40 protein-coding genes (1 of these 40 only partly in view) are annotated in these 42,776 nt (G+C 60.3%); 25 read left to right on the top strand and 15 right to left on the bottom strand.

Annotated features, from left to right (window positions below; genetic code table 11):
* Window positions 1-11: 11 nt before the first annotated feature.
* Window positions 12-1,232 carry a CaiB/BaiF CoA transferase family protein gene (locus BLR69_RS22230; protein WP_071494803.1) on the bottom strand — a complete coding sequence of 407 codons (1,221 nt, stop codon included), beginning with the start codon at window positions 1,230-1,232 and terminating at the stop codon, window positions 12-14.
* A gap of 12 nt (window positions 1,233-1,244) precedes the next feature.
* Window positions 1,245-2,426 (bottom strand): acyl-CoA dehydrogenase, encoded by a 1,182-nt coding sequence (locus BLR69_RS22225; RefSeq protein WP_010207882.1) that lies wholly within the window; start codon window positions 2,424-2,426, stop codon window positions 1,245-1,247.
* A gap of 158 nt (window positions 2,427-2,584) precedes the next feature.
* Here BLR69_RS22225 and BLR69_RS22220 point away from each other — a divergent pair, with 158 nt between their 5' ends.
* From BLR69_RS22220 to BLR69_RS22125, 20 genes are all read left to right on the top strand, one after another.
* On the top strand, window positions 2,585-3,484 hold the full coding sequence (locus tag BLR69_RS22220; protein WP_071494802.1) for a LysR family transcriptional regulator: 900 nt from the start codon (window positions 2,585-2,587) through the stop codon (window positions 3,482-3,484).
* A gap of 451 nt (window positions 3,485-3,935) precedes the next feature.
* Window positions 3,936-5,057, top strand: coding sequence for a Re/Si-specific NAD(P)(+) transhydrogenase subunit alpha (locus BLR69_RS22215; protein WP_058424454.1), 1,122 nt, complete (start codon window positions 3,936-3,938; stop codon window positions 5,055-5,057).
* A gap of 15 nt (window positions 5,058-5,072) precedes the next feature.
* Complete coding sequence (locus BLR69_RS22210; protein WP_003220416.1) at window positions 5,073-5,393, top strand: NAD(P) transhydrogenase subunit alpha; 321 nt, start codon at window positions 5,073-5,075, stop codon at window positions 5,391-5,393.
* Complete coding sequence (locus BLR69_RS22205; protein ID WP_071494801.1) at window positions 5,393-6,829, top strand: NAD(P)(+) transhydrogenase (Re/Si-specific) subunit beta; 1,437 nt, start codon at window positions 5,393-5,395, stop codon at window positions 6,827-6,829. The genes BLR69_RS22210 and BLR69_RS22205 overlap by 1 nt, the downstream gene beginning before the upstream one ends.
* Window positions 6,830-7,008: 179 nt before the next feature.
* The gene (locus tag BLR69_RS22200) at window positions 7,009-8,502 is read left to right on the top strand and encodes an acetyl-CoA hydrolase/transferase family protein (protein WP_071494800.1); all 1,494 of its coding nucleotides are present in this window, start codon (window positions 7,009-7,011) and stop codon (window positions 8,500-8,502) included.
* A 318-nt stretch (window positions 8,503-8,820) separates the two neighbouring features.
* Window positions 8,821-9,036, top strand: a complete 216-nt coding sequence (locus BLR69_RS22195; protein WP_012721550.1) for a DUF1127 domain-containing protein — start codon at window positions 8,821-8,823, stop codon at window positions 9,034-9,036.
* 262 nt (window positions 9,037-9,298) lie between these two features.
* Window positions 9,299-9,484, top strand: coding sequence for a DUF1127 domain-containing protein (locus tag BLR69_RS22190; RefSeq protein ID WP_071494799.1), 186 nt, complete (start codon window positions 9,299-9,301; stop codon window positions 9,482-9,484).
* 136 nt (window positions 9,485-9,620) lie between these two features.
* Window positions 9,621-9,941, top strand: a complete 321-nt coding sequence (locus tag BLR69_RS22185) for a DUF2388 domain-containing protein (RefSeq protein ID WP_058424451.1) — start codon at window positions 9,621-9,623, stop codon at window positions 9,939-9,941.
* Between the two features lie 80 nt (window positions 9,942-10,021).
* Window positions 10,022-10,330, top strand: coding sequence for a DUF2388 domain-containing protein (locus BLR69_RS22180; protein ID WP_058424450.1), 309 nt, complete (start codon window positions 10,022-10,024; stop codon window positions 10,328-10,330).
* Window positions 10,331-10,368: 38 nt separating this feature from the next.
* The gene (locus tag BLR69_RS22175) at window positions 10,369-10,689 is read left to right on the top strand and encodes a DUF2388 domain-containing protein (protein WP_058424449.1); all 321 of its coding nucleotides are present in this window, start codon (window positions 10,369-10,371) and stop codon (window positions 10,687-10,689) included.
* Window positions 10,686-12,647 carry a DUF7844 domain-containing protein gene (locus tag BLR69_RS22170; RefSeq protein ID WP_071494798.1) on the top strand — a complete coding sequence of 654 codons (1,962 nt, stop codon included), beginning with the start codon at window positions 10,686-10,688 and terminating at the stop codon, window positions 12,645-12,647. Before BLR69_RS22175 ends, BLR69_RS22170 begins: the two co-directional genes overlap by 4 nt.
* 378 nt (window positions 12,648-13,025) lie before the next feature.
* A complete protein-coding gene (locus BLR69_RS22165) occupies window positions 13,026-14,333 on the top strand; it encodes a CitMHS family transporter (protein ID WP_071494797.1) in 1,308 nt (435 codons plus the stop codon).
* Window positions 14,334-14,398: 65 nt separating this feature from the next.
* On the top strand, window positions 14,399-15,166 hold the full coding sequence (locus BLR69_RS22160) for a TerC family protein (RefSeq protein ID WP_014716354.1): 768 nt from the start codon (window positions 14,399-14,401) through the stop codon (window positions 15,164-15,166).
* 262 nt (window positions 15,167-15,428) lie between these two features.
* Window positions 15,429-17,087 (top strand): Na/Pi cotransporter family protein, encoded by a 1,659-nt coding sequence (locus BLR69_RS22155; protein ID WP_058424447.1) that lies wholly within the window; start codon window positions 15,429-15,431, stop codon window positions 17,085-17,087.
* A gap of 57 nt (window positions 17,088-17,144) precedes the next feature.
* Window positions 17,145-18,530: a M16 family metallopeptidase gene (locus BLR69_RS22150; protein WP_071494796.1), complete on the top strand. Its 1,386-nt coding sequence runs from the start codon at window positions 17,145-17,147 to the stop codon at window positions 18,528-18,530.
* A 68-nt stretch (window positions 18,531-18,598) separates the two neighbouring features.
* Entirely contained in the window at window positions 18,599-19,630 is a 1,032-nt protein-coding gene (locus tag BLR69_RS22145; protein WP_071494795.1) for a DUF5924 family protein, read from the top strand.
* Between the two features lie 54 nt (window positions 19,631-19,684).
* Window positions 19,685-20,833, top strand: coding sequence for an ABC transporter permease (locus BLR69_RS22140; RefSeq protein ID WP_071494794.1), 1,149 nt, complete (start codon window positions 19,685-19,687; stop codon window positions 20,831-20,833).
* Window positions 20,830-21,633: an ABC transporter ATP-binding protein gene (locus tag BLR69_RS22135; protein WP_071494793.1), complete on the top strand. Its 804-nt coding sequence runs from the start codon at window positions 20,830-20,832 to the stop codon at window positions 21,631-21,633. The genes BLR69_RS22140 and BLR69_RS22135 overlap by 4 nt, the downstream gene beginning before the upstream one ends.
* Before the next feature lies 1 nt (window position 21,634).
* The gene (locus BLR69_RS22130; protein ID WP_071494792.1) at window positions 21,635-22,573 is read left to right on the top strand and encodes an MlaD family protein; all 939 of its coding nucleotides are present in this window, start codon (window positions 21,635-21,637) and stop codon (window positions 22,571-22,573) included.
* Window positions 22,570-23,181, top strand: a complete 612-nt coding sequence (locus BLR69_RS22125; RefSeq protein ID WP_071494791.1) for an ABC-type transport auxiliary lipoprotein family protein — start codon at window positions 22,570-22,572, stop codon at window positions 23,179-23,181. Before BLR69_RS22130 ends, BLR69_RS22125 begins: the two co-directional genes overlap by 4 nt.
* A gap of 92 nt (window positions 23,182-23,273) precedes the next feature.
* Here the strand turns inward: BLR69_RS22125 and BLR69_RS22120 are convergent, their stop codons facing one another.
* From BLR69_RS22120 to BLR69_RS22100, 5 genes are all read right to left on the bottom strand, one after another.
* On the bottom strand, window positions 23,274-24,503 hold the full coding sequence (locus BLR69_RS22120; RefSeq protein ID WP_010207849.1) for a nucleoside recognition domain-containing protein: 1,230 nt from the start codon (window positions 24,501-24,503) through the stop codon (window positions 23,274-23,276).
* 99 nt (window positions 24,504-24,602) lie between these two features.
* Complete coding sequence (gltP, locus tag BLR69_RS22115) at window positions 24,603-25,934, bottom strand: glutamate/aspartate:proton symporter GltP (RefSeq protein ID WP_058424440.1); 1,332 nt, start codon at window positions 25,932-25,934, stop codon at window positions 24,603-24,605.
* 726 nt (window positions 25,935-26,660) lie between these two features.
* Window positions 26,661-27,128 (bottom strand): inhibitor of vertebrate lysozyme family protein, encoded by a 468-nt coding sequence (locus BLR69_RS22110; protein WP_071494790.1) that lies wholly within the window; start codon window positions 27,126-27,128, stop codon window positions 26,661-26,663.
* 2 nt (window positions 27,129-27,130) lie between these two features.
* Window positions 27,131-27,295, bottom strand: a complete 165-nt coding sequence (locus BLR69_RS22105) for a DUF1328 domain-containing protein (protein ID WP_003170804.1) — start codon at window positions 27,293-27,295, stop codon at window positions 27,131-27,133.
* A gap of 77 nt (window positions 27,296-27,372) precedes the next feature.
* Window positions 27,373-27,657 carry a hypothetical protein gene (locus tag BLR69_RS22100; RefSeq protein ID WP_071494824.1) on the bottom strand — a complete coding sequence of 95 codons (285 nt, stop codon included), beginning with the start codon at window positions 27,655-27,657 and terminating at the stop codon, window positions 27,373-27,375.
* Window positions 27,658-28,035: 378 nt separating this feature from the next.
* Between BLR69_RS22100 and algB the strand changes: the two genes are divergently transcribed.
* Together algB and BLR69_RS22090 are read left to right on the top strand one after the other, a co-directional pair.
* A complete protein-coding gene (gene algB, locus BLR69_RS22095) occupies window positions 28,036-29,382 on the top strand; it encodes a sigma-54-dependent response regulator transcription factor AlgB (RefSeq protein WP_058424438.1) in 1,347 nt (448 codons plus the stop codon).
* Between the two features lie 10 nt (window positions 29,383-29,392).
* Entirely contained in the window at window positions 29,393-31,180 is a 1,788-nt protein-coding gene (locus BLR69_RS22090; RefSeq protein ID WP_071494789.1) for a KinB sensor domain-containing domain, read from the top strand.
* On the opposite strand, the gene BLR69_RS22085 is transcribed toward BLR69_RS22090, so the two are convergent.
* The 6 genes from BLR69_RS22085 to BLR69_RS22060 all read right to left on the bottom strand — a co-directional run bounded on the left by BLR69_RS22085 (window position 31,177) and on the right by BLR69_RS22060 (window position 36,722).
* Window positions 31,177-31,953, bottom strand: a complete 777-nt coding sequence (locus tag BLR69_RS22085) for an N-acetylmuramoyl-L-alanine amidase (RefSeq protein ID WP_071494788.1) — start codon at window positions 31,951-31,953, stop codon at window positions 31,177-31,179. The genes BLR69_RS22090 and BLR69_RS22085 overlap by 4 nt on opposite strands.
* Before the next feature lie 88 nt (window positions 31,954-32,041).
* Window positions 32,042-34,084, bottom strand: coding sequence for a GGDEF domain-containing protein (locus BLR69_RS22080; protein WP_071494787.1), 2,043 nt, complete (start codon window positions 34,082-34,084; stop codon window positions 32,042-32,044).
* The gene (locus BLR69_RS22075) at window positions 34,081-34,959 is read right to left on the bottom strand and encodes an endonuclease/exonuclease/phosphatase family protein (RefSeq protein WP_071494786.1); all 879 of its coding nucleotides are present in this window, start codon (window positions 34,957-34,959) and stop codon (window positions 34,081-34,083) included. The genes BLR69_RS22080 and BLR69_RS22075 overlap by 4 nt, the downstream gene beginning before the upstream one ends.
* A 10-nt stretch (window positions 34,960-34,969) precedes the next feature.
* On the bottom strand, window positions 34,970-35,605 hold the full coding sequence (gene dsbA, locus BLR69_RS22070; protein ID WP_033899253.1) for a thiol:disulfide interchange protein DsbA: 636 nt from the start codon (window positions 35,603-35,605) through the stop codon (window positions 34,970-34,972).
* 168 nt (window positions 35,606-35,773) lie between these two features.
* The gene (locus tag BLR69_RS22065) at window positions 35,774-36,385 is read right to left on the bottom strand and encodes a c-type cytochrome (protein ID WP_058424433.1); all 612 of its coding nucleotides are present in this window, start codon (window positions 36,383-36,385) and stop codon (window positions 35,774-35,776) included.
* Between the two features lie 34 nt (window positions 36,386-36,419).
* Entirely contained in the window at window positions 36,420-36,722 is a 303-nt protein-coding gene (locus tag BLR69_RS22060) for a c-type cytochrome (protein WP_058424432.1), read from the bottom strand.
* 192 nt (window positions 36,723-36,914) lie between these two features.
* Between BLR69_RS22060 and yihA the strand changes: the two genes are divergently transcribed.
* Window positions 36,915-37,556 (top strand): ribosome biogenesis GTP-binding protein YihA/YsxC, encoded by a 642-nt coding sequence (yihA, locus tag BLR69_RS22055; RefSeq protein WP_010207832.1) that lies wholly within the window; start codon window positions 36,915-36,917, stop codon window positions 37,554-37,556.
* A gap of 382 nt (window positions 37,557-37,938) precedes the next feature.
* On the opposite strand, the gene polA is transcribed toward yihA, so the two are convergent.
* Window positions 37,939-40,716 (bottom strand): DNA polymerase I, encoded by a 2,778-nt coding sequence (gene polA, locus BLR69_RS22050; RefSeq protein ID WP_071494785.1) that lies wholly within the window; start codon window positions 40,714-40,716, stop codon window positions 37,939-37,941.
* A 74-nt stretch (window positions 40,717-40,790) separates the two neighbouring features.
* Between polA and BLR69_RS22045 the strand changes: the two genes are divergently transcribed.
* Complete coding sequence (locus BLR69_RS22045) at window positions 40,791-41,081, top strand: DUF2782 domain-containing protein (protein WP_058424430.1); 291 nt, start codon at window positions 40,791-40,793, stop codon at window positions 41,079-41,081.
* Window positions 41,082-41,137: 56 nt separating this feature from the next.
* The gene (locus BLR69_RS22040; protein WP_071494784.1) at window positions 41,138-42,091 is read left to right on the top strand and encodes a homoserine kinase; all 954 of its coding nucleotides are present in this window, start codon (window positions 41,138-41,140) and stop codon (window positions 42,089-42,091) included.
* A 128-nt stretch (window positions 42,092-42,219) separates the two neighbouring features.
* Here BLR69_RS22040 and BLR69_RS22035 read toward each other — a convergent pair whose 3' ends face one another.
* A protein-coding gene (locus BLR69_RS22035) for a zinc ABC transporter substrate-binding protein ZnuA (RefSeq protein WP_071494783.1) crosses the window boundary here: on the bottom strand, window positions 42,220-42,776 show its 3' portion. 373 nt of this gene lie beyond the right edge of the window; only the last 557 of its 930 coding nucleotides appear in the window; the start codon falls outside the window, past its right edge; the stop codon is at window positions 42,220-42,222.

The following is a 42,776-nucleotide window of genomic DNA, read 5'->3' as shown; positions in this document are numbered from 1 at the left end:
GAAGACAAGATTCAGATGACACCCGCCGCCTTCAATGCGGCCACATTCGCCACCCCCAACCCCAAGACCTCCTTAAGCACCTTGGCCGTATGCTCTCCCAGCAGTGGAGGCGCACTACGATATTCCACCGGCGTCTTGGACAGCCGTATCGGGCTGGCAACCTGAGGCACCATTCCTGCCAATGCATGAGGCAGCGCCATCGCCAGCCCACGCGCTTTCACCTGAGGATCGGCAAACACCTGCGCCAGGTCATTGATAGGCCCACAAGGCACACCCACCTGCTCTAGCTGCGACACCCACTCGGCCGTCGTCTTGAACACCGTAGCCTGACGAATCAATGGAATCAGCTCCGCCCGATTGGCCACCCGCGCCTTATTAGTAGAGAAGCGCGGATCATCTGCCCACTGTGGCTGTCCAGCCACTTCAGCAAACTTGCGGAACTGCCCGTCATTGCCCACCGTCAGAATGAAGTCGCCATCGGCCGTGGGAAAGTCCTGGTAAGGCACGATATTCGGATGTGCGTTACCCAAGCGCTTTGGCTGTGCGCCCGTCGTCAGGTAATTCATTGCCTGGTTGGCCAGGCATGCCACCTGCACATCCAGCAATGCCATATCGATATGTTGCCCGCCACCGTCATGATCCCGGTGGGCCAGTGCCGCCAATATCGCCACGGTCGAGTAGAGCCCCGTGAGAATGTCAGTCAGTGCCACACCCACCTTCACTGGCCCAGCGCCATCTTCTCCCTCTGGACGGCCAGTCAGACTCATAAGCCCGCCCAAGCCCTGAATCATGAAGTCATAACCAGCACGCGACGCATAGGGCCCTGTCTGCCCAAAACCTGTGATCGAGCAGTAGATCAACTCCGGATTGATCTCCTTGAGCGATTCATAGTCCAGCCCGTAAGCCGCGAGACCACCCACCTTGAAGTTCTCTATCAGGATGTCCGACTTGGCCGCCAGCTCACGCACCAGCGCCTGTCCCTCCGGCCGCGTGAAGTCGATTGTCACCGACTCCTTATTGCGATTGGCCGACAGGTAATACGCCGCCTCACTGGTGTTCTCACCATAGGCATCCTTAAGGAAGGGCGGCCCCCAGGCGCGCGTGTCATCGCCGCTGCCCGGCCGCTCGACCTTGATCACCTCAGCCCCAAGGTCCGCAAGGATCTGCCCGGACCAGGGACCCGCCAGTACTCGCGATAAATCCAGCACCCGAAGATGCGAAAGCGCGCCCATGCCGTGCTCCTATTAATAGAACGCCTGAAGACCGGTCTGCGCGCGCCCCAGAATCAAGGCGTGCACGTCATGAGTACCCTCATAGGTGTTGACCACCTCGAGGTTGACCAAATGACGCGCCACGCCAAACTCATCGGAAATCCCATTGCCGCCCAACATGTCCCGGGCCATGCGTGCGATATCCAGGGATTTGCCGCACGAGTTACGCTTCATGATCGAAGTGATCTCAACCGCCGCCGTACCTTCGTCCTTCATGCGCCCAAGGCGCAGGCAACCCTGCAGAGCCAGCGTAATCTCGGTCTGCATGTCTGCCAGCTTCTTCTGGATCAACTGAGTCGCCGCCAATGGACGGCCGAACTGCTGGCGATCAAGCGTGTACTGGCGAGCGGTGTGCCAGCAGAACTCGGCTGCCCCCAACGCGCCCCAGGAGATGCCATAGCGAGCGGAGTTAAGGCACGTGAAAGGCCCCTTCAAGCCGCGCACGTCCGGGAAGATGTTCTCTTCCGGCACGAACACGTTGTCCATGACGATTTCACCAGTAATGGAGGCGCGCAGCCCGACCTTCCCGTGAATCGCCGGAGCGCTCAGGCCCTTCCAGCCTTTCTCCAGGACAAAACCACGAATGTCGCCGGCGTCGTCCTTGCCCCACACCACAAACACATCGGCGATCGGGCTATTGGTGATCCACATCTTTGCGCCCGTCAGGCTGTAGCCACCCTCCACCTTGCGGGCACGAGTGATCATCGCGCCAGGGTCGGAACCGTGGTTAGGCTCTGTCAGACCAAAACACCCGATCCATTCACCGGAAGCCAGCTTCGGCAGATACTTCTGCTTCTGCGCCTCAGTGCCGAACTCATTGATTGGCACCATGACCAGTGACGACTGCACACTCATCATCGAACGATAGCCCGAGTCGACACGCTCCACTTCACGCGCGATCAACCCATAACTGACGTAATTCAAGCCACTGCCGCCGTACTGCTCGGGAATCATCGCGCCGAGCAGACCGGTCTCGCCCATCTCGCGAAAAATCGCAGGGTCGGTCTTCTCATGGCGGAAGGCTTCGAGCACGCGTGGTGCCAACTTGTCCTGGGCAAACTGCTCAGCACTGTCGCGCACCATGCGCTCTTCTTCGGTGAGCTGTTGATCCAGCAGCAGTGGATCGATCCAGTTGAAGCTTGCCTTGCCAGCCATGAATAAGTCCTCGCGGAAGAAATCGGAAGTCGTGGAAGCAGCCTAGGCCCGGCAAGCGCGCAGGGCAAACGAGGTTTCCGCATAGGGTTGTGCTAATTTCTCACTTCGAAATAGCCGAAAGGTGCGTATATGCGCCTTGGTAAGTGAGGACACGGTATATGCGCAGAAAAATCCCCAGTACCACCGCCCTTGTCAGTTTTGAAGCGGCAGCCCGCCACGAGAGCTTCACCAAGGCCGCCGAGGAGCTTTCGATCACTCAAGGCGCCATCTGTCGCCAGATAGCCAGTCTCGAGGAGTTTCTAAGTGTCGAGCTGTTTCGCCGTTCACGGCGCGGGGTAAAACTGACAGAAGCAGGGCTGTCCTATAGCCGTCGCGTCGCAACGCAACTGGATGCGGTGGAGCGCGATACGCTTTCCGTCATGGGGCAGCAGGGCGCCAACACCATCGAACTGGCCGTGGTCCCGACCTTTGGCACTCAATGGTTGATCCCTCGCCTCAAGGACTTCCAACGCCAGCACCCTGAGGTCACAGTCAACCTCACGAATCGAACACGCCCTTTCCTCTTTGCCGACACCGAATTCGACGCTGCCATCTACTTCGGCGATGCCGACTGGTCCGGTACCGAGTCCCACCGGCTGATGGGCGAAAATCCTGTACCTGTATGCAGCCCTCGGCTATTGGGTGACCGTGCGCAGTTCAGCGCCCAGGAGATTGCAGAACTGCCGCTCCTGCAGCAAACCACACGACCCTACGCTTGGCGCCAATGGTTCAACGCCCAACACCTGAACATCCCACGCGACATGACAGGCCCCCGTTACGAGCTATTCTCGATGTTGTCCCAAGCAGCCATGCATGACATGGGGATCGCACTGATCCCGCCGTTCCTTATCCAGCGCGAACTGGAGGAAGGCCAACTGATGATCGCAAGTCCCGAGGCGCTGACCAGTACGAAGGCTTATTACCTGATGATTCCTGACAGAAAAGTCGAATCTGCCTCACTTCATGCGTTCAGGGACTGGCTCATCGAGCAGTCGTATCGCTACAGCACTAATATTTAAAGGCTAAAGCCGTTTTATTGACTTTGTAGTCAGCAATATTGAAGTCCTACAGATGTATATATATGTCGCATTTAAGCAGACTGCATTTTTCACAAAAAATTCGGCTCAAAGCCATGATCCATATGGCTTTGAGCGACTATTACAAGCCAATGGCCGACTATTCACGCCAACCATGACAAAAGATTGCAAAAACGCCTGAAGCCCTTTAAGCCAATGTATTTGAAGAGGTTATTTCAGCTCGTTGCGACAATCAGTCACAGGGTGACTTGTAGTTAATTTTTCGTCACCCGTCATAATCCCTTGAAGGCCGTAAAGTTCGCCTGCAAAATGCCGCGCCCCGCTGTCATTTCAGCGGGATCGTGCTGATCGGCCGCCCCAGTTGCGCCACTCGCGGTGCACTGGCCTTTTTACAAAAAGATCAAAAGCAAAAAGATCATGCAGGAGATTTGACGTGCACATTGGTGTTCCTCTCGAAACCCAGACCGGTGAAACGCGGGTGGCTGCCACCCCGGAAACCATCAAGAAGCTGATCGGCCAGGGCCATAAGGTCACTGTACAAAGCGGAGCAGGCATCAAAGCCAGCATCGTCGACAGTGCCTATGAAACGGCAGGCGCGACCATTGGCAGCGCCAACGATGCGTTTGGCGCCGAGCTGATTCTCAAGGTGGTTGCCCCCAGCGACAGCGAACTGACGCTGATCAAAAGTGGCACCGTGTTGGTGGGCATGCTCAATCCGTTCAGCAACGAAACCATCGGCAAGCTGGCCGGGCAGGGCATCACCGCCTTTGCGCTGGAAGCTGCGCCACGCACCTCACGGGCTCAGAGCCTCGACGTGCTGTCCTCCCAGGCCAACATCGCCGGCTATAAGGCGGTACTGCTCGCCGCTCATCACTATCCGCGCTTCATGCCGATGCTGATGACCGCAGCCGGTACCGTTAAGGCTGCCCGCGTATTGATCCTCGGCGCAGGTGTTGCTGGCTTGCAGGCGATTGCCACAGCGAAACGCCTGGGTGCCGTTATCGAAGCGTCCGACGTACGCCCGGCCGTTAAAGAGCAGATCGAATCCCTCGGCGCCAAGTTCGTCGACGTGCCTTACGAAACCGACGAAGAGCGCGAATGCGCCGTCGGCGTCGGCGGTTACGCTCGCCCGATGCCCACCAGCTGGATGCAACGCCAGGCCCTGGCCGTGCATGAACGCGCCAAGCAGGCCGACATCGTCATCACCACCGCGCTGATTCCTGGCCGTAAAGCGCCGACATTGCTCAGCGCTGAAACCGTCGCGCAGATGAAGCCGGGTTCCGTGGTGATCGACCTCGCCGCAGCCCAAGGCGGCAACTGCCCACTGACCGTCGCCGATCAGGTGGTGGTGGAAAATGGCGTGATCATCTGCGGCCCGACCAACCTGGCCGGTGCCGTCGCAGCCGACGCGTCAGCCTTGTACGCGCGCAACCTGCTGGACTTCCTGAAGCTGGTCTTCACCAAGGAAGGGCAGTTTGAAATCAACCTTGAAGACGACATCGTCGCCGCGTGCCTGATGTGCCGCGACGGCCAAGTCATCCGCAAAAACGCCTAAGCAGGGATTCAGACGATGGAAGAGCTTATCTCCCCCGGTATCTACAACCTGATCATCTTTGTGCTGGCGATTTATGTCGGTTACCACGTGGTCTGGAACGTAACGCCCGCGCTGCACACGCCATTGATGGCCGTGACCAACGCAATTTCGGCGATCGTGATCGTCGGCGCCATGCTCGCCGCTGCGCTCACCGTAACTCCGCTGGGCAAGACCATGGGTACCTTGGCCGTTGCGCTCGCAGCGGTCAACGTGTTCGGTGGCTTCCTGGTGACGCGCCGTATGCTTGAGATGTTCAAGAAGAAAGCCCCGAAAGCAAAAGAAGAGGCGCCGAAGTAATGAGCATGAATCTGGTTACGACGCTCTACTTGATCGCGTCGATCTGCTTTATCCAGGCTCTTAAAGGCCTGTCACACCCCACCACATCGCGACGCGGCAACCTGTTCGGCATGCTTGGCATGGCACTGGCGGTACTCACGACCGTGGGCCTCATCTATAAGCTCGGCGCTGAACTCGCCACTGCTGGTATCGGCTACGTGATCGTCGGCCTGCTGATCGGCGGCACTGCCGGTTCGGTCATGGCCAAGCGCGTAGAAATGACCAAGATGCCGGAGCTGGTCGCCTTCATGCACAGCATGATCGGCCTGGCTGCAGTGTTCATCGCCATTGCCGCCGTAGTCGAGCCGCAATCCCTGGGCATCGTCAAACACCTGGGCGATTCGATCCCTGCCGGTAACCGCCTGGAACTGTTCCTTGGCGCAGCCATCGGTGCCATCACCTTCTCCGGTTCGGTGATAGCGTTCGGCAAGCTGTCGGGCAAGTACAAGTTCCGCCTGTTCCAGGGCGCACCGGTACAGTTCGGCGGGCAGCACAAGCTGAACCTGGTACTCGGCTTGCTGACCCTCGGCCTGGGCCTGGCGTTCATGTTCACCGGCAACCTCACCGCCTTTGCGCTGATGCTGGCCTTGGCGTTCGTGCTCGGCGTGCTGATCATCATCCCGATTGGCGGCGCCGACATGCCGGTAGTGGTGTCGATGCTCAACAGCTACTCCGGTTGGGCAGCAGCGGGCATCGGCTTCTCGCTGAACAACTCGATGCTGATCATTGCCGGCTCCCTGGTAGGTTCCAGCGGCGCGATCCTGTCTTACATCATGTGCAAGGCGATGAACCGTTCCTTCTTTAATGTGCTGCTCGGCGGTTTCGGCAATGCGCCGGATGCGGGTGCGGCGGCGGGCTCTAAAGAAGCACGCCCGGTGAAATCCGGCTCGGCCGACGACGCGACCTTCCTGCTGACCAACGCCGACACGGTGATCATCGTGCCAGGCTACGGCTTGGCAGTGGCACGCGCACAGCATGCGCTGAAAGAGCTGACAGAAAAGCTGACCCATCGTGGCGTGACCGTGAAGTACGCGATCCACCCGGTGGCCGGCCGTATGCCCGGCCATATGAACGTCCTGCTGGCCGAGGCAGAAGTGCCCTACGACCAGGTGTTCGAGATGGAAGACATCAACTCCGAGTTCGGCCAGGCCGACGTGGTACTGGTGCTCGGCGCGAACGACGTGGTCAACCCGGCTGCGAAGAACGACCCGAACTCGCCGATTGCCGGCATGCCGATCCTCGAAGCGTTCAAGGCCAAGACCATCATCGTCAACAAGCGCTCGATGGCCAGTGGTTATGCCGGTCTGGATAACGAACTGTTCTACTTGGACAAGACCATGATGGTCTTCGGTGATGCCAAGAAGGTCATCGAAGACATGGTCAAAGCCGTCGAGTAACACTGCCTCAGCGCAATACTCGAAACCCCGGCCTGCGATAGGCTGGGGTTTTTTATTGCTGCATGAAACCCGACCAAAGGCTCTAAATCGCTACCTGGCATTCGACCATGGTAGCGGGCCGAAATTATTTGAAATCACTAAACTGCGCACCTTGCTTCCGTAGCCTGAGATAAGAATCCATGTACCGTGATCGCATCCGCTTGCCTTCGTTGTTGAACAAGGTCATGAGCGCGGCAGACGCCGCCGCACTGATCGAGGACGGCATGACCGTCGGCATGAGTGGCTTCACCCGTGCCGGTGAAGCCAAGGCCGTTCCCCACGCCCTGGCCGAACGCGCCAAGACGTCGCCGCTGAAAATCACCCTGATGACCGGCGCCAGCCTGGGCAATGACCTGGACAAGCAACTGACCGAAGCAGGCGTACTGTCACGACGCATGCCGTTCCAGGTCGACAGCACCCTGCGCAAGGCAATCAACGCCGGCGAAGTGATGTTCATCGACCAGCACTTGTCGGAAACTGTCGAGCAACTGCGCAACAACCAACTCAAGTTGCCGGACATCGCGGTGATTGAAGCGGTGGCGATCACTGAACAAGGGCATATCGTGCCCACCACGTCTGTGGGCAACTCGGCCAGCTTCGCGATTTTTGCCAAACAGGTGATCGTCGAGATCAACCTGGCGCACAACCCGAACCTGGAAGGGTTGCACGACATCTATATCCCGACCTATCGGCCGACGCGCACGCCGATCCCGCTGATCAAAGTTGATGACCGTATCGGCAGCACCGCGATCCCTATCCCACCGGAAAAGATCGTGGCCATCGTGATCACCAACCAGGCCGACTCTGCCTCTACGGTGACGCCGCCCGACAGCGACACCCAAGGTATCGCCAACCACCTGATCAACTTTCTCAAGCAGGAAGTCGACGCCGGGCGCATGACCAACAAGCTCGGTCCGCTGCAGGCCGGTATCGGCAACATAGCCAACGCGGTGATGTGCGGGTTGATCGAGTCGCCGTTCGAAGACCTGACCATGTATTCGGAAGTGTTGCAGGATTCGACCTTCGACCTGATCGACGCCGGCAAGCTCAGCTTCGCCTCGGGCAGCTCGATTACCTTGTCGGAGCGGCGCAATGCCGACGTGTTCGGCAACCTCGAACACTATAAGGACAAGCTGGTACTGCGCCCGCAGGAGATCTCCAACCACCCTGAAGTGGTGCGGCGCCTGGGCATTATCGGCATCAACACCGCACTGGAGTTCGACATCTACGGTAACGTCAACTCCACCCATGTCTGCGGCACGCGGATGATGAACGGCATTGGCGGCTCCGGGGATTTCGCGCGCAACGCGCACCTGGCGATCTTCGTTACCAAGTCGATTGCCAAGGGCGGCGCAATTTCCAGTGTGGTGCCAATGGTCAGCCACGTGGATCACACCGAGCATGACGTCGACATCCTGGTGACCGAGATTGGCCTGGCCGACCTGCGTGGCCTGGCGCCACGGGAACGGGCTCGGGTGATCATCGACAACTGTGTGCACCCCGCCTACCGCGATGCGCTGAACAGTTACTTCGATGCCGCCTGCGCCATCGGCGGGCATACCCCGCACATCCTGCGCGAAGCACTGAGTTGGCACATCAACCTGGAAGAAACCGGGCACATGCTCAAGGCGTGATTGATACAGATCCGAGCTGATGCAAATTCAGTTTCATCAGCTCGGTGGATTCATCGCTACTTATTGAAAAAACTGTACTGCTGTACCGGTCATTTCTTACCGACATATCCTACACGCCTCACCGAAAAACCCTATTTCGCACTGTTTCAGTGCAGACAGGTACAGTTGCCCCATTTCCGTACAGTACAGCAGCTATAAACAGTTAACTGGCCCCTCACAATACAGGCGAACTGTATCTAGAGAGTGTTGCGCCGGAAGAGGATCATTGGCATCAGTTAAACCACTACCTAATCCCGCCACAAGCGGAAGGATGTCATCATGGAACGTACACTCAGTTCCGAACTGTTCTTCGAAGAAAAAGCTGTAAACACCCAGGCCTCCCTGCCTCTGCGCGTTATCGCCAACCTGATGTTGTGGCAGCGCCGCATCTCCAGCCGCCACCAACTGGCTCGCCTGGATTCGCGTCTGCTGGCTGACGCAGGTATCAGCGAAGCTCAACGCTATGAAGAGCTGAGCAAGCCGTTCTGGCGCTGATTTAGCGCTCGCTGGCCCTGACCTGACGGGTCCACTGCCAGCAACCTGATTTGTCAAAACAAAGCCCGCCCCGGGAAACCGGAGGCGGGCTTTGTTGTTTTTGGCATTCGGACTTCCAACAGAAAACAGAAGCGTTGCGCAGCAACCGGTACAGTTTAAAAAATATAACAGTTAAGCAGTACAATTTGATCTCGGTGTATCTGTATCGGTCACACCGACTCACCCAACATGGTGTTCCAAGACCTCAGGAAAGGTACTCGCCATGGACACGCCATCCCCTCTTTATAAGAGACTGCTACGCCAAACGGCCTCCACCCTCGCCAAATGGTTACGCCACGCTTATGAACGACGCCAACTGTCGCAGCTTGATACCCGGGAGCTCTCCGACGTCGGCATCAGCCAGGGCGACCGAATGGCCGAGCTGTCCAAGCCATTCTGGCGTGACTAGACGGTCAAGGCGCTTCCCGAACGGATAAGCGGCGGCTTAATATCCAGCCACCCTGTGGCAAACCGTGCAGTACAGGCGTCTGATCCCCAATGGCTGGCCTGCGCCACCTTATCCGTTCATCTATAGGAGTCATCCCATGTCCCGTCTTCGCCTGCTGAGTGCTGCCACCCTGTTGGCCCTGGCTGCCAACGCCAACGCGACCAGCTTCATCGTGACCACCGACTCCATCGTCGGCGCGCTGAAGGCCACTTCCGACGCCAGCTCCGATGCCACTTCGTCCCTGCGTGACAACAAGGTGGTACGTGCTGCCCGTGATGACGCCGCCAGCTTTGTCGCCAGCGAAGGTGCCATCCGTGGCGTGAAGCTGGAAAGCGCCCTGGCCCAGATCCGCCAGCAAGCGCCGCAATTGAACACAGCAACTGACGCACAGCTGGCCCAGGCCATCCTGGCCATCTGACAACAAGGCGGACGCCTGGGCGCTGGCTCTCGCCCGGGCATTGCGCTAGCCTTGGCGCTCGCTTTCAGTTGTCGAGTCCCATGGCTTTTTCATACCGCCTTTTAATCGTCCCTGTGTTGTTTTCGTTCGGCTGGTCACCCTTGGCTTCGGCCTTTGACCTGACCACCCAGAGCACCGTCGCAAGCGCCTACGCCACCAGCAAGGTGACGTCTGCACCCTTCGACAGAAAAGTGATAATGGCCGCCCAGGATGACGCTGCCGCGTTTATCGCCACTGACGGCCAATGGCGGGGCGCAAGGCTGGAATCTGCGCTGGATTATCTGCGCCGCAGCCAACCAAAACTTAACGCCAGCGACCTTGAACTGGCGCAAGCAATTCTCGTCCAATAATCATCTCTGTATTCCATCTTTGTCTCTGGAGTTATTCCATGCGTAGCCCGCTGATCGCCGCCACCCTCGGCCTGCTGTTGTTGGCCGACATCGCCCAGGCACACACCCTGGTGGCCACCAGTAACATCATTGTTCGCGCCTCCGGCCGCACCATTGATTTCACCTCGGACACCACCACCTCCATCCGTGACTCCAAAGTCGTACGCGAAGCCCACGATGACGCCGCCAGTTTCGTCGCCAGCAACGGCGAGATCCGTGGCGCCCACCTTGAAGCCGCCTTCGACACCCTGCGCACACGCCTGCCGGAAGCCCGCGACGCCAGCGACCAGACCCTCGCCGAAGCCATCCTCGCACTGTGAGGCGAATCGTCGCCTGGCTCCTGGCCGGGACTGTGCTGCTGTGTGCCAGCGCAGCCCAGGCCAGCCTGCAACTGCGGCTCAAGACCGAGGGTCTGAGCGCGGCTGAGCAACAGGCCAGCCAGGCGTTGCTCGACGAAGCGATGCGTTCCTTGCCGCCGCGCTTTGTCGAGCAGTTGGACCGGCGCATTGATGTCGGCTGGACCGACAAAATGCCCGAGAACGCCTACGGGCAAGCCTCCCTGGTGTCCGAGCTGGACCTCAACAGCAACCTGCTCGCCAGCCTGACCGACGGCAGGGCCGCCACCCAGAAAACCAATCGCCCCCACGGCACTGTGCGCCGGGAAATGCTCGCTACGGTGCTGCATGAACTGACCCACATCTATGACCGTGCGCGCCTGTGGTCCACGGAAGACCGCACGCTGATCAACCGCTGCAGCCGCCAGAACAACCTCACCGGCCTGATCGGCCTGCCTGATCAATGCCGTGGCCAGAATGGCCGCCGCTTTACCTTGAGCGATGATCCACGCCTGCTGGACCTGGCCGGCTGGCCGCAATACGTAGGCCGCCGCGGAGAGCGCGAGCAAAATAATCATCAAGTCGCCCGCAGCCCGGACATCTACGAAACCACCAGCCCGTTGGAATTCGTGGCGGTCAACATGGAGTACTTTCTCCTCGATCCGAGCTACGCCTGCCGCCGTCCCGCGCTGTTCCGCTATTACAAGGAACACTTCGGCTGGGCCCCGCCGCAGCAAGATACCTGCGCCAACACCTACGCGTTCCTCAATGCCGGTAACGATTTCGCCAAGACGCCGCTGGGCCATGTGGACCCGGAGCGCGTCTACGAGATCGACTACCTGCTGGCCGAGGCCAACCAGAACCTGGTCAGCCGCTGGGGCCACAGCATGCTGCGACTGGTGATCTGTGCGCCGGGCCGCCCGCGTGGGCCGGATTGCCGACTGGACCTGGACCAGCATCTGGTCTTGTCCTATCGCGCGTTCGTCGGTGACGTACAGCTGTCGAGTTGGGATGGCCTGGTCGGCAAGTACCCGTCGCGACTGTTCGTGCTTCCGCTGGCGCAAGTGATCGATGAATACACCAAGACCGAGCTGCGTGGCCTGGCCTCGGTGCCGTTGAAACTGACCCGTCAGGAAATCAACGATACCGTCGAGCATGCCGCCGAAATGCATTGGAGCTACGACGGCAACTACTTCTTCATCTCCAACAACTGCGCGGTGGAAAGCCTGAAACTGCTACGCAGCGGCAGCGCCAACCCACAACTGACCGGCCTGGACAACATCACCCCCAATGGCTTGCTGGAGGTGCTGAGCGCACGCGGCCTGGCCGACACCAGCGTACTGGACGACAAACGTAGGGCATTGCGCCTGGGCTATCACTTCGACTCCTTCCGCGAACGCTACCAGGCCATGTTCGATGTACTGCGCAAACACCTGCCGATCAAGCAGACCCAGGTCGAAGACTGGCTGTCCCTCAGCGCCGAGGAGCGTCGCCAGTGGTTCGACCAGGCCGACTTGCGCACCAGCGCCGCGTTGCTGCTGCTGGAGCAGGCAAGCTTTCGCAAGCAGTTGATGCTGGCCCAGGACGAAGTCAAACAACGCTACCTCGGTGCCCGCGAGCTGAAGAACGGTGGCATGGAGAAAGCCAATGCCACGCTGCAACAGATCCTCGCCAACAGCGGCTTCCTCAGTCGCCCGGCGGAGCTGCTCGGCAGCGGCGGCTATGGCCTGCCGCAACCTTCGGAAGCCACACGCCTGGAATCGGAAAGCGCCGAGCGCCAGAAGCAACTGCAATCGCTGACCGGCGAATTGGACAAGGAGGTGAGGGCGCTGTTGGAGCCTTCGCGTTCGGCCGAGATTGCTGCCTGTGAAGCCAACCTCAAGCTGGTGGGCGAACACTTGCGCAAGCTGCACAAAGCTGCCGGCGGCCTCGAACTGCCCTAAAAACCTCAAGCCAAATACAGACAAATGTGGGAGGGGGCTTGCCCCCGATAGCGGTGTGTCAGCCTGCGCATGCAGTGACTGGCACCCTGCTATCGGGGGCAAGCCCCCTCCCACAGGTTGATCTATATAAAGCCAGAGACCGCGTGCATTCCCTTCGTCACCTGTTTTTCCAGCGAAAGCTGGCTGAAAGCTTACCCGTCTAGGATCGCCCCCACTGCCGGCAACAGACCGGCTGTTAACAACAACAATGGTGATTCCCGATGTCCGCCCGTACCCGCCTGTTCGCCCCAACTCCACCCGTACGCCTCGTGCCTTTCGTTCTGCGCTGACCGCACCCGGTTCGCCATTCCCTAGCCGCGCTACGCCTGGAGTATTCCTATGCTGACTTTCCTTGGCTTTGCCATGGTCATCACGTTCATGTTCCTGATCATGACCAAGCGCCTGTCCGCGCTGATCGCCCTGATCATCGTGCCGATCCTGTTCGCGCTGTTCGGTGGCTTCGCGCCCGAGATCGGCCCGATGATGCTGGCCGGTATCACCAAGCTTGCGCCCACCGGCGTGATGCTGATGTTCGCCATTCTGTACTTTGCCCTGATGATCGACTCCGGCCTGTTCGACCCGGCCGTGCGCAAGATCCTCAAGATGGTCAAGGGCGACCCGCTGAAAGTCTCGGTCGGCACCGCCGTACTGGCCCTGGTGGTGTCCCTCGACGGTGACGGCGCCACCACCTACATGATCTGCGTGGCCGCCATGTTGCCGCTGTACCAGCGCATCGGCATGAGCCCACGGATCATGGCCGGCCTGATCATTCTTGCCGGTGGCGTGATGAACATGACCCCTTGGGGTGGCCCGACCGCCCGTGCCGCCAGCGCGCTGCATGTGGACCCGTCGGACATTTTTGTGCCGATGATCCCGGCGATGGCCGCCGGTGTGGTTGCGATCCTGGTGATTGCCTACATGTACGGCCTGCGTGAACGTGCGCGCCTGGGTGAATTGCACCTGCAAGGCGACGAAGTCGACCACAGCGAAATCAGCGTGTCGCAATACCCGGACGCCCGTCGCCCGAAACTGATCTGGTTCAACGGCGCGCTGACGTTCGCCCTGATGTGCACACTGATCGCCGGCCTGTTGCCACTGCCGGTGCTGTTCATGGTGGCGTTCAGTATCGCGATGATCGTCAACTATCCATGCCTGCAGATGCAGAAAGACCGCGTCGCCGCGCACTCCGGCAGCGTACTGGCGGTGGTGGGGCTGATTTTCGCGGCCGGTATCTTCACCGGTATCCTGTCGGGCACCGGCATGGTCGATGCCATGTCCAAGAGCCTGCTGGCGGTCATCCCTGACGCATTGGGCCCTTACCTGGCGGTGATCACCGCGCTGGTAAGCATGCCGTTTACCTTCTTCATGTCCAACGATGCGTTCTACTACGGCGTATTGCCAGTACTCGCCGAAGCCGCCAGCCACTACGGCATCACGGCTGCAGAAATGGGACGTGCATCGATCGTCGGACAACCGGTGCACCTGTTGAGCCCACTGGTACCTTCGACCTACCTGCTGGTCGCTTTGGCAGGTATCGAATTTGGCGATCACCAGCGCTTCACCCTCAAGTGGGCAGTGCTGGTATGCCTGTGCATAATGGTCGCCGCTTTGCTGATGGGGATTATTCCGCTGTTCAGCACTCTATAATCCCAAACACCCAACCGCACGGCGCTGCAGCTTGCGCGGTTTAACACTCGCTCAAAGGAATACACATGGAATGGCTGACCAATCCGGAAATCTGGATTGCCTTCTTCACCCTGACGGCCCTTGAGATCGTCCTGGGCATCGATAACATCATCATGATTTCGATCCTGGTCAGCCGCATGCCCAAGCATATGCAGGCACGCACCCGGATCTTCGGCCTGGCCCTGGCCATGGTCACGCGTATCCTGTTGCTGCTGTCGATCACCTGGGTAATGCAACTGACCGCCGACCTGTTCGTGGTCTTCGGCCAAGGCATCTCCGGTCGCGACCTGATCCTGTTCTTCGGTGGCCTGTTCCTGCTGTGGAAAAGCTCCCAGGAGATGTACCACGCGCTGGAAGGTGAAGACGAAACCCACGACGAGCCGAAGGGCGCCGGTGGCAAGTTCATCTACACCATCATCCAGATCGCGATCATCGACATCGTGTTCTCCCTGGACTCGGTGATCACCGCGGTCGGCATGGTCTCCCATGTACCGGTGATGGTCGCGGCGATTGTCGTAGCGGTGCTGGTGATGATGCTGGCGGCCGGCACCATCAGCGAATTCATCGACAAGCACCCGTCGCTGAAAATGCTGGCGCTGTCGTTCCTGCTGGTGGTGGGTACCGTGCTGATCGCCGAATCCTTCGACGTGCACGTGCCAAAAGGCTACGTCTACTTCGCCATGGCGTTCTCGCTGGCGGTGGAAGCGGTGAACATCAAGATGCGCACCGCCATCGCGAAAAAGAAGAAACAGCAGGATCCCGTGAAACTGCGCAAAGACATCCCGGGTCAATAATCCCGACTTGATCACTGTAGGAACGAGCTTGCTCGCGAAGAACGCAACAAAAACGCGTGCCATCTGAACAAACGCGGCGTCCTTGAGTTTTTCGCGAGCAAGCTCGCTCCTACAGATGACAGTTTTATTTCAATCCCCACTTTAGCTATGCGATGCTGGCGCCGAACCCATTCGCCAACTACAGCTTAAGTACAAGACGTAGAGCGGCACGCGGCAACTTTCCTTCGCTCATTTTCGAGCGCACCCACACGGGGGGCCGAGCATGCTGACCTTGCTCAATCTGCTTTCCGCCGTGACCCTGCTTATCTGGGGCACGCACATCGTCCGTACCGGCATCCTGCGGGTCTACGGCTCCAACTTGCGCCAAGTCATCGGGCAGAACATGTCCAAGCGCTGGCTGGCGTTTATCGCCGGTATCCTGGTGACCGCCATGGTGCAGAGCAGCAACGCCACGGCGATGCTGGTGACCTCCTTTGTCGGCCAGGGCCTGATGGGGCTGATGCCCGCGCTGGCGACCATGCTCGGCGCCGACGTTGGTACGGCGCTGATGGCGCGGGTGCTGACGTTTGATTTGTCCTGGCTGTCGCCGCTGCTGATTTTTCTTGGGGTGATTTTCTTCCTGTCGCGCAAGCAAACGCGAGCAGGGCAGTTGGGCCGGGTGGGGATCGGCCTCGGGCTGATCATCCTCGCACTGCAGTTGATTGTTGAAGCGGCCGGGCCGATTACCCACGCCCAGGGCGTCAAAGTGATCTTCGCGTCGTTGACCGGCGACATCCTGCTCGACGCCCTGGTCGGCGCCTTGTTCGCGATGATTTCCTACTCCAGCCTGGCCGCGGTCCTGCTGACCGCCACGTTGGCCGGCGCCGGTGTGATCGGCCTGCACGTGGCCATCGGCCTGGTGATCGGCGCCAACATCGGCAGCGGCGTGCTGGCCTTCCTCAGCACCAGCATGCAGAACGCCGCCGGACGCCAGGTAGCCTTGGGCAGCCTGTTGTACAAATTGATCGGCCTGTTGCTGATCATCCCGGTGCTCGACCCGCTCGTGCGCTGGATGGATGGCCTGGACTACAGCGCACAAGGCATGGTCATCACTTTTCACCTGCTCTACAACGTCAGCCGTTGCCTGATCCTGTTGCCGACCATTGGCCCGATGGCCCGCTTGTGTGCCTGGTTGTTGCCTGAACGCGAAGAGGTCAACGGCAAGGCCAAACCACGCCACTTGGACCTGGCCGCGCTGGCCACACCCAGCCTGGCACTGGCCAACGCTGCCCGCGAAACCCTGCGCCTGGGCGACCTGATCGACAATATGCTCACCGCCATGCTCGAAGTACTGCGTGGCAAGCAGACTGCCATCACCCAGGAAATGCGCAGCCTCAGCGATGATGTCGAAGCGTTGTACAGCGCGATCAAACTCTACCTGGCGCAAATGCCCCGGGAAGACCTCAGTGAACATGACAATCGGCGCTGGGCCGAGATCATCGAACTGTCGATCAACCTTAAACTGGCCGGCGACCTGATCGAACGCATGCTGCGCAAAGTCCAGCAGCAGAAAACCTCCCAGCGTCGCCAGTTCTCCGAAGTGGGCCTGGAGGAACTCACCGGCCTGCACAGCCAGTTGATCGCCAACCTGCGCCTGGGGTTGTCGGTGTTCCTCAGTGCCGACCCGGAAAGCGCCCGCCAGTTGCTGCGCGAGAAGCGCCGCTTCCGCGCCCAGGAACGGCGCCTGGCCCACGCTCATGTGAGCCGCCTGCAACGCAAGATCGTCCAGAGCCTGGAAACCAGCTCCCTGCACCTGGAACTGATTGCCGACATGAAACGCCTGAACTCGTTGTTTTGCAGCAGTGCCTATGTAGTGTTGGAAACGTCTGACACCGGCGCACTCTCCGCCGAAGATATTGCCGACATCACACATTCGCCCTGAACGTACGGTGGCCCGTGAAGTCAGTTAAAAATGACCTCACTCGCCAGGAAGCTTGTTATGCGTCGCCTGTTGTTCGCTTGCCTGCTCATGGGATCTGCCCACGCCTTTGCCTTTGACCGCCTGCAAGTCGAGGGCTACACCTTGCCCAACGGCCTGCAATTGTTGCTCAAACCGGGCACCGAGCGTGGGCATGTGGCCATCCGTCTGGTAGTCGGCGTAGGCCTGGATGACTTCAACTGCGCAGACAAAGAGCTGCCACACCTGCTCGAACACTTGCTGTTCAGCGGCATCGACCGCGGTGGCGAAGCCGAGCTGGAAGACCGCATGCAAGCCCTCGGCGGCGAGTGGAACGCCTATACCAGCAACGCCGATACCACCTTTGTGATCGAGGCGCCCGCGCAAAACCAGCGCAAAGTGCTGGACCTGCTGCTGGCGATCATCACCCGCACCGAACTGACCGACGCCAATATTAACGCGGCCAAGCGGGTCGTCGAACGCGAAGACGGCGGCCACTACTCACACCTGCAACGCCTGCTGGACCGCCAGGACCTGGGCCACACCGCCAGCAACCAATTGGCCGTCGAACTGGGGCTCAAATGCGCCGAACGCGCCGAGGTCGACCACCTGACCCGCGACCAGCTGGACGACCTGCGCACACACTGGTATGCCCCCAACAACATGACCCTGATCATCGTCGGCGACCTCGACAAACTGCTGCCGGCCTACCTGGAACGCACCTACGGCCAACTCGACCCGGTCGACCCTACTGAGCATCCGGCGCTGCCGGAAATCCAGCACGCCGCTGCCAGCCATCGCGAACTGATCCACGGCTGGGTCGGCAATAGCGCCAAGTTGCACTGGCTGTTCCCCGAGCCGGTGCTGGATGACGGACATGATGAAACCTACGACCTGCTCAAGGACTACTTGGACTGGGCGCTGTATCGCCAACTGCGCCTCAAGCACGGTTTGTCCTACGGTCCATGGAGCGAGCGCGAAGTACTCGGCGGTGTCGGTTTCCTCAGCCTGAATGCCGACCTTGAGCGGGAAAACCTCCCCGAAGCGGAACACGTACTCCAGGACCTCAAGGCCCGACTGCTCAAGGACGGCCTCGACCCAGCAGTGTTTGCGCGCCTGCAACAAGCTGCCATCGCGCGCCAGGCGTGGGCCGTGCAAGGCAACAGCGCATTGGCCGACTACTACTGGAGCGCGTCCGCCGATTACAACAACGGCCACTTCAGCGACCCGGCCAAACGCATCAAGGCCGTGAGCCTGGACCAGACCAACCAGGCCATGCGCGAGGTGTTCAAGCAGCCCGGTTACTGGCGCATCGAGAAACCGCTGCTCAGCTACGACGCTCTCAGCTGGATCGGCGCCGGAGTGCTCGGACTGATCGCCTTTGTGCTGATTGGCGTGCGGGTTTATCGCAAACGGATTGCGCAATGAGCCACCGTACAACGGCCTAAGACGTTATTCTGTCTGGGATTTTTTCCTACAAGACTGCGAAGCGCCGAATGCCAAACCTGACCCACTTAATCCAGCGCGTCCTCGAACTGATGAAGCGCTACCCAGGGGTGATTGCACTCGGCGGTTTTATCTCGGGTGTGTGCAGCTTCATCCTGGTGGATCGCCAGCAGGGCATGGCCAGCTGGATTGCGGTGATCATGTTGGTGAGCTGGCTGTGGCTGATGCTGGAGAACAGCTTCACCCAACTGTTCACCAAAGTCTTCAAGCGCGAAATCCCCGAACCGCTGTTGCGCTACGCAACCCAGATGATCCACCAGGAAAGTCTGTTTTTCGTGCTGCCGTTCTTTTTCGTCACCACCGCGTGGAACAGCGGCCAATCGGTATTCACTGGCTTGCTCGGCGCGGCGGCGCTGGTGTCGATCATCGACCCGCTGTACTACAAGTGGCTGGCGCCCAAGCGCTCACTGTTCCTGGCGCTGCATACCCTGACCCTGTTCGCCGCACTGCTCACCGCGCTGCCGATCATCCTGCACCTGACCACCGCCGAAAGTTACAAGCTGGCCCTCGGCGTGGCCATGGCGTTGTCGATCCCGAGCCTGGCGGTAAGCCTGCCGTTGCGCAGCCTCAAGGGCTGGGCGATGCTGCTCGGGGTCACCGCCGCTATCGGCTGCGCCGGGTGGTTCCTGCGCAGTTGGGTGCCACCAGCCACCCTGTGGATGACCGAAGTGGCCATCAGCACCCAACTGCAGGACCGCACGCCAGGCGACGACCTCAAGGAAGTTACTGCCGCGCAGCTGCGCAGCGGTGGGTTGTACGCCTACACCGCGATCAACGCGCCGCGTGGGCTGGATGAGCGCATCTACCACGTGTGGAAATTCAACGGCCAAGAGGTCGACCGCATCGCCCTGGATATCCACGGCGGGCGCAAAGAGGGCTACCGCGCCTGGACCCACAAGCAGAACTTCCCGGCCGACGCCGTGGGCCGCTGGCAGGTGCGAGTACTGACCGAAGACGGGCAAGTGATCGGCGTGCTGCGTTTCAAGGTGACGGACTCAGCACAAACGGACAACCCAAAGTAGGCCGTATCGTGCTATTACGTAGGAATTGTGGATAGCCAAACAAGCTCGGAGCTTATGACCACCAGCACGACGGCCGGCACAGCCCACCTCGATACGTCCACCACCCCGCCACAACTGCGGATTACGGGGGACTGGACGCTTGCCCACTATGCCAACCTGAAAAAGCTGTCGGACAAGCTCGACGGCCAATACGACGCCGGCGCGCGCATCGACCTCAACGGCCTCGGCGCCCTGGATACGGCCGGCGCCTCGTTGCTGGTGGAACTGCTGGGGCCGACCCGCATCGAGCAGTCCGCCGAACAGACCGATTGCAGCTTGTCTGCCGCCGACCGCGCGCTGCTCAAGACCGTCTACCGCTCCCTGAATGATTTTTGCGTGCCGGAAAAAGCCCCTGAAGAAGCGGCGGGTATCCAGGTCCTCGCACGTATCGGCCGAGCAGTGGACACGGTCTGGCAGGACACCAAGAAACTCTTGGGTTTCGTCGGCCTGATTCTCGAAACCTTCGCCCGTAGCATTTTGCGCCCCAAGCGCTGGCGCGTGACGCCAATGGTTGCGCACCTCGAACAGGTCGGACTGGATGCCGCGCCCATCGTGGCTTTGCTGACGTTCCTGGTGGGTGCGGTAGTAGCCTTCCTCGGCGCCACCGTGCTCAAGAGCTTCGGTGCGACGATCTTCACGGTGGACCTGGTGGCGTTCTCTTTCCTACGGGAATTCGGCGTCTTGCTCACCGCGATCCTGATCGCCGGCCGCACCGCCAGTGCCTTTACCGCACAGATCGGCTCAATGAAGGCCAACGAAGAAATCGACGCGATCCGCACCCTGGGCCTGGACCCGATGGAGCTGCTGGTACTGCCCCGCGTGCTGGCGCTGCTGGTGGCGCTGCCGATGCTGACGTTCCTGGCGATGCTCTCGGGCATCATCGGCGGCGGCGTGGTGTGCGCGGTGGCGCTGGATATTTCGCCGGCGATGTTCCTCTCGCTGCTGCAATCGGACATCGGCGTGCAGCACTTCCTCGTGGGCATGGTCAAAGCGCCGATCTTTGCGTTCCTGATCGCTGCGATTGGTTGCCTGGAAGGCTTCAAGGTCAGCGGCAGCGCTGAATCAGTCGGCGCCCACACCACCTCCAGCGTGGTGCAATCGATCTTTGTGGTGATCGTGATGGATGCTGTCGCCGCGCTGTTTTTCATGGAGATGGGCTGGTGAGTCGTCTACACCGGGCGCCCAGTGAGGCGGTGATTGAAGTGCGCGGCCTGTGCAATCGCTTTGGCAGCCAGAGCGTGCATGAAAACCTCGACCTGGATTTGTACAAGGGCGAGATCCTTGCCGTGGTCGGCGGCTCCGGCAGCGGCAAGTCGGTGCTGTTGCGCAGCATTGTCGGCCTGCGTCGGCCCAGCGCAGGCGAAGTGCGCGTGTTCGGCAAGAACCTGCCGAGCCTGCCCGAGCATGAGCGCTCCCTGGTAGAACGGCGCTTTGGCGTACTGTTCCAGAAGGGCGCGCTGTTTTCCTCGCTGACCGTTACCGAAAACGTTGCGCTGCCCTTGATCGAACACGCCGGCCTCAGCCGTCGCGACGCCGAGCACTTGGCCGCGGTCAAGCTGGCCCTGGCCGGGCTGCCGCTGTCGGCGGCCGACAAATACCCGGCATCGCTATCCGGCGGCATGATCAAGCGCGCCGCCCTGGCACGTGCGTTGGCCCTGGACCCGGACATCCTGTTCCTCGACGAACCCACCGCCGGCCTCGACCCGATCGGCGCGGCGCAATTCGACCAACTGATCCTGACCCTGCGCGATGCGCTGGGCCTGAGCGTGTTCCTGGTCACCCACGACCTGGACACGCTGTACACCATTACCGACCGCGTGGCGGTGCTGGCACAAAAGAAAGTGCTGGTGGCCGATGCCATCGATGTTGTCTCGGAAACCGATGACGCATGGATCCACGAATATTTCCACGGCCCCCGTGGCCGCGCGGCATTGGATGCCGCTCAATCGCTCAACGAGGTATGACATGGAAACCCGAGCCCATCATGTGATGATCGGTCTGTTCAGCGTGATCGTGGTGGTCGGCGCGATGCTGTTCGGCCTGTGGCTGGCCAAGTCCAGCGTCGACAGCGCCTTCCAGGACTACGAAGTGATCTTCAACGAGGCGGTCAGCGGCCTGTCCCAAGGCAGTTCGGTGCAGTACAGCGGGATCAAGGTGGGCGATGTGATCAGCCTGAGCCTGGACCCCAAGGACCCGCGCCGCGTGCTGGCGCGCATCCGCCTGGCCGGGCAGACGCCGGTCAAGGAGGACACCCAGGCCAAGCTCGCCCTGACCGGCATCACCGGCACCTCGATCATTCAGCTCAGCGGCGGCACCCCGCAAAGCCCCGAGCTCAAGGGCAAGGACGGTAACTTGCCGCAGATCATCGCCTCGCCATCACCCATCGCACGCTTGCTCAACAACAGCAACGACCTGATGACCAGCGTCAACCTGCTGTTGCACAACGCCAATCACATGTTCTCCCGCGAGAACGTCGAGCGCCTGAGCAACACCCTGGAGAACCTGCAGCAAACCACTGGCGCCATTGCCGATCAGCGTGGCGATATCAAAGTGGTGATGCAGCAACTGATGCAGGTGAGCAAACAGGCGACCGCCGCCCTGGAACAGACCACCGTGCTCATGCACAACGCCAATGGCTTGCTCAACGAACAAGGCAAGCAGGCCTTCAGCAGCGCCGAGCAGGCCATGAAATCCCTTGAACAAAGCACCGCGACCATCAACACCTTGCTGACCAACAACAAGGACTCGGTGAACAGCGGCATGCAAGGCCTCAACGAACTGGCGCCGGCGGTGCGCGAGCTGCGCGAAACCCTCGGTTCGCTGCGCGCCATCTCCCGCCGCCTGGAAGCCAACCCCAGCGGTTACCTGCTGGGCAGCGACAAGAACAAGGAGTTCACGCCATGAAGCGTGCTTACAAGATGATCGCCCCGTTGGCCCTGGCGCTGGTGAGCGCGTGTTCGATCCTGCCCAAGGCCGATCCTTCAGATGTGTATCGCCTGTCCTCGGCACAAACCGCCAGCCAGGGCGCGCCGGTCAGTTGGTCACTGCGCGTGAACAAGCCGCAGACCAGCGAGTTTCTCGACAGCCCACGCATTGCCGTGGTGCCCAATGGCGACTTGATCAGCAGCTATGCCAACTCGCGCTGGAGCGACCCGGCGCCGGTGCTGCTGCGCAACCGCTTCATGGACGGCTTCCAGCGCGATAGCCGGGTGACGCTGCTGAGCACCGATGACACCAACCTGCAGTCCGACTATGAACTGGGCGGGCAATTGCAGGCGTTCCAGAGTGAATATCACGGCAGTGCGGTTGAGGTGGTGATTCGCCTGGACGCGCGCCTGGTGCGCGGGCGTGATCAGCGGATTATTGCCAGCCGACGGTTTGAGGTGAGGCAACCGGTCAGCGACACCAAGGTGCCGGCGGTGGTCGCCGGGTTTGGGCAGGCGGGGGATCAGTTGAATAAGCAGGTGGTGGATTGGGTGGTTCAGCAAGGCAATAGTGCAGCTAAACACTGAAGGCCTCATCGGGGGCAAGCCCCCTCCCACAGGTTGATCTGTGAACACATTCAAATGTGGGAGGGGGCTTGCCCCCGATAGCAATCCGAGCCTTAACCGAAGAACCAGTAGCACACCGCAATCGCTGCCACCACACCGGCAAACTCCGCCAACAACGCACAGCCCACGGCATGCCTGGCCCGCTGAATACCCACCGAACCGAAGTACACCGCCAACACATAGAAGGTGGTCTCGGTACTGCCCTGAATCGTCGCCGCCACCAACGCCGGGAAGCTGTCCACACCCTGGGTCTGCATGGTCTCGATCAACATCGCCCGCGCAGCGCTACCGGAGAACGGCTTGACCATCGCGGTCGGCAAGGCATCGACGAAGCGCGTGTCCATGCCGGTCCAGGCGACCACATGGCGAATGCCTTCGAGGCCGAAGTCCAACGCGCCCGACGCTCGCAATACACCGACGGCACACAGCATCGCCACCAGATACGGCAGCAGGTTCTTGGCCACATCGAAGCCTTCCTTGGCGCCTTCGACAAACGCCTCGTAGACCTTGACCTTGCGCAGCGCACCGATCACCAGGAACAGCATGATCAGGCCAAACAACGTGAGGTTGCCCAGAATCGAGGACAACCCGGCCAACGCCGTGGCGGAGAGCGTCGCCAGCAGCGCCATGAAGCCGCCCAGCACCAGCGCGCCAGGAATCAGGTACGCCAGCACCACCGGGTCCCACAGCCGCAGGCGCTGCATGATTGCCACAGAAAGCAGGCCCACCAGCGTGGATGCGCTGGTGGCCAGCAGAATCGGCAGGAACACCAGCGTCGGGTCCGCCGCACCTTGCTGGGCGCGGTACATGAAGATGGTCACCGGCAACAGCGTCAGTGAAGACGCATTGAGCACCAGGAACAGGATCTGCGCGTTACTGGCGGTGTTGGGGATGGGGTTGAGTTCCTGCAAGGCCTTCATGGCCTTGAGGCCGATGGGGGTGGCGGCGTTGTCCAGGCCCAGGCCGTTGGCGGCGAAGTTGAGGGTGATCAGGCCGATGGCCGGGTGGCCGGCAGGCACTTCCGGCATCAGGCGGCGGAACAGCGGGCCGAGGGCCTTGGCCAGCCAATCGACGATCCCGGCTTTTTCAGCGATACGCAGAAAGCCCAGCCACAACGTCAGGGTGCCGAACAGCAGCACCATGACTTCCACCGACAATTTGGCCATGGCGAAAATGCTTTCGACCATCGCTGCAAAAATCCCGGCGTTACCGCCGACCAGCCATTGCGCCAGTGCCGACACCATTGCCACGACAAAGAAGCCAAGCCACAGGCCATTGAGCATCAGTTGAATCCCCCCGAAGAATGGGGCGAATGATAGCGGGGCTGGCAGAAACGACAAACCCCGGAATTTTCCGGGGTTTGTCTTTAAGCCGTCACGCTATCAGCTACGGGTCGCCTGGGCGACCGGTGCGGCGGTCTTGGTGCGCCAGTGCGGCAGCGAGTTCCAGTAGCGCTCGCCCTTGGCGTCGTCGTACATGCCTTCCCAACGGGAGATCACCAGCACAGCCAGGGCGTTGCCGATCACGTTCAGGGCAGTACGCGCCATGTCCATGATGCGGTCGACACCGGCGATGAACGCCAGGCCTTCCAGCGGAATACCCACGCTGCCCAGGGTGGCCAGCAGCACCACGAAGGATACGCCCGGTACGCCGGCGATACCTTTGGAGGTGACCATCAGGGTCAGCACCAGCATCAGTTGCTGGCCGATCGACAGGTCGATGCCATACAGCTGGGCGATAAAGATCGCCGCGATGCTCTGGTACAGGGTCGAACCGTCGAGGTTGAACGAGTAACCGGTCGGCACCACGAAACTGCAGATGGCTTTCGGCGCGCCGTAGGCTTCCATCTTCTCGATCACACGCGGCAACACGGTTTCGGAACTGGCAGTGGAGTAGGCCAGTACCAGCTCATCCTTGAAGATGCGCATCAGCTTGATCACCGAGAAGCCGAACAGGCGGGCAATCAGGCCGAGGATCACAAAAGCGAAGAACAGGATGGCGACGTAAACCAGAATCACCAGCTTGGCCAGTGGCAGCAGCGAGGCGAAGCCGAAGTTGGCGACGGTCACCGCGATCAGTGCGAATACGCCGATGGGGGCGTACTTCATGATCATGTGGGTGACTTTGAACATGCTCTCGGACACGCCCTGGAACATGGTTACCAGCGGCTCGCGCAGCTCAGGCTTGAGGCTCGACAAGCCAAGGCCGAACAGCACCGAGAAGAAGATGATCGGCAGCATCTCGCCACGGGCAACGGCGGCAAAGATATTCGATGGGATCAGGTTGAGGATGGTCTGGATGAACGCATGCTCATGCTGCACTTCGGCGGCGGTAGCGGTGTATTTGGAGATGTCGACGGTACCCAGGGTACTCATGTCGATACCCGCGCCCGGGTGGAACAGGTTGGCCAGCAGCAGGCCGACCACGATGGCGATGGTGGTGACGATCTCGAAGTAAAGGATGGTCTTGACGCCGATGCGCCCGAGCTTCTTCGCGTCACCGACACCGGCGATGCCAACGATCAGCGAGGAAATCACAATCGGGATCACGATCATCTTGATCAGGCGGATAAAGATATCGCCCGCTGGCTGCAACACATTGCTGATCCACCAGGCCTTTTCAGCACTGAAATGGTTAAGCACTGCACCGATTGCGATCCCCAGCACCAAACCGATGAGGATCTGCCAGGCGAGGCTTAGCTTTGCCTTCTTCATGTCATTACCCTTACTTCAAGTGAACTTAAGGCAAATGCGCCAGCCGCAACGCTCGAGAGCGAAAAAGTGTGTGCATCTGCCTCCATGGAAGGTCACCGCAGCGTGGCCGAAATGGCTTACTGGCAGGCGAAAAAAGGCGCAACTATTCCCATGCAAGGGGGCGACGTCTAATGCCGTAAACGCCTACCCTATGCCGAATCGGCATGAGATTTTTTAATAATAACTGTCCGAACGGTCAGTTCAAATGTGACATTTTGTCCGACAAAAATGCCGTGAACCGGCCAAACCCGGCTCGCTCAGAGATTCAGGACGTCTCCGCAGACTTGGCGGAAATGCCTGAGAGTTCCACCGTTTAGTGTCGGAAATGTCCTATGGCACCCACCAAAATTTATCGATAGATGGTCTACCCGACACACCAAGTAATGGTTGGGAATGAGCAGAAAGGAAATTTGCGACTAAGGGCGGCATGAGAATAGAAGAAAGAGCGTTAAAGCCCGCCGCAAGTTCAGCAAGCCGATGGCTTGTGAACCTGCGTCGCAGCTTTTCGCCTGACCCGGCTCTTGCGCAGGCACTCCCTGTACCCGTAGGTCACGCCGATCGCAGGTGATCAGAGCAACCCAGCCCCTTGGTCATGCACCGCCCTTGGCGAGCGGTGCAAACAGAAAGAAGCGGGGGCTTCTTTCTATGGACGCTGGCCCCGCAGACAACAAGCGTGTCAGACGGAACCTAGTACCAATTCGGATCTTTCTTCAACTGCTCCATCAACAGCTTTTGCATGCCTTCATCCGGCTTACCGATAAAACGGTAATCGGCGTGCCGCGTCGGCGACTTGTCCTTCGGCAGACCGGCCGGGACTTCCACCAACATGGCGTAGGCATCTTCCTTATCGAGGCTGAAGGCAACGATCAGGCGTTTGTTCAGGCAGGTGTCCGCAGTTTCGCAGAGCGGCCCGACCAAATACTTGTCGCCATCTTCTTCCACGGCATTCATCTGCTCGGCCGTGCCGGACAGGTTCATCACCCATTCCGGCAGGCGCTCTTCTTTCTTCACCACGCCTTGCCAGGTTTCACGGTATTGCGGATCCGCGCTGAGCAATTCGTTGGCTCGGGACTGGCCGTCGTTGGCGGCCAACGCCAAGCCGCTGCCGCCCAGAAGCAGGGCGGCAGTAATGGCTTTGAAGGACAAAGTGGTCATTTTCAGCCTCGGCCGCGACGACCAAAGAAGAAGGAAGCGATGAACATCACCAGGAAAACCACAAACAGAATTTTTGCGATACCCGTGGCGGTGCCCGCGATACCACCGAAGCCCAGGACTGCAGCCACAATGGCGATGATCAGAAATGTGATTGCCCAACTCAACATGGTGATTCTCCTTACGCTTTTATAGGGGTAACAGCGGTAGTGCCGTGCTGCCGCTCAACAAGAGCGGCCTTTGGTGCCTAGAACACCCAACGCTCTTGGGATGGCAGCTCACTCAGGGACGATGCCTGGTCAACCATCCGCAATTGCGGGGCTGTTGCATCGGCAGCAACACTGCCAACGGAACGGAAATGGGTCTGGGTCATGGCCGGACGTTCAAACTGGGGGATCTGCTGCTGACTCTGCTGCCAATGCTGAAGCTGCTGGCCGCCAATCAGCGTCACCATCAGGGCCAGGCTGGCAAACAGGCCTTGCTGTACATGCAGGTGCGATACACGCAATTGGCTGAAGATTGGGCGAGTCATGTTGCTGTTCTCCCGCATTTTGATTATTCGTTGGGAGAGCTATTGCAGAGCGCGTGCCAGCTTTTTTACAAAATAAATATCAATAAAATCATATAGTTATGAATTAGCACTTAATCGCACTCCCAGCATCCTGCACGATGCCCCTTCGGGCGCCGTGCGAAATGCACGATGGCCAGCGGTCGGATCAAGGGATCGAAAACGCAAGGGGGGTTGCCGAAGTGGCAAGACGGCATGGAAACGCCATCAGACGGGGCTTTGTAGGAAGTCATGCAGATACCTGCACGACGCTGCTATTTATCGATCAGAATAAACCATGCAACTTGCCCGATTATTCCGGGACTAAACACCATCATTCATAGTTTAAGGAGCGCGGGACAGATGGAATCAGCCAAGGAACTTCAAGGCCGCATTCTTTTAGTGGACGATGAGTCCGCGATCCTCCGCACCTTCCGTTATTGCCTGGAAGATGAAGGCTACACCGTCGCCACGGCGAACAGCGCGGCCCAGGCCGACGCCTTGATGCAGCGCCAGGTGTTCGACCTGTGCTTCCTGGACTTGCGCCTGGGCGAAGACAATGGCCTGGATGTGCTGGCTCAGATGCGAATCCAGGCGCCGTGGATGCGTGTGGTGATCGTCACCGCCCATTCGGCAGTCGATACCGCAGTCGATGCGATCCAGGCCGGCGCCGCCGACTATCTGGTTAAGCCCTGCAGCCCCGATCAACTGCGCCTGGCCACCGCCAAACAATTGGAAGTGCGCCAACTGTCTGCGCGCCTCGAAGCCCTTGAGGGCGAAGTGCGCCAGCCGAAAGACGGCCTCGACTCCCACAGCCCGTCGATGATGGTGGTGCTGGAAACGGCGCGCCAAGTGGCTGGAACAGATGCGAACATCCTGATCCTTGGCGAGTCCGGCACCGGTAAAGGTGAACTGGCCCGCGCCATTCACGGCTGGAGCAAGCGTTCGAAGAAATCCTGCGTGACCATCAACTGCCCCTCGCTGACAGCAGAATTGATGGAAAGCGAGCTGTTCGGCCATAGCCGAGGGGCGTTTACCGGCGCCAGTGAAAGTACATTAGGCCGCGTCAACCAAGCGGATGGCGGCACGCTGTTTCTCGACGAGATCGGCGATTTTCCCCTCACCTTGCAACCCAAGTTATTGCGATTCATCCAGGATAAGGAGTACGAGCGCGTGGGCGATCCCGTCACCCGCCGCGCTGATGTGCGCATCCTCGCCGCCACTAACCTGAACCTGGAAGACATGGTCCGCGACGGCCGCTTCCGTGAAGACTTGCTTTACCGCCTCAATGTAATCACCTTGCATCTACCGCCGTTGCGCGAGCGCAGTGAAGACATCCTGACCCTGGCCGACCGGTTCCTGGCGCGCTTCGTCAAGGAATATGCCCGACCAGCACGCGGTTTCAGCGACGAAGCGCGCGAAGCGCTGCTCAACTACCGCTGGCCGGGTAACATTCGCGAACTGCGCAACGTGGTGGAGCGCGCCAGCATCATTTGCCCTCAGGAGAAGGTGGAAATCAGCCACCTGGGGATGGCCGAACAACCTAGCAACAATGCCCCACGCATTGGCGCGGCACTCAGCCTGGACCAGTTGGAGAAAGCCCATATCGGCGCCGTGCTCGCTACCAGCGACACCCTGGATCAGGCAGCCCGCACCCTGGGCATCGACGCGTCGACCCTGTACCGCAAACGCAAACAGTACAACCTGTGAGCTGTACCCTATGAAGTTAGCGATGAAGTTGCGCACTCGGTTATTCCTGAGCATCTCAGCGCTGATTACCGTCGCCCTGCTGGGTTTGATCCTGGGTCTGGTGAGCGTCATGCAAATGGCCAAGACCCAGGAGTCCCTGATTCGCAGCAACTTCGTCACTCTGGACCTGGGTCTCAAGCTGCGTCAGAGCCTGGGCGATCAATTGATCATGATGCTGGAGGAGCGCCCGGACCCCGAGGCGCTGCAAACCTCCAAGCAACGCTATTTCGATCTGCTGGATCAGGGTATTGCCCATGAACAGCGCGATGGTCGCGGAACGGGCTTCAGCCAGGCTCGAGGCCAGTATCAGGCGCTGCTTGAGGCCTTTGACGAGTCCCAGCAACCAACGCCCCCACCCGGCGCCAAGGACAAACTCACCGACACCTTCAACACGCTGCGCAATGGCCTGATCGCCGAACACAAGCAGGCCTTGGAAAACATCAGCAACAGCGAGCACAAATCCCGCGAACGCGCTTTGTTGATCGCCGGTTTGCTCGGGTTGGTGGGGCTTGCCGTGCTGATCATCGGGTTTGTGACGGCCCATGGCATCGCGCGGCGTTTTGGTGGACCGATCGAAGCGCTGGCCAAAGCGGCAGACAAGATCGGACAAGGGGATTTCGAGGTAACGCTGCCGATCTCCTCGGCAGCGGAAATGAACCAGCTGACCCGCCGCTTCGGCATCATGGCCGAGGCGCTGCGCCAGCATCAGGCGACCAATGTCGATGAACTGCTGGCCGGCCAGCAGCGCCTGCAGGCCGTGCTCGACAGCATCGACGATGGCTTATTGATGATTGACCGCCAAGGGCGCCTGGAGCACCTCAACCCTGTGGCGCAGCGCCAACTGGGCTGGGACGAGGAACGCCTCGGCCAAGGCCTGGGCGAAGCCTTGTCGCGCCCGGAGCTGGATGAACAACTGCAACTGGTGCTGCGCGGCGGCAATCTAGAGCGGGCACCGGACGACCTGGAAGTAGAGGTCGAGGGCGAACTGCGTCTGCTGACCTACAGCCTGACCCCGGTGAGCCATACCCAGGGGCATATTCTTGGCGCAGTGATGGTGCTGCACGACGTAACCGAACAACGCGCCTTCGAGCGGGTGCGCAGCGAGTTCGTATTGCGCGCCTCCCATGAACTGCGTACGCCGGTGACCGGCATGCACATGGCCTTCGGGCTGTTCCGCGAGCGTGCGAAGTTCCCGGCGGAGTCCCGCGAAGCGGACTTGCTGGATACCGTCAATGAAGAGATGCAGCGCTTGATGCAGTTGATCAACGACCTGCTCAACTTTTCGCGCTATCAGAATGGCCTGCAGAAACTCACGCTGGGGCCGTGCGACGTCACCGATCTGCTCGAACACGCCCGAGCACGCTTCGCCGAGCCAGCCAACGCGCAAAATATCGAACTGCTGGTGGAAGCCCAATCCGACCTGCCTCGGCTGTATGCGGACCAGGTCCAACTGGAGCGGGTGCTCGACAATCTACTGGGCAACGCCCTGCGCCACACTCCCGCGGGCGGGCAGATACGCCTGCAGGCACGGCGCCATGGCGAGCGGGTGATCGTCAGCGTCGAGGATAACGGCGAAGGTATTGCCTATGGGCAGCAGGGGCGCATCTTCGAACCCTTTGTCCAGGTGGGCCGCAAGAAAGGCGGCGCCGGCCTGGGGCTGGCGCTGTGCAAGGAAATCGTGCAATTGCACGGCGGCCGCATGGGCGTGTACTCGCGACCGGGGCAGGGCACTCAGTTCTATATGGCGTTGCCGCTCTAGCTTCGGTTCAACGCGCGCAGGATCGCGGCACTTTCCGCATCCGGCGTGCCATCAAACAGCGACGGCCGGAAATGCATCTGGAACGCTGCGATCACATGGCGCGTGGCCACATCCAACTCGCCGGTCTGCGGCGTCTGGTAGCCCAGGCGGGCCAGTTCTTCCTGGAACCAGGTGACGCTTGGCAGCTCGGCGGCGTATTGCACCTGGAAGCGCGCAACGGCCTGGGCATCCGGCCAAACGCCCAACCCTTCGGCGGCCAGCCGCTTCCAGGGGAACAACGGGCCCGGGTCAAGCTTGCGCAACGGCGCAATATCACTGTGGCCAATTATGTTCTTGGGGTCGATGCCGTTGCGCTTGCTGATGTCCTTGAGCAAAACCACCAGGGACTTCACCTGCGCCTCCGAGTACGGGTACCACAAGCGGCCTGTCGGCGTGTCCTTGTAGCCAGGATTGACGATCTCGATGCCAATTGAGCTGGAGTTGAGCCAAGTGCGGCCCATCCACTCGCTCTCCCCGGCATGCCAGGCGCGCTGGCTCTCGTCCACCAGCTTGTAGATGGTGGCCGAGGCGTCGTCACCGATCAGGTAATGGCTGCTGACCTGGCCATGGGTGAGCAATGCCAGGGAGCGTTCAAGGTTGGTGGAGGTGTAATGCACGACTACGAACTGCACGCGGTTGTCGTGGTTCACCGAGGGGTGGCTGGTATCCAGGCGAGGGCCGCTGGCACAGCCTGCGAGCAGAAGGAACACAAAAGCGAAGTACAAGGATTTCATGGCGGTAGACGTTACGCAGAAGACGATAATGCAACAGTGTAACGTACCGATCGCCAACCAGCGGTCAAATCACAAAATGGAACATCTTTCAGGCGGCCTGCACCTGGTTTCGCCCGGCAGCCTTGGCCCGATACAACGCTTCGTCGGCACGCTTGAGCGCCAGGTCACTGCGCTCGCCCGGCTGGAACTGCGCCACGCCCATGGACACGGTGATCGTCACCGGCTCGCCCTTGAAGTGAAACGGGCACGCTTCAATCGCCGCACGCAACACCTCGCCCACGGCCAGGGCATCCGCCAGGGATGAGTCGGGCATCAGCAACACAAACTCTTCACCACCAAAGCGCGCGATAAAGTCGGTCGGGCGCAGGCGCTTGCGCAGCACGTTGGTGATGATCTTCAGCACCTTGTCGCCAGCGAGGTGGCCGTAGCCATCGTTGATACGCTTGAAGTGATCCAGGTCCAGCATCGCCAGCGACAGGTTGTTGCCGCACTGGTGCCAGGTGTTCACCTCATAATCAAGGCGTTCGCTCCAGGCTGCGCGGTTGGGCAGGCCTGTGAGCGGATCGATCAACGCCTTCTGGCGCTGCACCTCCAGGTGCTCGCGATAGCCCTGGGCCTCTTGCTCCATATTGGCAACACGCTCAGCCAAGCCCTTCAGGCGCGCCGCCGTCTCCTGCTCGCGCAGGTCGCGCTGCTGCTGGTGCTCATCCATGGTGCCGAGCAGCCCCTCAAGGTGGCTTTCCAACACGTGCTTGAGGCTGTCCAGGTCGGCGGCTTCCTGCACGCTGCTTTGCAGGCCATCGACCTGTTCGCGGATCTGCGTGTCCAGCTCTCGGGCGGCGGAGCGGCTGTCGGCATGCCCCTCGCTGGCGACTTGCAAGTGGCCCTGGAACGCCTCGAGGCGCTCGTTGAGCTGCTTGAGGTAAGCCTCGAACTCATGCTGGCCGCTGTCGGTGATCGCCAGCATCAAGACTGCCAGGTCGTCGAGGATCGGCAACAGCTCGTACCAGTTCAAGCCGTGGGCCAGGCGCTCGCGCATGGCTTCGGCCTGGGGGCGGTGACGCTCGGGCAACGAGAGTTCTTCGAGCAGGCCGAGCAGGGTGTCTTCGATATGCTTGGCCACGGAGCTGTAGGACGGCTCCGGTGAGTCGGGCAGGGCATAGGCTCCATCCGCTTGCAGCTCGTCAGTATCAGGCTCCTCCAGCACTGGAGGGAGCGACAAGCTGCCAATGGTGGTCTCATCCGGGGTCTCGACCTGAACTTCAGGCGTTTCGATGAAGGCGGCGAGGGCGCTTTCCGCTGCAGGTTCTTCGACTTGAGGCCTAGGCTCGACAAGCGCTACGGGTGTCTCAATAGCTGCGGCTTGAGGCGGGGCTTCATAGACGAAGGTTTCGTTGGACGGCTCGGCCACCTGGGCGGGGACTACGGGCTCGATGACAGGAGCGACCGTTTCTTGAGGCTGCGGCGCAAAGGCACGCAACGCTTGCGTCAGTTCCTCGGATTGCTCGGACGGCTGTGGCTCGACTGCAACTGGCTTGGCTGCCGCAGGCTGCGGGGCCGGTCGGGGCGTCGATTCGTCTGCCACCGCTTCGTTCGCGACTTCCTTGGCGCCGAACAAGCGCTGCAAAAGCCCCGGCCCTGGTCGCGGGGTTTCGCCGTCCGGCTCCAGGTTGTTCAGCGCCTGGCCTTGCAGGCCGCTCAACTCGCTGAGCAACAGCGGGATCTCTCGCGCCTGGCCGACGCGGCCGTCCAGCTGCTTGGCGAACGTCTTGAGTGGCCGGGCCACCTCTCGGGGTAACGGTAGTTTTTGCAGTTGAGTGACCAGGGACGTCAGCGCGGTGCTGATCTGATCGACCCGGGTTTCGCGACGCTGCTCGGAGTCCAGCACAGCTTTTTCCAGGCGCGGCAGCAAGGCGGCGAGGGCGGCGTCCATATCATCGGTACGGACGACATCGCGCATTTCCTTCATGCATTGGTCGACTGCGCGGTCAGTGCCCTCGGCCGCCAGCGTGCTGCGCACCAGTCCACGGCGCAGCAGGTCGAGACGGGCAGCCCAGCGGCGTTCGAGTTTCTCTTGTTGCTCGATGCTCTTGAGGTATTTCTCTTTCCAGCGTTGGGCGTCGTCGCTCATGCAAGGGGTCCGCGGAGGCCTGGGCTCAACGCGGGTAATGCATCAGCCGTGAGCGAACCCGGCAGACGAATCTCTACCGCGACCGGCAGGTGATCGGAGATGGGCTGCGCCAGCACCTGCACACTCTCGAGTGTGAGGGTAGGACTGAGCAGGATATGGTCAAGGCAGCGTTGCGGGCGCCAGCTGGGGAACGTGGCTTCGGCTTGCGGCGCCAGTAGCCCGAGGTCGCGCAACGGAGAATTCTGTAACAGGTCGCTGGCGTGGGTGTTCATGTCCCCCATCAGCACCTGGTGCTTGTAATTGCCAATCAGCTCTCGGATGTAGGCCAGTTGCATCGTGCGAGTACGTGCACCCAGCGCCAGGTGCATCATCACGACCACCAGGGCTTCCGGGCCTTCGCCAAAACGAACGAGGATCGCACCCCGGCCCTTGGGGCCTGGCAGCGGGTGGTCTTCGATGGCAGTAGGCTTCAAGCGACTGAGCACGCCATTGCTGTGCTGTGCCAGACGCCCGAGGTTACGGTTGAGCTGCTGATACCAATAAGGGAAGGCACCGAGCTGGGCCAGGTGCTCCACCTGGTTGATGTAGCCGGAGCGCATGCTGCCGCCATCGGCTTCCTGCAGGGCGACCAGGTCGAAGTCGTTCAGCAGGTTGCCGATTTTTTGCAAGTTGCCGGCACGCCCGTTGTGGGGCAGCAGGTGCTGCCATCCGCGAGTGAGATAGTGCCGATATTTCTCGGTACTGATGCCCACCTGGATATTGAAGCTGAGCAGGCGCAGACGGCTGTCTGCCGGCAGGCCCGTGGACTCCAGATGATGTTCGTTGACCTGCGGATCATGCAGGCCAACCACACGTTCGGTACCCCAGCGGCGCATAACGGGCCCCTTACTTGGCTGCGCGCTCTTTGGCGATCAGTTGGTCGGCCACATTGAGGGTCTGCTCAGGACCACCGGAGGTGCCCAGGTCGAAACGGTACTTGCCGTTGACGATCATGGTTGGAACGCCTTGCACACCGTACTTCTGCGCCAGCTCCTTGGCCTGCTTGATCTGGCCCTGGATGGCGAAGGAGTTGAAGGTGGCCAGGAACTTGTCCTTGTCGACACCTTGGGTGGCCACGAAGTCAGCCATTTCGTCTGGCTTGGTCAGGCGCTTGCCTTGCTTCTGGATCGCGTCGAATACTGCGTTGTGGACCTTGTGCTCCACACCCATGGCTTCCAGGGTCAGGAACAGTTGGCCGTGGGCATCCCATGGGCCGCCGAACATGGCCGGGATGCGCTTGAAGTTCACGTCCTTGGGCAGTTTTTCAACCCATGGGTTGATGGTCGGTTCAAAAGCGTAGCAATGCGGGCAGCCGTACCAGAACAGCTCCACCACTTCGATCTTGCCAGGCTCGGAAACCGGAACCGGGTTGGCCAATTCAACGTAGGTCTTACCGGCTTCAAGCGGCACGTCGGCAGCTTGTGCGGTCATGCCGAAGAGGCTGGCAGTGACGAGAGCGGCGCTGAGGATCAGATTACGCATGCTTTACTCCTGGACAAATAAAGTCGCCTCACGCGACCTTTGTTGTGACAGGTCTACGCGGGCATGAGTTCGTTAGTGTAACGGCACCGGCCACAAAAAAGGGCGGCCTGGGCCACCCTTTTTATGCTTGCATCACGGGATTAATCGAGTGTTAACGTTGCGTGCACCTCAGTGCAGGCCCTGGATGTAGCTGGAGACCGCCGCAATGTCCTCGTCACTCAGCTTGCGGGCGATGGTGCGCATGATCGCCGCGTCGCCATCATTGGTGCGCCCGGCCTCTTCCTTGCGGAAATCAGTCAGCTGCTTGGCGATGTAGGTGGCGTGCTGGCCACTCAAGTGCGGGAAGCCGGCAGCGGCGATGCCCGCGCCATTGGGCGAATGGCAGCCGGTGCAGGCAGGCAGGCCTTTGTCCAGGTCACCGCCGCGGAACAGTTTCTCGCCGCGGGCCACCAGTTTCGGATCAGCAGCTCCCACACTGCCTTTCTGGCTGGCAAAATATGCCGCGATGTCTGCCAGGTCCTGATCGCTGAGATTGGTCAACAAGCCGGTCATTTCCAGGACCGTGCGCTTGCCGGACTTGATATCCTGCATCTGCTTGGTCAGGTAACGCTCGCCCTGGCCGGCCAGTTTGGGGAAGTTCGGCGCCGGGCTGTTACCATCCGGTCCATGGCAAGCACCACATACGGCGGCTTTCGCCTGGCCCGCTGTAGCGTCGCCTGCAGCATGGGCAACACCGGTGATGCCCAAGGTCAACAGCAGACTCACGATCAGTTTGTTCATCAGCTAATCCAACTACGGCTAAGGGGTTTAAGAGTTATCTACCGGGTTTACTCACCATCAATTCAATGATGGCCTGGTAATCCTCAGTACTGCAGTCCATGCACAAACCACGCGGCGGCATTGCCTTGAAACCCTGGGTCACGTGTTGCACCAGCGTGTCCATGCCCTGCGCCAGTCTTGGCGCCCAGGCTGCCTGGTCCCCTCGTCTGGGGGCGTTGGGCAACTGGCCGGCATGGCAAGCCACGCAAACTCGGTTGTACACCGCTTCCGGATCCTGTGTAGCCTGAGCGCCGTAAAGCGGGACCAAGACACCGATAGCGAGCAACCACTTGGTCATACGTCGACCATTTCAGGGTTTGAGAGCGTTTTGCGTTCTAATGCGCAATAAAGGTCTATCGCTCCCGTGAACTTCATCCTTCGCTGGGACAAAGCACACACAAAATCTGCGGCATTATATACTGGCGCTACTGAAACGGAAACGACACCGCTTGCCGCACCCTTTCTCGGCACCGCCCACATCGGAAATCTCATGCAACTCAAGAATCCCATCCTCGGCCTGTGCCAACAGTCCACGTTCATGCTCAGCGCCGCCAAAGTTGACCAATGCCCCGATGACGAAGGCTTTGAAGTCGCCTTTGCCGGTCGTTCCAACGCCGGTAAGTCCAGCGCGCTGAACACCCTGACTCACGCCAGCCTGGCGCGCACCTCGAAAACCCCGGGCCGCACGCAACTCCTCAATTTCTTCAAGCTAGACGATGATCGGCGTCTGGTCGACCTGCCGGGCTACGGTTACGCAAAAGTACCTATCCCGTTGAAGCTGCACTGGCAGCGTCACCTGGAGGCTTACCTGGGTGGCCGGGAGAGTTTGAAGGGTTTGATCCTGATGATGGACATCCGCCATCCGATGACCGATTTCGACCTGTTGATGCTCGATTGGGCGGTCGCCAGCGGCATGCCGATGCATATCCTGCTGACCAAGGCAGACAAGCTCACCTACGGCGCGGCCAAGAACACCTTGCTCAAAGTGCAGTCCGAAATTCGTAAAGGCTGGGGCGACGCGATCACTATCCAGCTGTTCTCGGCGCCGAAGCGCATGGGCCTGGAAGAGGCTTACACCGTGCTGGCCGGCTGGATGGAATTGGCGGACAAGGGCGCGGAACTCGCGGAATAACTTTTCTGCAGGCAAAAAAAACCCCGGACTTCGTATGGGGAGGGGAAGTTCGGGGTTCAAGTTCCGGACCGCTAGGGCGGGGTCCAGATATCTGCCAACACTTAACACAACATAGGAGCATTGAAGGGCTTCACCACCCATTCAGTAACTCTGAGTAGCAGTTCACGGGTTAAGTTCCGGCAGGCCAGAAAAACTATTTGAAATAACCGACGGTGATTTCCGGACTAAAGCACTCTGCCACCACCGATGACTGCGGCGTATCCCCTGTAGGTGCGAGCTTGCTCGCGAAAAACGTCAACGTTAACGCGGGTTTCCTGAATATTCGCGTCGCCCACACGTTCTTCGCGAGCAAGCTCGCTCCTACAAAGGGAGAAGTCGCACTTTAGTGCGCTTCATCCCAGTTATCGCCCACGCCGACTTCCACCAGCAGCGGTACATCCAGCTTCGCAGCTGCACTCATATGCTCGCGAATCTTCTCGCTGACCTCCGCCACCAGATCCTCGCGCACCTCCAGTACCAATTCATCGTGCACCTGCAGGATCACCTTGGCATCCAGGCCCGAATCGGTCAGCCAGTTGTCCACCAGCACCATGGCTTTCTTGATGATGTCTGCCGCCGTGCCCTGCATCGGCGCGTTGATCGCGGTGCGTTCAGCGGCCGCGCGCTCCTGGGGCTTGTTGGAGTTGATGTCGGGTAAGTACAGGCGGCGGCCGAAGAAGGTTTCCACGTAACCTTGGTCTGCCGCCTGGGCGCGGGTGCGCTCCATGTACTCGCGAACCCCGGGATAACGGGCGAAATACACATCGATGTAGGCCTTGGCCGTCTTGGTATCGACGCCGATGTCCTTGCCCAGCTTCTGCGCGCCCATGCCGTAGATCAGACCAAAGTTGATCGCCTTGGCACTGCGGCGCTGGTCGGAGGTGACCTCGCCCAGCTCAACCTTGAACACCTCGGCAGCCGTGGCGGTGTGCACGTCCAGGTTGTGACGGAAGGCGTTCATCAAGCCTTCGTCCTTGGACAGGTGCGCCATGATCCTCAGCTCGATCTGCGAATAATCCGCCGCCAGCAGCTTATAGCCCTTGGGCGCGACAAACGCCTGGCGAATCCGCCGCCCTTCGGCGGTACGCACCGGAATGTTCTGCAGGTTCGGATCACTGGACGAAAGGCGCCCGGTCGCCGCCACCGCCTGGTGATAGGAGGTGTGGATACGCCCGGTGCGCGGGTTGATCTGTTCCGGCAGGCGGTCGGTGTAGGTGCTTTTCAGCTTGCTCATGCTGCGGTACTGCATCAGCACCTTGGGCAGCGGGTAGTCATCTTCAGCCAGCTTGGCCAGCACTTCTTCGGCCGTCGACGCCTGGCCCTTGCCGGTTTTCTTCAGCACCGGCAGGCCGAGTTTTTCATAAAGAATCGCGCCGAGCTGCTTGGGCGAGCCCAGGTTGAACTCCTCGCCGGCGATCTCGAACGCCTGGCGCTCCAGCTCAACCATCTTGTTGCCCAGCTCGATGCTCTGGACACCCAACAGGTCCTTGTCCACCAGCGCACCCTGACGCTCGATACGCGCCAGCACCGGTACCAATGGAATCTCGATATCCGTGAGTACGCTCGCCAGGCTCGGGATCGCGCTCAATTGGGCAAACAGCGTCTGATGCAAACGCAAAGTCACATCAGCATCTTCCGCCGCATAAGGGCCGGCCTGCTCCAGGGCGATCTGGTCGAAGGTCAGCTGCTTGGCGCCCTTGCCGGCGATGTCCTGGAAGGCGACGGTGTCGTAGTCCAGGTACTTCTTGGCCAGGCTGTCCATGTCATGGCGGGTTGCCGTGGAGTTCAGCACATAGGATTCAAGCATGGTGTCGAACGCGATGCCGCGCACGGTGATGCCCTGCGCCGGGTCGCCACCGATGGCGCAGTTGGCCAGGATGTTCATGTCGAACTTGGCGTGCTGGCCAACCTTGAGCTTGCTCGGGTCTTCCAGCAGCGGTTTCAGGGCCAACAGCACAGTGTCGCGGTCCAACTGCTCCGGCGCGCCGATGTAGGAATGGGTCAGCGGGATGTAGGCCGCTTCGTGGGGCTGCACAGCGAAGGAGACGCCGACCAACTGCGCCTGCTGGGCATCGATACCAGTGGTTTCGGTGTCGAAGGCGAACAACGTCGCATCGTTGAGCTTCTTCAGCCAGGCGTCGAACGTCGCTTGATTGAGGATGGTGGTGTAGGCGGCCTCTGCCGGCGCTACTGCCTCGACGACTTGCTCGGCAACCGGCGCAGCCTTGAGCTCTACACGCTTGGCATCGCGCTGGACCTCATCAATCCAGCTCTTGAACTCCAGCAGCGTGTACAACTCCAGCAGCTTTTCGCGATCCGGCTCGGTCAGATGCAGGTCATCCAGGCCGACATCCAATGGCACATCACACTTGATCGTCGCCAATTGGTAGGAAAGAAAAGCACTCTCCCGATGCTCTTCCAGCTTGGCCGGCAGCGTCTTGGCGCCACGGATAGGCAAGGTCGGCACGATATCCAATTGCTCATAAAGCTCTTTGATGCCGCCGTTCACGCCCACCAGCAAGCCGGAAGCAGTCTTCGGACCAATGCCCGGAACGCCCGGAATGTTGTCAGACGAATCGCCCATCAGCGCCAGATAGTCGATGATCTGCTCGGGAGCGACACCGAATTTCTCCTTCACGCCCTCGATGTCCATCGCGCTACCGGTCATGGTGTTGACCAAGGTAATGTGCCCGTCGACCAGTTGCGCCATGTCCTTGTCACCGGTGGAGATCACCACGGGGCGGTCAGCCGCCGCACTGCTGCGCGCCAGGGTGCCGATCACGTCATCGGCCTCGACGCCTTCGACGCACAGCAACGGGAAGCCCAGCGCGATCACGCTCTGGTGCAACGGCTCGATTTGCACGCGCATGTCATCGGGCATGCTCGGGCGGTTGGCCTTGTATTCGGCGTACATGTCATCGCGAAAGGTCCCACCCTTGGCGTCGAACACCACCGCGAAGGGGCTATCCGGGTACTGCTTGCGCAGGCTCTTGAGCATGTTCAACACGCCCTTGACCGCGCCGGTCGGCAGGCCTTTGGAGGTGGTCAGCGGTGGCAACGCGTGGAAGGCGCGGTACAGATAGGAAGAACCGTCCACCAGGACGAGGGGTGCTTGGCTCATGAGCAGAATCAACCTTTTCGGCGGGTCAGGCGCTAGAATAGCCGGACCAATGACGACAAAGGGACAAGGTTATCATGCGTACATTCAATCGCCTGCTGTTGACTGGCTTGATTGCACTCACTCCGATGGCTGCCATGGCGGCGGACAGCGCGCCTTCGGGTGATCCGGAAGTGACCATTCGCACGGAAGGCGACAGGACTATCCAGGAATATCGCCAAAACGGTTTCCTGTACGCGATCAAGGTAACTGTAAAAGGCGCGCCGCCGTATTTCCTGGTGCGCGCGGACGGAACCGATGCGAACTTCATCCGTTCTGACCAGCCGGATATGCTGATCCCGTCATGGAAGATCTTCGAATGGAAATGATTTCTTAACTTCAATTGGCGCCGCGCACCGCGGCGCCCGTACTGGCAGTTTTAACCATGTCTGTGTTCACCCCCCTGGCTCGGCCCGAGCTGGAAACCTTTCTTGCCCCTTACGGCCTCGGCCGCCTGATCGACTTCCAGGGGATTGCCGCCGGTAGCGAAAACACCAATTTTTTTGTCAGCCTGGAGCAGGGTGAGTTCGTCCTGACCCTGGTCGAGCGCGGCCCGGTTGCGGAAATGCCGTTCTTCATCGAACTGCTCGACGTGCTCCACGACGCCGACCTGCCGGTGCCTTACGCCCTGCGCACCACCGACGGCGTAGCCTTGCGCGAACTGAAAGGCAAACCGGCGCTGCTGCAACCTCGTCTGGCCGGCAAGCACATCAAGGATGCCAACGCCCAGCACTGCGCCCAGGTCGGCGACCTGCTGGGTCATCTGCACCTGGCGACGCAGGGCGAGAAAGTCCTCGAACGCAAGACCGATCGTGGCCTGGACTGGATGCTCAGTGAAGGTGCGCAACTGATTTCGCACCTGAACACCGCACAGCAGCGCTTGCTGCAAGATGCCCTGACCGAGATCGCAGCGCACAAGGCCGAGATCCTCGCCCTGCCGCGCGCCAACGTGCACGCCGACCTGTTCCGCGACAACGCAATGTTCGAAGGCACGCACCTCACCGGCCTGATCGACTTCTACAACGCCTGCTCCGGCCCGATGTTGTACGACGTAGCGATCGCCCTGAATGACTGGTGCTCGGACGCCGATGGCGTGATCGATGGGCAACGCGCCCGGGCAATGCTGGGGGCGTATGCGGGGCTGCGGCCGTTTACCGCGAAAGAGGCAGAACTGTGGCCGACGATGTTGCGCGTGGCCTGTGTGCGGTTCTGGCTGTCACGCCTGATCGCCGCTGAGTCGTTTGCCGGGCAGGATGTGTTGATCCATGACCCGGCGGAGTTCGAGCATCGGCTGGTGCAGCGTCAGAAGGCCACAGTCCAACTGCCATTTGCCCTCTAAAAGACCGGTGAGATCAAAAAATGTGGGAGGGGGCTTGCCCCCGATTGCAGTGAATCAGTCGACATATTAGTGACTGACACACCGCCATCGGGGGCAAGCCCCCTCCCACATTTGGTCTTCGTTGGCTATCAGAGTGATTCCAGGCAACCCGCCAGATCGTTGCCCAACTTATCCAGCACTTGCTCGTAGCCTTGAGCGGTAGCCGGGGTGTAACCACCCAACGCATCCAACTCCGCCAACTTCACCGGCAACCCGGCCACCAGCGTTTCAGCCAGGCGCGGACGCAATGGCGGTTCACTGAACACACACGTCTTGCCCACTTCCTGCAAACGGGTGCGCATCGCCGCCACATGCTGGGCGCCCGGCTGGACCTCGGCGGCAACGCTGAACACACCGGCATGCTTGAGCCCATAAGCGTCTTCGAAGTAATCGAAGGCTTCGTGGAACACGAAGTAAGGCTTGCCATCGATCGGCGCAAGGCGGGCTTTCAGGCGAGCATCCAGGGCATCAAGGCGCTCGTCGAAAGCCTTCACGTTGCTTTGGTAACGCGCGGCATTGGCCGGATCAGCGGCGGCCAGGTCAGTCGCCATGCGCGCAGCAATCACACGTGCGTTGACGGTAGACAGCCACAAGTGCGCATCGAGGCTGCCTGGGCGGTGATCGTGATCATGTTCGTCAGCATCGT

It is taken from the genome of Pseudomonas azotoformans, from assembly GCF_900103345.1.
Lineage (GTDB): Bacteria > Pseudomonadota > Gammaproteobacteria > Pseudomonadales > Pseudomonadaceae > Aquipseudomonas > Aquipseudomonas azotoformans.
The sequence above is the reverse complement of the archived record's forward strand: the minus strand, read 5'-3'. Positions and strand labels throughout refer to the sequence as shown.

Excerpts from the sequence above, each read along its gene's own strand:
- BLR69_RS22180 (WP_058424450.1), top strand. The coding sequence starts at position 10,022 with ATGGCTTTTTCATACCGCCTTTTAATCGTCCCTGTGTTGTTTTCGTTC.
- BLR69_RS22220 (WP_071494802.1), top strand. The coding sequence starts at position 2,585 with ATGCGCAGAAAAATCCCCAGTACCACCGCCCTTGTCAGTTTTGAAGCG.
- BLR69_RS22225 (WP_010207882.1), bottom strand. The coding sequence starts at position 2,426 with ATGGCTGGCAAGGCAAGCTTCAACTGGATCGATCCACTGCTGCTGGAT.
- polA (WP_071494785.1), bottom strand. The coding sequence starts at position 40,716 with ATGAGCCAAGCACCCCTCGTCCTGGTGGACGGTTCTTCCTATCTGTAC.
- algB (WP_058424438.1), top strand. The coding sequence starts at position 28,036 with ATGGAATCAGCCAAGGAACTTCAAGGCCGCATTCTTTTAGTGGACGAT.
- yihA (WP_010207832.1), top strand. The coding sequence starts at position 36,915 with ATGCAACTCAAGAATCCCATCCTCGGCCTGTGCCAACAGTCCACGTTC.
- BLR69_RS22230 (WP_071494803.1), bottom strand. The coding sequence starts at position 1,232 with ATGGGCGCGCTTTCGCATCTTCGGGTGCTGGATTTATCGCGAGTACTG.
- BLR69_RS22060 (WP_058424432.1), bottom strand. The coding sequence starts at position 36,722 with ATGACCAAGTGGTTGCTCGCTATCGGTGTCTTGGTCCCGCTTTACGGC.
- BLR69_RS22075 (WP_071494786.1), bottom strand. The coding sequence starts at position 34,959 with ATGCGCCGCTGGGGTACCGAACGTGTGGTTGGCCTGCATGATCCGCAG.
- BLR69_RS22145 (WP_071494795.1), top strand. The coding sequence starts at position 18,599 with ATGCCAAACCTGACCCACTTAATCCAGCGCGTCCTCGAACTGATGAAG.
- BLR69_RS22080 (WP_071494787.1), bottom strand. The coding sequence starts at position 34,084 with ATGAGCGACGACGCCCAACGCTGGAAAGAGAAATACCTCAAGAGCATC.
- BLR69_RS22155 (WP_058424447.1), top strand. The coding sequence starts at position 15,429 with ATGCTGACCTTGCTCAATCTGCTTTCCGCCGTGACCCTGCTTATCTGG.
- BLR69_RS22185 (WP_058424451.1), top strand. The coding sequence starts at position 9,621 with ATGTCCCGTCTTCGCCTGCTGAGTGCTGCCACCCTGTTGGCCCTGGCT.
- BLR69_RS22100 (WP_071494824.1), bottom strand. The coding sequence starts at position 27,657 with ATGACTCGCCCAATCTTCAGCCAATTGCGTGTATCGCACCTGCATGTA.
- gltP (WP_058424440.1), bottom strand. The coding sequence starts at position 25,934 with ATGAAGAAGGCAAAGCTAAGCCTCGCCTGGCAGATCCTCATCGGTTTG.
- BLR69_RS22085 (WP_071494788.1), bottom strand. The coding sequence starts at position 31,953 with ATGAAATCCTTGTACTTCGCTTTTGTGTTCCTTCTGCTCGCAGGCTGT.
- BLR69_RS22130 (WP_071494792.1), top strand. The coding sequence starts at position 21,635 with ATGGAAACCCGAGCCCATCATGTGATGATCGGTCTGTTCAGCGTGATC.
- BLR69_RS22150 (WP_071494796.1), top strand. The coding sequence starts at position 17,145 with ATGCGTCGCCTGTTGTTCGCTTGCCTGCTCATGGGATCTGCCCACGCC.
- BLR69_RS22125 (WP_071494791.1), top strand. The coding sequence starts at position 22,570 with ATGAAGCGTGCTTACAAGATGATCGCCCCGTTGGCCCTGGCGCTGGTG.
- BLR69_RS22190 (WP_071494799.1), top strand. The coding sequence starts at position 9,299 with ATGGACACGCCATCCCCTCTTTATAAGAGACTGCTACGCCAAACGGCC.
- BLR69_RS22120 (WP_010207849.1), bottom strand. The coding sequence starts at position 24,503 with ATGCTCAATGGCCTGTGGCTTGGCTTCTTTGTCGTGGCAATGGTGTCG.
- BLR69_RS22200 (WP_071494800.1), top strand. The coding sequence starts at position 7,009 with ATGTACCGTGATCGCATCCGCTTGCCTTCGTTGTTGAACAAGGTCATG.
- BLR69_RS22210 (WP_003220416.1), top strand. The coding sequence starts at position 5,073 with ATGGAAGAGCTTATCTCCCCCGGTATCTACAACCTGATCATCTTTGTG.
- BLR69_RS22045 (WP_058424430.1), top strand. The coding sequence starts at position 40,791 with ATGCGTACATTCAATCGCCTGCTGTTGACTGGCTTGATTGCACTCACT.
- dsbA (WP_033899253.1), bottom strand. The coding sequence starts at position 35,605 with ATGCGTAATCTGATCCTCAGCGCCGCTCTCGTCACTGCCAGCCTCTTC.
- BLR69_RS22065 (WP_058424433.1), bottom strand. The coding sequence starts at position 36,385 with ATGAACAAACTGATCGTGAGTCTGCTGTTGACCTTGGGCATCACCGGT.
- BLR69_RS22175 (WP_058424449.1), top strand. The coding sequence starts at position 10,369 with ATGCGTAGCCCGCTGATCGCCGCCACCCTCGGCCTGCTGTTGTTGGCC.
- BLR69_RS22105 (WP_003170804.1), bottom strand. The coding sequence starts at position 27,295 with ATGTTGAGTTGGGCAATCACATTTCTGATCATCGCCATTGTGGCTGCA.
- BLR69_RS22205 (WP_071494801.1), top strand. The coding sequence starts at position 5,393 with ATGAGCATGAATCTGGTTACGACGCTCTACTTGATCGCGTCGATCTGC.
- BLR69_RS22110 (WP_071494790.1), bottom strand. The coding sequence starts at position 27,128 with ATGACCACTTTGTCCTTCAAAGCCATTACTGCCGCCCTGCTTCTGGGC.
- BLR69_RS22165 (WP_071494797.1), top strand. The coding sequence starts at position 13,026 with ATGCTGACTTTCCTTGGCTTTGCCATGGTCATCACGTTCATGTTCCTG.
- BLR69_RS22195 (WP_012721550.1), top strand. The coding sequence starts at position 8,821 with ATGGAACGTACACTCAGTTCCGAACTGTTCTTCGAAGAAAAAGCTGTA.
- BLR69_RS22140 (WP_071494794.1), top strand. The coding sequence starts at position 19,685 with ATGACCACCAGCACGACGGCCGGCACAGCCCACCTCGATACGTCCACC.
- BLR69_RS22090 (WP_071494789.1), top strand. The coding sequence starts at position 29,393 with ATGAAGTTAGCGATGAAGTTGCGCACTCGGTTATTCCTGAGCATCTCA.
- BLR69_RS22040 (WP_071494784.1), top strand. The coding sequence starts at position 41,138 with ATGTCTGTGTTCACCCCCCTGGCTCGGCCCGAGCTGGAAACCTTTCTT.
- BLR69_RS22160 (WP_014716354.1), top strand. The coding sequence starts at position 14,399 with ATGGAATGGCTGACCAATCCGGAAATCTGGATTGCCTTCTTCACCCTG.